At 71.4% G+C, this 55,315-nt stretch carries 58 protein-coding genes and 1 pseudogene (2 of these 59 cut by a window edge); 37 read left to right on the top strand and 22 right to left on the bottom strand.

Going from position 1 to position 55,315, the window contains the following annotated elements; genetic code table 11:
• The 7 genes from NUT86_RS07095 to NUT86_RS40595 form a co-directional block, all read left to right on the top strand.
• Positions 1-469: the 3' portion of an AAA family ATPase gene (locus NUT86_RS07095; protein ID WP_274734198.1), read on the top strand. The gene continues 2,642 nt to the left of window position 1, outside the view; 469 of the gene's 3,111 nt are visible here — the last part of the coding sequence; its start codon lies beyond the left edge, outside the window; the stop codon is at positions 467-469.
• 188 nt (positions 470-657) lie between these two features.
• Complete coding sequence (locus NUT86_RS07090) at positions 658-1,578, top strand: MBL fold metallo-hydrolase (protein ID WP_274734196.1); 921 nt, start codon at positions 658-660, stop codon at positions 1,576-1,578.
• 7 nt (positions 1,579-1,585) lie between these two features.
• Complete coding sequence (locus tag NUT86_RS07085) at positions 1,586-3,136, top strand: carboxylesterase/lipase family protein (RefSeq protein ID WP_274734195.1); 1,551 nt, start codon at positions 1,586-1,588, stop codon at positions 3,134-3,136.
• 206 nt (positions 3,137-3,342) lie between these two features.
• Complete coding sequence (locus tag NUT86_RS07080; RefSeq protein WP_274734193.1) at positions 3,343-4,167, top strand: hypothetical protein; 825 nt, start codon at positions 3,343-3,345, stop codon at positions 4,165-4,167.
• 20 nt (positions 4,168-4,187) lie between these two features.
• Complete coding sequence (locus NUT86_RS07075) at positions 4,188-4,862, top strand: class F sortase (protein ID WP_401855108.1); 675 nt, start codon at positions 4,188-4,190, stop codon at positions 4,860-4,862.
• 289 nt (positions 4,863-5,151) lie between these two features.
• A complete protein-coding gene (locus tag NUT86_RS07070; protein ID WP_274734190.1) occupies positions 5,152-6,360 on the top strand; it encodes a 4-hydroxybenzoate 3-monooxygenase in 1,209 nt (402 codons plus the stop codon).
• A gap of 170 nt (positions 6,361-6,530) precedes the next feature.
• Complete coding sequence (locus tag NUT86_RS40595) at positions 6,531-6,608, top strand: 50S ribosomal protein bL37 (RefSeq protein WP_370454205.1); 78 nt, start codon at positions 6,531-6,533, stop codon at positions 6,606-6,608.
• Between the two features lie 111 nt (positions 6,609-6,719).
• Here NUT86_RS40595 and NUT86_RS07065 read toward each other — a convergent pair whose 3' ends face one another.
• The gene (locus NUT86_RS07065) at positions 6,720-7,931 is read right to left on the bottom strand and encodes a serine hydrolase domain-containing protein (protein WP_274734188.1); all 1,212 of its coding nucleotides are present in this window, start codon (positions 7,929-7,931) and stop codon (positions 6,720-6,722) included.
• A gap of 214 nt (positions 7,932-8,145) precedes the next feature.
• Between NUT86_RS07065 and NUT86_RS07060 the strand changes: the two genes are divergently transcribed.
• Both NUT86_RS07060 and NUT86_RS07055 read left to right on the top strand, forming a co-directional pair.
• On the top strand, positions 8,146-8,970 hold the full coding sequence (locus NUT86_RS07060) for a hypothetical protein (RefSeq protein ID WP_274734186.1): 825 nt from the start codon (positions 8,146-8,148) through the stop codon (positions 8,968-8,970).
• A 42-nt stretch (positions 8,971-9,012) separates the two neighbouring features.
• Positions 9,013-9,336: a putative quinol monooxygenase gene (locus NUT86_RS07055; protein ID WP_018090784.1), complete on the top strand. Its 324-nt coding sequence runs from the start codon at positions 9,013-9,015 to the stop codon at positions 9,334-9,336.
• 125 nt (positions 9,337-9,461) lie between these two features.
• On the opposite strand, the gene NUT86_RS07050 is transcribed toward NUT86_RS07055, so the two are convergent.
• Entirely contained in the window at positions 9,462-10,778 is a 1,317-nt protein-coding gene (locus NUT86_RS07050; RefSeq protein WP_274734184.1) for a phosphoribosyltransferase family protein, read from the bottom strand.
• Between the two features lie 146 nt (positions 10,779-10,924).
• Between NUT86_RS07050 and NUT86_RS07045 the strand changes: the two genes are divergently transcribed.
• Complete coding sequence (locus tag NUT86_RS07045; protein WP_274734182.1) at positions 10,925-11,749, top strand: HAD-IIA family hydrolase; 825 nt, start codon at positions 10,925-10,927, stop codon at positions 11,747-11,749.
• A gap of 30 nt (positions 11,750-11,779) precedes the next feature.
• Here NUT86_RS07045 and NUT86_RS07040 read toward each other — a convergent pair whose 3' ends face one another.
• Together NUT86_RS07040 and NUT86_RS07035 are read right to left on the bottom strand one after the other, a co-directional pair.
• Positions 11,780-12,361 carry a dihydrofolate reductase family protein gene (locus NUT86_RS07040; protein WP_274734180.1) on the bottom strand — a complete coding sequence of 194 codons (582 nt, stop codon included), beginning with the start codon at positions 12,359-12,361 and terminating at the stop codon, positions 11,780-11,782.
• Between the two features lie 118 nt (positions 12,362-12,479).
• Complete coding sequence (locus NUT86_RS07035; protein WP_274734178.1) at positions 12,480-13,190, bottom strand: histone deacetylase; 711 nt, start codon at positions 13,188-13,190, stop codon at positions 12,480-12,482.
• A gap of 292 nt (positions 13,191-13,482) precedes the next feature.
• Here NUT86_RS07035 and NUT86_RS07030 point away from each other — a divergent pair, with 292 nt between their 5' ends.
• Positions 13,483-14,535 (top strand): hypothetical protein, encoded by a 1,053-nt coding sequence (locus NUT86_RS07030; RefSeq protein WP_274734176.1) that lies wholly within the window; start codon positions 13,483-13,485, stop codon positions 14,533-14,535.
• 109 nt (positions 14,536-14,644) lie between these two features.
• On the opposite strand, the gene NUT86_RS07025 is transcribed toward NUT86_RS07030, so the two are convergent.
• On the bottom strand, positions 14,645-15,211 hold the full coding sequence (locus NUT86_RS07025; RefSeq protein ID WP_026169823.1) for a nucleoside deaminase: 567 nt from the start codon (positions 15,209-15,211) through the stop codon (positions 14,645-14,647).
• 96 nt (positions 15,212-15,307) lie between these two features.
• Between NUT86_RS07025 and NUT86_RS07020 the strand changes: the two genes are divergently transcribed.
• The 5 genes from NUT86_RS07020 to NUT86_RS07000 all read left to right on the top strand — a co-directional run bounded on the left by NUT86_RS07020 (position 15,308) and on the right by NUT86_RS07000 (position 20,978).
• Complete coding sequence (locus tag NUT86_RS07020; protein ID WP_229838297.1) at positions 15,308-16,294, top strand: antibiotic biosynthesis monooxygenase; 987 nt, start codon at positions 15,308-15,310, stop codon at positions 16,292-16,294.
• Positions 16,295-16,304: 10 nt separating this feature from the next.
• Positions 16,305-17,702 carry an FAD-binding oxidoreductase gene (locus tag NUT86_RS07015; protein ID WP_274734174.1) on the top strand — a complete coding sequence of 466 codons (1,398 nt, stop codon included), beginning with the start codon at positions 16,305-16,307 and terminating at the stop codon, positions 17,700-17,702.
• Between the two features lie 69 nt (positions 17,703-17,771).
• The gene (locus tag NUT86_RS07010) at positions 17,772-19,319 is read left to right on the top strand and encodes an ATP-dependent DNA ligase (RefSeq protein WP_274734172.1); all 1,548 of its coding nucleotides are present in this window, start codon (positions 17,772-17,774) and stop codon (positions 19,317-19,319) included.
• Between the two features lie 5 nt (positions 19,320-19,324).
• Positions 19,325-19,798 carry an NUDIX domain-containing protein gene (locus NUT86_RS07005; protein ID WP_274734170.1) on the top strand — a complete coding sequence of 158 codons (474 nt, stop codon included), beginning with the start codon at positions 19,325-19,327 and terminating at the stop codon, positions 19,796-19,798.
• Between the two features lie 166 nt (positions 19,799-19,964).
• Complete coding sequence (locus NUT86_RS07000; RefSeq protein WP_274734168.1) at positions 19,965-20,978, top strand: winged helix-turn-helix domain-containing protein; 1,014 nt, start codon at positions 19,965-19,967, stop codon at positions 20,976-20,978.
• 23 nt (positions 20,979-21,001) lie between these two features.
• Here NUT86_RS07000 and NUT86_RS06995 read toward each other — a convergent pair whose 3' ends face one another.
• Positions 21,002-21,478, bottom strand: coding sequence for a MerR family transcriptional regulator (locus NUT86_RS06995; RefSeq protein WP_018090772.1), 477 nt, complete (start codon positions 21,476-21,478; stop codon positions 21,002-21,004).
• Positions 21,479-21,501: 23 nt separating this feature from the next.
• Here NUT86_RS06995 and NUT86_RS06990 point away from each other — a divergent pair, with 23 nt between their 5' ends.
• Positions 21,502-22,950 carry a DHA2 family efflux MFS transporter permease subunit gene (locus NUT86_RS06990; RefSeq protein ID WP_051104171.1) on the top strand — a complete coding sequence of 483 codons (1,449 nt, stop codon included), beginning with the start codon at positions 21,502-21,504 and terminating at the stop codon, positions 22,948-22,950.
• A 40-nt stretch (positions 22,951-22,990) separates the two neighbouring features.
• On the opposite strand, the gene NUT86_RS06985 is transcribed toward NUT86_RS06990, so the two are convergent.
• The 6 genes from NUT86_RS06985 to NUT86_RS06960 all read right to left on the bottom strand — a co-directional run bounded on the left by NUT86_RS06985 (position 22,991) and on the right by NUT86_RS06960 (position 29,761).
• Positions 22,991-24,466 carry a membrane-associated oxidoreductase gene (locus NUT86_RS06985; RefSeq protein WP_274734164.1) on the bottom strand — a complete coding sequence of 492 codons (1,476 nt, stop codon included), beginning with the start codon at positions 24,464-24,466 and terminating at the stop codon, positions 22,991-22,993.
• A gap of 124 nt (positions 24,467-24,590) precedes the next feature.
• On the bottom strand, positions 24,591-25,583 hold the full coding sequence (locus tag NUT86_RS06980; RefSeq protein WP_026169819.1) for a zinc-dependent alcohol dehydrogenase family protein: 993 nt from the start codon (positions 25,581-25,583) through the stop codon (positions 24,591-24,593).
• Complete coding sequence (locus NUT86_RS06975; RefSeq protein ID WP_274734161.1) at positions 25,580-26,455, bottom strand: carbohydrate ABC transporter permease; 876 nt, start codon at positions 26,453-26,455, stop codon at positions 25,580-25,582. Before NUT86_RS06975 ends, NUT86_RS06980 begins: the two co-directional genes overlap by 4 nt.
• Positions 26,452-27,435, bottom strand: coding sequence for a carbohydrate ABC transporter permease (locus NUT86_RS06970; protein WP_274734159.1), 984 nt, complete (start codon positions 27,433-27,435; stop codon positions 26,452-26,454). Before NUT86_RS06970 ends, NUT86_RS06975 begins: the two co-directional genes overlap by 4 nt.
• Positions 27,416-28,831, bottom strand: coding sequence for an ABC transporter substrate-binding protein (locus NUT86_RS06965; protein ID WP_446750753.1), 1,416 nt, complete (start codon positions 28,829-28,831; stop codon positions 27,416-27,418). Before NUT86_RS06965 ends, NUT86_RS06970 begins: the two co-directional genes overlap by 20 nt.
• Positions 28,832-28,999: 168 nt before the next feature.
• Positions 29,000-29,761: a DeoR/GlpR family DNA-binding transcription regulator gene (locus NUT86_RS06960; RefSeq protein WP_018090765.1), complete on the bottom strand. Its 762-nt coding sequence runs from the start codon at positions 29,759-29,761 to the stop codon at positions 29,000-29,002.
• Positions 29,762-30,067: 306 nt separating this feature from the next.
• Between NUT86_RS06960 and NUT86_RS06955 the strand changes: the two genes are divergently transcribed.
• On the top strand, positions 30,068-30,490 hold the full coding sequence (locus NUT86_RS06955) for an STAS domain-containing protein (protein WP_229838296.1): 423 nt from the start codon (positions 30,068-30,070) through the stop codon (positions 30,488-30,490).
• A gap of 36 nt (positions 30,491-30,526) precedes the next feature.
• Here NUT86_RS06955 and NUT86_RS06950 read toward each other — a convergent pair whose 3' ends face one another.
• Positions 30,527-31,927 carry a sigma factor-like helix-turn-helix DNA-binding protein gene (locus NUT86_RS06950; protein ID WP_274734155.1) on the bottom strand — a complete coding sequence of 467 codons (1,401 nt, stop codon included), beginning with the start codon at positions 31,925-31,927 and terminating at the stop codon, positions 30,527-30,529.
• Positions 31,928-32,309: 382 nt separating this feature from the next.
• Between NUT86_RS06950 and NUT86_RS06945 the strand changes: the two genes are divergently transcribed.
• A complete protein-coding gene (locus tag NUT86_RS06945; RefSeq protein WP_266441211.1) occupies positions 32,310-33,128 on the top strand; it encodes an SAM-dependent methyltransferase in 819 nt (272 codons plus the stop codon).
• A 31-nt stretch (positions 33,129-33,159) separates the two neighbouring features.
• Here the strand turns inward: NUT86_RS06945 and dhaM are convergent, their stop codons facing one another.
• The 4 genes from dhaM to NUT86_RS06925 form a co-directional block, all read right to left on the bottom strand.
• Positions 33,160-33,597: a dihydroxyacetone kinase phosphoryl donor subunit DhaM gene (gene dhaM, locus NUT86_RS06940; protein ID WP_159489521.1), complete on the bottom strand. Its 438-nt coding sequence runs from the start codon at positions 33,595-33,597 to the stop codon at positions 33,160-33,162.
• The gene (dhaL, locus tag NUT86_RS06935; protein ID WP_093638991.1) at positions 33,594-34,190 is read right to left on the bottom strand and encodes a dihydroxyacetone kinase subunit DhaL; all 597 of its coding nucleotides are present in this window, start codon (positions 34,188-34,190) and stop codon (positions 33,594-33,596) included. The genes dhaM and dhaL overlap by 4 nt, the downstream gene beginning before the upstream one ends.
• Before the next feature lie 98 nt (positions 34,191-34,288).
• Positions 34,289-35,281 (bottom strand): dihydroxyacetone kinase subunit DhaK, encoded by a 993-nt coding sequence (gene dhaK / locus NUT86_RS06930; RefSeq protein ID WP_274734152.1) that lies wholly within the window; start codon positions 35,279-35,281, stop codon positions 34,289-34,291.
• Between the two features lie 305 nt (positions 35,282-35,586).
• Positions 35,587-36,684, bottom strand: a complete 1,098-nt coding sequence (locus tag NUT86_RS06925; RefSeq protein ID WP_274734150.1) for a hypothetical protein — start codon at positions 36,682-36,684, stop codon at positions 35,587-35,589.
• A gap of 55 nt (positions 36,685-36,739) precedes the next feature.
• Between NUT86_RS06925 and NUT86_RS06920 the strand changes: the two genes are divergently transcribed.
• Positions 36,740-37,168 carry a VOC family protein gene (locus NUT86_RS06920; RefSeq protein ID WP_274734149.1) on the top strand — a complete coding sequence of 143 codons (429 nt, stop codon included), beginning with the start codon at positions 36,740-36,742 and terminating at the stop codon, positions 37,166-37,168.
• 113 nt (positions 37,169-37,281) lie between these two features.
• Here NUT86_RS06920 and NUT86_RS06915 read toward each other — a convergent pair whose 3' ends face one another.
• Entirely contained in the window at positions 37,282-37,941 is a 660-nt protein-coding gene (locus NUT86_RS06915) for an HAD family hydrolase (protein ID WP_190076371.1), read from the bottom strand.
• A 200-nt stretch (positions 37,942-38,141) separates the two neighbouring features.
• Positions 38,142-38,738, bottom strand: a pseudogene (locus tag NUT86_RS06910) (LysE family translocator); the annotation flags it as partial.
• Positions 38,739-39,053: 315 nt separating this feature from the next.
• On the opposite strand from NUT86_RS06910, the gene NUT86_RS06905 reads away from it, so the two are divergent.
• The 4 genes from NUT86_RS06905 to NUT86_RS06890 all read left to right on the top strand — a co-directional run bounded on the left by NUT86_RS06905 (position 39,054) and on the right by NUT86_RS06890 (position 43,818).
• On the top strand, positions 39,054-41,381 hold the full coding sequence (locus NUT86_RS06905; RefSeq protein ID WP_274734146.1) for a bifunctional glycosyltransferase/CDP-glycerol:glycerophosphate glycerophosphotransferase: 2,328 nt from the start codon (positions 39,054-39,056) through the stop codon (positions 41,379-41,381).
• A gap of 111 nt (positions 41,382-41,492) precedes the next feature.
• Positions 41,493-41,855 carry a hypothetical protein gene (locus NUT86_RS06900; protein WP_274734144.1) on the top strand — a complete coding sequence of 121 codons (363 nt, stop codon included), beginning with the start codon at positions 41,493-41,495 and terminating at the stop codon, positions 41,853-41,855.
• A 302-nt stretch (positions 41,856-42,157) separates the two neighbouring features.
• Positions 42,158-42,538: a hypothetical protein gene (locus NUT86_RS06895; RefSeq protein ID WP_148592865.1), complete on the top strand. Its 381-nt coding sequence runs from the start codon at positions 42,158-42,160 to the stop codon at positions 42,536-42,538.
• Positions 42,539-42,633: 95 nt separating this feature from the next.
• Positions 42,634-43,818 carry a zinc-dependent alcohol dehydrogenase gene (locus NUT86_RS06890; RefSeq protein ID WP_148592863.1) on the top strand — a complete coding sequence of 395 codons (1,185 nt, stop codon included), beginning with the start codon at positions 42,634-42,636 and terminating at the stop codon, positions 43,816-43,818.
• An 89-nt stretch (positions 43,819-43,907) separates the two neighbouring features.
• Here the strand turns inward: NUT86_RS06890 and NUT86_RS06885 are convergent, their stop codons facing one another.
• A complete protein-coding gene (locus NUT86_RS06885) occupies positions 43,908-44,063 on the bottom strand; it encodes a DUF6131 family protein (RefSeq protein WP_086021831.1) in 156 nt (51 codons plus the stop codon).
• A 240-nt stretch (positions 44,064-44,303) separates the two neighbouring features.
• On the opposite strand from NUT86_RS06885, the gene NUT86_RS06880 reads away from it, so the two are divergent.
• Both NUT86_RS06880 and NUT86_RS06875 read left to right on the top strand, forming a co-directional pair.
• Positions 44,304-44,759 carry an SRPBCC family protein gene (locus NUT86_RS06880; protein ID WP_018090748.1) on the top strand — a complete coding sequence of 152 codons (456 nt, stop codon included), beginning with the start codon at positions 44,304-44,306 and terminating at the stop codon, positions 44,757-44,759.
• 59 nt (positions 44,760-44,818) lie between these two features.
• Positions 44,819-46,456 (top strand): phytoene desaturase family protein, encoded by a 1,638-nt coding sequence (locus NUT86_RS06875; protein ID WP_159490567.1) that lies wholly within the window; start codon positions 44,819-44,821, stop codon positions 46,454-46,456.
• Positions 46,457-46,592: 136 nt separating this feature from the next.
• On the opposite strand, the gene NUT86_RS06870 is transcribed toward NUT86_RS06875, so the two are convergent.
• A complete protein-coding gene (locus NUT86_RS06870) occupies positions 46,593-48,722 on the bottom strand; it encodes a SpoIIE family protein phosphatase (RefSeq protein ID WP_274734139.1) in 2,130 nt (709 codons plus the stop codon).
• A gap of 274 nt (positions 48,723-48,996) precedes the next feature.
• On the opposite strand from NUT86_RS06870, the gene NUT86_RS06865 reads away from it, so the two are divergent.
• The 9 genes from NUT86_RS06865 (at position 48,997) to NUT86_RS06825 (ending at position 53,162) form a co-directional block, all read left to right on the top strand.
• Positions 48,997-49,407, top strand: coding sequence for a gas vesicle protein GvpO (locus tag NUT86_RS06865; protein ID WP_093638747.1), 411 nt, complete (start codon positions 48,997-48,999; stop codon positions 49,405-49,407).
• A gap of 87 nt (positions 49,408-49,494) precedes the next feature.
• Positions 49,495-49,950, top strand: coding sequence for a gas vesicle structural protein GvpA (locus NUT86_RS06860; RefSeq protein ID WP_109895981.1), 456 nt, complete (start codon positions 49,495-49,497; stop codon positions 49,948-49,950).
• Between the two features lie 3 nt (positions 49,951-49,953).
• Positions 49,954-50,667, top strand: a complete 714-nt coding sequence (locus NUT86_RS06855; protein WP_159490571.1) for a GvpL/GvpF family gas vesicle protein — start codon at positions 49,954-49,956, stop codon at positions 50,665-50,667.
• 9 nt (positions 50,668-50,676) lie between these two features.
• Entirely contained in the window at positions 50,677-50,928 is a 252-nt protein-coding gene (locus tag NUT86_RS06850; protein WP_018090742.1) for a gas vesicle protein GvpG, read from the top strand.
• Between the two features lie 99 nt (positions 50,929-51,027).
• The gene (locus NUT86_RS06845; protein ID WP_159492237.1) at positions 51,028-51,516 is read left to right on the top strand and encodes a gas vesicle protein; all 489 of its coding nucleotides are present in this window, start codon (positions 51,028-51,030) and stop codon (positions 51,514-51,516) included.
• Entirely contained in the window at positions 51,513-52,328 is an 816-nt protein-coding gene (locus NUT86_RS06840; RefSeq protein ID WP_274734135.1) for a GvpL/GvpF family gas vesicle protein, read from the top strand. The genes NUT86_RS06845 and NUT86_RS06840 overlap by 4 nt, the downstream gene beginning before the upstream one ends.
• Positions 52,325-52,573, top strand: a complete 249-nt coding sequence (locus NUT86_RS06835) for a gas vesicle protein (RefSeq protein ID WP_018090739.1) — start codon at positions 52,325-52,327, stop codon at positions 52,571-52,573. The genes NUT86_RS06840 and NUT86_RS06835 overlap by 4 nt, the downstream gene beginning before the upstream one ends.
• Positions 52,563-52,976, top strand: a complete 414-nt coding sequence (locus NUT86_RS06830) for a gas vesicle protein K (RefSeq protein WP_109888221.1) — start codon at positions 52,563-52,565, stop codon at positions 52,974-52,976. Before NUT86_RS06835 ends, NUT86_RS06830 begins: the two co-directional genes overlap by 11 nt.
• 12 nt (positions 52,977-52,988) lie before the next feature.
• Positions 52,989-53,162, top strand: coding sequence for a CsbD family protein (locus NUT86_RS06825; protein ID WP_018090737.1), 174 nt, complete (start codon positions 52,989-52,991; stop codon positions 53,160-53,162).
• Between the two features lie 75 nt (positions 53,163-53,237).
• Here NUT86_RS06825 and NUT86_RS06820 read toward each other — a convergent pair whose 3' ends face one another.
• Entirely contained in the window at positions 53,238-53,774 is a 537-nt protein-coding gene (locus NUT86_RS06820) for a Dps family protein (RefSeq protein ID WP_093638985.1), read from the bottom strand.
• A 234-nt stretch (positions 53,775-54,008) separates the two neighbouring features.
• Here NUT86_RS06820 and NUT86_RS06815 point away from each other — a divergent pair, with 234 nt between their 5' ends.
• Positions 54,009-54,761, top strand: coding sequence for a PIG-L deacetylase family protein (locus NUT86_RS06815; protein WP_274734130.1), 753 nt, complete (start codon positions 54,009-54,011; stop codon positions 54,759-54,761).
• Positions 54,758-55,315: the 5' portion of an SAM-dependent methyltransferase gene (locus NUT86_RS06810; RefSeq protein WP_159490577.1), read on the top strand. 60 nt of this gene lie beyond the right edge of the window; the window shows 558 of its 618 coding nt (coding positions 1-558); it begins with the start codon at positions 54,758-54,760; its stop codon lies off the right edge, out of view. Before NUT86_RS06815 ends, NUT86_RS06810 begins: the two co-directional genes overlap by 4 nt.

Genomic DNA, 55,315 nt, shown 5'->3' with positions numbered 1-55,315 from the left:
TCCCGCCGCCGCACCGCACTTCACCGCGGCACTGGCGCAACCCGGCGCGGAGCACCGGCCGTTCGAGCACGCCCAGACGCTCCTGGACCACGGTGAATGGCTGCGCCGACGGCTGCGTACCGGCGAGGCCCGGGTCCCGCTGACCACCGCACTGGAGATCTTCCGGCGACTGGGTGCACAGCCCTGGGCCGCCCGCACCACGTCCGAACTGCGCGCGGCCGGCATCCGGCAAACCGCCCCGGCACCCCACGCCCTGCAGGCCCTCACCGCACAGCAGCAGCAGATCGTGCGCCTCGCGGCACAGGGGCTGACGAACCGGGAAATCGGCGAGCGCCTGATGCTGTCCCCGCGCACCGTCGGATCCCACCTCTACCGCTCCTTCCCCGAGCTGGGCGTCACCACCCGCGCCCAACTCCGCGACCTGCTGGACCAGTTCTCAGCGGCAGGCACCCCGCCGGAACGAGCCTGACAGCCCCTCTCCCAGCCCGTCACCGGCCCTGCCGCGCCCTCGCCCGCTGCCGTTCGGCGCCGTCGTGAGCGGCCGACTGCCCTCCCGTCCACCGCGAAGTGCAGTCATCCGTCCGATGCGCCCGCCCCATGGGCCGCCCCAGGATGGCGTCCGGCACACCGTTGCCCGTGAGGAGAAAGGCAGTTCCCGTGGAGTCGATGGTTCTGGGCGACGTGGAGATCACCCGCGTGGTGGAGAAGGAGTGGCGCACGCGACCGCCCCACGAGATGTTCCCCGAGCTCGCGCCGGAATTCTGGGAGCGCAACAGATCTTGGCTGGCGCCGGAGTTCTGGGACGCCGACGACGGGCGGCTGGTCAGCTGTACGCAGACCTGGGTGCTGCGCAGCGAGGGCAAGGTCGTGCTGATCGACACCGGCATCGGCAACCACAAGCAGAGGCCCGGCGCGCCACCGTTCCATCAGCAGAACAGCGACTTCCTCGGCGCGCTCGCCAGGGCGGGGGTCGAGCCGGAGGACGTCGACATCGTGGTGAACACCCATCTGCACGCCGATCACGTCGGCTGGAACACCCGTCTGACGCAGGGCGAATGGGTGCCCACCTTCCCGAACGCGACCTATCTGCTGCCGGAGCCGGACCACCACTTCTGGAACCCCGCCCATGACCTCGCGCGCCGCTCGGGCGCCGCCAACCGGAACGTCTTCGAGGACAGCGTCGAGCCGGTCGTCCGGGCCGGCCGGTCCCTCCTGTGGCGCGACGGGTACGACATCGACGCCCACCTCCGTCTCGAACCCGCTCCCGGGCACACCCCGGGATCCGCGGTGGTCGTGCTGGAGTCGGGGACGGATCGCGCCGTCTTCGCGGGCGATCTGCTGCACAGCCCCGCACAGGTCGTCGAGCCGGACTGCAACAGCTGCTTCTGCGAGGACCAGGAGCAGGCACGGGCCTCCCGCCGCCGGGTGCTCCAGTGGGCAGCCGACCACACCGCCCTGGTCCTGCCCGCTCATGTACGCGGAAGTGCCGCCTTCGAAGTGGCCTCCCGCAGGAGCGCCTTCGCGATCACCCGCTGGGCGGACCGTCACCCGGGCTGCCGCGCACAGGGGGAGGAGTAGCACTCCCATGCCTCACCGCGTACGTGTGAAGACCTCCGCAGGCACGGTCCTGGGCCGGCAGGACGCCGGGGTGAGCGTCTTCTGGAACATCCCCTATGCGGCCGCTCCGGTCGGTACCGGGCGGTTCGCGGCGCCCGTGGCTCCGGCGCCGTGGAGCGGTGTACGGGACGCCGGTGAGCCCGGCCCCACCGCCCCCGCGGCGCTGCGGGCGGGCTTCGGCCCCCTGGACATGTCGGCCCTCCTGGGCTCCGGGTGGGTCGCCGGAGAGGACTACCTCGGCGTCAACGTGTGGACACCGAGCCCGCACCGGGACCGGCTGCCGGTGATGGTGTACGTGCACGGCGGGGGCTTTCTCAACGGCTCCGGACGTGCGGAGCTCTACGACGGCACCGGTTTCGCGCGCGACGGTGTCGTACTGGTGACGCTGAACTACCGTCTGGGCGCCGCGGGTTGGCTGGACGTGCCGGGAGCGCAGGCGAACCGTGGTCTGCTGGATGTGATCGCGGCGCTCGGCTGGGTGCGGGACAACATCTCCGGTTTCGGCGGGGACCCGGACCGGGTGACGGTGTTCGGCCAGTCGGCCGGGGCGATGATCGTGGCCGCGCTGCTGGCCGCTCCGCAGGCCGAGGGGCTGTTCCGGCGTGCGATCAGCCAGAGCGGCAGCGGTCTGTGCGCGTTCGCTCCGCGGCAGGCCGAGCGGGTCACCCGCGCGGTGGCGGCTCGGCTCGGCATCGCCCCCTCTGCCGGTGCATTCGCCGGCATCCCTGACGACCGGCTGGTGTCCGCGGTGGCCGGGCTCGGCCCGGTCGACGTCGCCGGCGACGGCTACTACGACACGTCTTTGGGCAGCAGCCCGTTCAAGCCCGTTCTCGACGGTGCCGTGCTGTCGCAACAGCCGGTGGACGCGGTGGCCGGCGGCAGCGGGAGCGCGGTGGACCTGCTCATCGGCACCAACGCCGACGAGGCCAACCTGTACGTCGTGCCGGCCGGGCGGGCCGCGCGGATCACCGAGGCGGAGGTGTCGGCCGCCGCGGCCCGCCGCCACCCGGACCCTGTGGCACTGGTCGCCGCACACCGGGCGCAGCGGCCGGACGCGTCCCCCGGCGAGCTGCTGGCGCACCTGGTCACCGATGCCTTCACCGAGGGAAGCAGGCAGCTCGCGGACGCCCATGCCGCTCGTTCGGCGGCCGGCACCCACGCCTATCTGTTCCGTTGGCGGCCGGCTGCGTTCGGCGGCTCCCTCGGTGCGTGCCACTGCGTCGAGCTGCCTTTCGTCTTCGACCGCACCGAGTTGCCGGGGCTCCGCGGGCCCCGGGCACTGCTCGGGGACGGGGACCTGCCGCCGGACCTCGCGTCGCGCATGCACCGGGCCTGGATCAGCTTCGCCGCGACCGGCGATCCGGGCTGGCAGCCGTACCGGACCGAGGACCGAGCCGAAGAGCGAACTGAGGACCGGGCCGAAGAGCGGACCGAGGACCGGGCCGACGACCGGGCCGTCCAGATCATCGACGAGCGGTGGACGATGGCGCAGGTGAGAGGGGCGAGCAGCGGCGCTTGAGGGAGCCGGGGAGGCGGGCGGGGGAGGCGCGGGTGCCGAGGCGGCCATGGCCGGGAGAAGACCGTCGGAAATTTTTTCAAGCCGGCACCAATCCGGGGGCGTTGCGGCTCCGAATCACGCTCGACACCTCACCGAGGTGTTGCTGTCGAACCCGGACGACGTGCGGTCCCCCCTCCTCCGCGGAGGCCGCCGGAAAAGGAACGATCGTGATAGCCAAGCGCACCAGCCGCCTCGCCGTACTCGTCGCTCTGCCCGCCGCCCTGGCCCTCACCGTGGGCGCCTCCTCCCAGGCCGTCGCCGAGGGCACCGGAGCGTTCCAGATCAACCTGGCGCAACTGAACGACTCCGGTTCCAAGGGCACGGCGATGCTCAGCCTCCAGGGCAACCGGCTGACCGTGAAGATCGAGTCCGAGGGACTCGTACCCGGACAGCCCTCCGCCCAGCACCTCCACGGCTCCACCGACGGCCATGACTTCCACTGCCCGGACGCCAGCGACGACACGAACGGTGACGGCGTCCTCAACAACACCGAAGCCACGGTCGATTACGGCGACATCAACATCTCGCTCACCACCAAGGGACCCACGGACATGGCGAGCGGTCTCGCCGTCGACCGGATGCCGGTGGCGAACGCACAGGGCAAGGTCTCCTACGAGCGCACCCTCGCCGTCTCCCAGGACGTGGTCGAGCACATCAAGGACCTGCACATCGTGCAGCACGGCATCGACCGCAACGACAACAAGAAGTACGACTTCGAGGGGGCGGGCAAGAGCGAACTCGACCCCAAGCTCCCCCAGGAGGCCACCGCACCGACCAACTGCGGTGAGGTCCTGGGCGCCGCGGTGGGTTCCATTCCGGTCGGCGGGGTCGAGACCGGCACCGGGCCCGCCGAGGAGGACGGGGTGCCGGCCGCGGTGATGGGCGCCGGCGGGGCCGCCTTCGTGGCGACGGCCGGTGCGCTGCTCTTCGCACGGCGGCGGAAGTCCGTGCTCGCCGCCGGGCGGGCCGAGGGCAACGGGGCCGCCGCGTGAGCCGCCGGAGCGAGGACACCATGATCACCGTACGCCGCCGGGGCCACCGCGCCACCGGCTACGCCCTCGCCGCGGCACTGTCTGCCGTGCTCCTCGCCGGGTGCGGAGGGCAGGACGCCGCGCCGCCCCAGTCGCTCCCCGCCGGGCAGCAGCCGGGTGGCGGCGGGCAGTCGTCGGACGGCGAGGCGGCGGGCGGTGAGGCGGCGGGTGGCGGGTCCGGGAGCCAAGCAGCCGCCAGCATGCCGAAGTCGGCTCCGCAGCGGCTCTCCATCCCGTCGCTCAATGTCTCCTCCTCGCTGGAGACGCTGGGACAGCAGAAGAACGGGACCATGCAGACCCCCCGGGACCCCGACAAGGCGGGCTGGTACCAGCCGGGGCCGACGCCCGGCTCCAAGGGACCGGCCGTGATCGCCGGCCATGTCTCCTGGAACGGCAAGCCGTCGGTGTTCCACAAGCTGACGTCGCTGAAGCGCGGGGACAGCATCGAGGTGGCCCGGCAGGACGGGAAGACGGCCAAGTTCACCGTCGACCGCATCGCCCAGTACCCGAAGAAGAAGTTCCCCACGCTCGAGGTGTACAAGAACCTCGATCACGCCGGTCTCCGCCTGATCACCTGCGGCGGTGACTACGACAAGGGCCAGCATTACTACCCCGACAACGTGGTGGTGTTCGCCAGCCTCACGGGCAGCGCGTAGACCGTACGCGCGCCTTCCGGCCGGCGGTCCGGCGCCCTCGCACGGGCGACCGGGCCGCTCGCCGGTGCCACCGGCCTGAGGACGAGCGGGGGAGCGGGGGAGCGGGGGAGCGCGACCAGGGCGCGGGGCGGACGGTGGCAGTGCGGCGGCAGGGGCGACCGGCTCGCGCCTCCGGGGCTCGCATCCCGCCGTCCCCGGTCCGTCCGTGCCGGGGCGCCGGACCGCCCGCACCCGTCGACCGCCATACTGCCTGCGATCTTTCTTCGCGCCCCGAAGGGAACTTCGCAACGTGTCCTCCACCGCCCCTCTCCCCGTCACGCGCACCCGCGTCGTCATCGTCGGCGCCGGTCCCGCCGGGCTCATCGTGGCGAATCTGCTGCGCACCGCCGGAGTCGACTGTGCGCTGCTGGAGGCGGAGAGCAGGGAGTTCATCGAGCAGCGGCCGCGCGCCGGGTTCCTGGAGGAGTGGGCGGTGCGCGCGCTGGACCGGCGCGGGCTGGCCGACGGGCTGCTCGAACGGGCGGGTACACAGGGCGAGTTCGAGTTCCGGTTCGACGGGGAGCGGCACACGGTACGGACGGCGGAGCTGTCGGGGCGCCACCACTTCGTCTATCCGCAGCCCCTGTTGGTCACCGACCTCATCGCCTCGTACGCGGACCGGGCGGAAGGCGAGGTCCGCTTCGGGGTACGGGAGGTGGCACTCCATGACATCGACAGCGCCCGGCCGGCGGTGTCGTACACCGATCCGGTGACCGGCGCCCGGCACCGGATCGAATGCGACTTCATCGCGGGCTGCGACGGCGCCCGCGGAGTGACCCGGGCGGCCGTCCCCACCGGCCGGGCGGCCGTCACCCGCCATGACCACGGCGTCGCCTGGCTCGCCCTCCTCGCCGAGGCACCGCCGTCCGCGGACGGGGTGGTCTTCGGCCTCCACGAGCGCGGATTCGGTGCCCAGATGGCCCGCAGTCCCCAGGTCACCCGCTATTACCTGCAGGTCGCGCCCGGGTCGGACGCAGAAGACTGGTCGCATACGCGGGTGTGGGACGAGCTGCACCGACGGCTGGCCGCCGACGGCGCCCCGCCGCTGACCGAAGGTCCAGTGATCGAGAAGGTGGTCCTGGACATGCACAACTACGTGGTCGAGCCGATGACCTTCGGCCGCCTCCACCTGGCGGGGGACGCGGCGCATCTGGTCGCGCCGATCGCCGCGAAGGGCATGAACCTCGCGATCAATGACGCGCTGCTGCTCGGGGACGCGCTGATCGCGCACTACCGGGGCGACGACAGCGGGCTGGCCGGATATTCCGAGGCGTGTCTGCGGCGGGTCTGGCAGTACATGGAGTTCTCGCAGTGGCTGTCGGACGTGCTGCACGGCGCCTCGTCCGGTGACCGCTTCCAGGCGGGCACGGCCCGGGCGCGGCTGCGGAGGCTGCTGGGGTCCGAGTCCGCGGCGAAGGCGTTCGCCCGGCTGTACATGGGTGAGGAAGCCGATCTGTGAGGCCGTGCGGGACCGGGCGGGCGGCACTTCCGTGGGGTGATTCACAAACCGGGAGGGGGTGCGGCCCCGCAGGCCTGGGTACGCGGCCTCGTGATCGCCGGGCGAGATACCGTTGAGAAGTGGTAGAAAGTCGGCGAAAAGCATCGCTGAGTCACTGAGGAAGGAGACGTATGTCATCGAAGCGCCGTCGTAAGAAGAAGGCCCGTCGCAAGAACGGTGCCAACCACGGCAAGCGGCCCCAGTCCTGAGCGAAGGCTGCGACCGACCTCGCCGATGGGGTTTCTGTGGGCTCCCCGTGTCCGTGCTTCCGCGGACGCGCGGAGCCCACAGCCGTAGGACGCCCCGGCTCATGCCCCGACTCACGCCTTCGTCAGCGCCTCGGCTATCCGCTGGGAGGCCTGTATCTGGGTGGCATCGCGCCGGGTCGGGTTGAACGAGAAGACCGCGCGGCGCTGTTGGTCACGGGTGGCGACCATGGCCGAGCAATAGCCGTACCGCTCGCCGGTCTTGCCCCACAGGGTGATGCCGTTCATCGTGACGGTTTGCAGGCCCGCGGCATAGCGCGCCGGGCCGCCGTCCACCATCCGCACCTCGTCCGGCGGCAGGGTGAACATCCGCTCCAGCTCATGGGGCGGCAGGAGTTCGCCCGAGAACAGGGCGGTCAGGAAGCGGTCCAGATCGCCGGTGTGGGAGATCATCTCGCCCCCTCCCCAGGCGGCCGACTGGTCGAACTCGGTGATGTCCAGCAAGGACCCGTCCGTCATCCTCATGTAGCCGTGCACATGCGGCCCGTGGATCCGTGGGTCGTTGCCGGGCACGCTGGTGTGCCGCAGGCCCAGCGGGCGCAGAATGCGACGGGCGATCACCTCGCCGTACCGGCGCCCTGTCAGCCGCTCGATCAGCAGCGCCAGAAGGATGTAATTGATGCTCCGGTACTCCTGTTTGGTGCCGGGAGTGAACTTCATGGGGCCGTGCGTCACCCGTGCCACGAGCTGTTCGGGCGTCCACCGGTCGTAGCGGTGCCGGGCGATCTCCTCCGGGGAGGTCGGGTCGTAGGGCGGGTCCTGCTCGTCGGGGAGCCCGCTGGTGTGGTTCAGCAGCTGTAACACCGTGATCGGCGGGAACTTCGACGGCAGCAGTCCGGGCAGCAGACGCTGGACCGGCAGCTCCGGTGACAGCCGGTGCTCGGCGGCGAGCTGCAGCACCACCGTCGCCACGAACACCTTGGTGATGCTGCCGATCCGGAAGGTGTCCCGCTCATGGACCCCGCGGCCGGTGGCCCGGTCGGCGACGCCCGCGTTGCCGTACCAATGGCCGGCCGAACCGGTCACCCGCAGCTGGGCCGCGGTCAGCTGCGGGTGCTCCAAATCGGAGAGGGCGGCACGCAGCGCGGGCACATTCAGCGGAGGGACGGGGGCGGGAGCGGGCGGGTTCCGACGGGCCGGACCACCGCCCGACAGGGCCGGGGCCGGACGCGACGCGGCTCGGGCCGGACCCGCCGTCGCGGCGACCACCGCACCGGACAGGGCGGCCCCCACAACTGCCCTGCGGGACAAGGAAGAAAGGCTCATGTCGAACAGCTTTGCGGTCGCGCGCCGCGAGGTCGTCAGGGTCCTCCCTGACCCGCCCCTGAACCACCCCGCATGCGCCCCCGGATACGCACCCCGAGCCACGCCCCGGCCCACGCCCACATCCGGCCCACGCCGCGGCGGCGTCCGAGTAGAGGGAGCCCGGGCAGCGGTTTAGCGTGGAAGGGAGTTTCGCCTCCCAGGAGGGGCTGTTGCCATGTCACTCGGCACGACGGACAAGGCCGCCGGGGGCCGGTTGTCGCAGTTTCTCGACAGCCCCGTCATCGGCATGTCGCCCTGGATCGCGATGTCGGTCATTGTCGGGCCGGGCCGCTTCGAGCTGGCGGTCGCCATAGCCCTGGCCCTCGCCGTGGCGCTCGTCATCGTCGGCCGCATACGCCGCCCCGGGAGTTCCTTCAAAATCCTTGAGATTGCCGATGTGGCGTTCTTCGCGGTGATGGCGGTCATCGGCATCTTCGCCTCCCCGGGCGCATACCGCTGGCTGGAGGATTATGCGGGGGAGGTCGCGAACATCGCACTGATGGCGATCGCCCTCGGGTCCATGGCGTGCCGGGTGCCGTTCACCCTGCAGTACGCCCGGGAACAGGTGCCTCGCGAGTACTGGAACGAGCCCAGATTTCTGCGGACCAATTACTACATCACGGGTGCATGGGGTGCCGCATTCGCGGTGGCGGCGATAGCGGGGGCGTACGGCGACCTCGTGCTGCACAATTCCAATAACCTGTGGACGGGCTGGATCATCCAAATCGGGGCCATCATCGCGGCCTTGCAGTTCACCGAGTGGTACCCGGACGTGGTGCGGGCGCGTTCGCTGCGCGAACGGAATCTTCCCGGCCCGCCCGAACCCCCGGTGAGCGACTTCCTCATCCCGCTGGCGGGCTATCTGACCCCGGTGGGCATACTGGTGCTCGCCTTCGGCGCCGGGCCGGTGTGGCTGGGCGTGGTGCTGATCGTGCTCGGGGTGATGCTCGCCAAATCGCTGTCCCGCCCCAAAGAGGCAGAACCCGACGCCTCGGGGTAAGGGGTTGACGGCACCGGGTGCCAGGTGATCTAGAATCGGCGGATGATCTTTATCGTCGTCAAGTTTCCCGTGAAGCCCGAGTACGCCGAAGAGTGGCCGCAGCACGTCAAGCCCTTCACCGACGCGACCCGCGCCGAGCCCGGCAACCTGTGGTTCGAATGGTCCCGCAGCATCGAGGACCCGAACACCTATGTCCTGGTCGAGGCATTCAAGGACGACGCCGCCGAAGCGCATGTGAATTCCGACCACTTCCGCGCCGGGATCGAGCAGATGCGCCCGCTGCTGCGCCGCACCCCCGACATTGTGAGCACCACCATCGAGGGTGCGGACGGCTGGAGCGCGATGGGTGAGATCACCATCGACTGAGGTCGACTGAGATCGACTGAGATGGGCGAGATCACATCGGCTGAAGGGCGCCGGAGCACCGGCTGAAGGGCGCCGGAGCACCGGCTGAAGGGCCGAAGCGGGCCCGCCGAGGCCCGCCGGCCCCGCTATGCCTCCTTCACCAAGTGGCTGATGAACCAGTCCCGGGCGAGGTCGGCGACCTGTTGCAGGGCGCCGTGCTCCTCGAAGAGATGGGTGGCGCCGGGAATGATGTCGAGGCGGGTGGTGCAGCGCAGCGCCGCCTCTGCCTCCCGGTTGAGGTCGATGACCAGGCTGTCGTTGCCGCCCACGATGAGCAGTGTCGGCGCCCGTACCCCCGGGAGCAGCGGTCCGGCGAGGTCGGGCCGGCCGCCGCGGGAGACCACCGCTCCGACGTCCGCGCCGGGAGAGGCGGCGGCCCAGAGCGCCGCCGCCGCACCGGTGCTCGCGCCGAAGTAGCCGACCGGTACGGCGGTGCGGTCGCGCAGCCAGCCGGTGGCGTCCGTCAGCCGCTCCGCAAGGGTGGCGATGTCGAAGACGTTCGCCCGGTGGGCTTCCTCGGCCGGGGTGAGCAGATCGAAGAGCAGGGTGCCCAGGCCCGCCTCGTTCAAGGCCGTGGCGACCAGCCGGTTGCGCGGGCTGTGGCGGCTGCTGCCCGAGCCGTGCGCGAACATCACCACCGCCCGGGCGCCCGCCGGCAGCTTGAGGTCCCCGGTCAGCCGGACCCCGGCGGCGTCGATCGCCACCTCCTCCTCGACCTCCTCGTCCGCCGCGGCCTCCGCGTCCGGAGCGGAGCCCTCCGGACCGGGCCCGGCCGCGGCCTGCGCCAGCAGCGAGACGACTTCGTCGTCGGGGGTCTGGGAGAAGTCCTGGTACCACTCGCCGACGGCGGAGAAGGCGAACGGGGTGGAAAGACAGACGAATTCATCGGTCGCGCCGCGCAGCCGCTCGGCCGCGTCCGGGGGCGCCACGGGTACGGCGAGCACCACCCGGGCCGCGCCGTGAGCGCGTACCACCTGGCAGGCGGCCGCCGCGGTGGCGCCGGTGGCGATCCCGTCGTCCACCACGATCGCCGTCCGGCCTTCGAGGGAGAGCCGCGGCCGCCCGGCACGGAAACGCTCCGCCTGACGGGCGAGTTCCGCGGCCTCGGCATGCTCCACGGAGGCCAGATCCGCCTGTTCGAGCCGGCCCCGGCGGACGATGTCGTCGCTGATCACCCGCACGCCGCCCTCACCGATGGCGCCGAATCCCAGCTCGCGCTGGTAGGGGACCCCCAGTTTGCGGACCACGATCACATCGAGCGGCGCGTGGAGCGCCCGCGCCACTTGGAAGGCCACCGGGACCCCGCCACGGGGCAGGCCCAGCACGACGGGATCTTCCCCCTCCAGGTGCCGTAGCGCTTCGGCGAGGCGGTGCCCCGCATCCGCGCGGTCAGTGAACAGCACAGTGTGCACCCCCTAGCCAGGGGAGACGGAAGCTGCGTTCACACCTCACTTCGAAATAACCCCATTCACCGTGACTTCGCAAGTCGGGCCGCGGGCGGGGCCCGGCCGTCCGCCCGGCCACCGCCGACCGTGGTTACCGTCGGCGTATGAAGGGAATCGGAGCGGTCCTGATCGATATCGACGGTGTCCTCACCGTGTCCTGGAAGGCGCTGCCCGGCGCGGTCACGGCCATGGAGCGGCTGCGCGCGGCCGGGCTCCCGCTGCTGTTGGTCACCAACACCACCTCGCGGACCCGCGCCGTGGTCGCCGGGCGGCTGGCCCGGGAGGGTTTCCCGGTCGACGTCGACGACATTCTGACCGCACCCGCCGCCACCGCCGCCTACCTGCGCGAACACCATCCGGACGCACGCTGTCTGCTGATCAACAGCGGTGAGGTCCGGGCGGATCTGGAGGGGGTGGAGGTCATCGGGGAAGGGACCGGCGAGGCGGGCCCAGGGGCGCCGGACGTGGTGGTTTTCGGCGGTGCGGGCGAGGAATTCAGCTACCCGGCCCTCAACACCGCCTTTCGCCATCTGCAGCGCGGCGCCCGGCTGGTCGCCATGCACCGCAATCTCTACTGGCGTACGGCGGACGGGCTCGACCTCGACACCGGGGCCTTTCTGCCGGGCCTGGAACGGGCCGCCGGGGTCGAGGCGACGGTCACCGGGAAACCGGCCGGGGCATTCTTCGCCACCGCCCTGGCACAGCTAGGCGCCCCGGCGTCGGAAACGCTGATGGTGGGCGACGACATCGAGTCGGATGTGCTGGCGGCGCAGCGCTACGGCCTCACCGGGGTGCTCGTCAAGACCGGCAAATACCTGCCGGAAACCCACCGCGCGGCCACCGGTACCCCGGACCATGTCCTCGACTCCTTCGCCGAGCTGCCCGCCCTGCTCGGTCTGCCCGGTGCGCAGGAGCCGCCCGCCTCGTGAGCCGACGCCCTCGGCACGGTTCCGCGGGGATCACCCCGCGGCGGCGGCCCCGGCGCGCCGGTAGTGGAGCAGGACGACGCCGTTGCCGAAGGTCCGGGTCCCGGCGAGTTCCAGGGGCGTCCTGGTGTCCGACGTCCGGAACAGGGGCTTGCCCCGGCCGATGAGGACCGGGTGGACGAAGAGGCGGTACTCGTCGATCAGATCGTGCCGCCGGAAGGCCTCGGCGAGGTCGGGGCCGCCCAGCACCAGATCGCCGCCGGGCTGCGCCTTGAGCGCCATGATCTCCTCGGGGACGACGTCCCGCACGAGGGTGGAGTGGTAGCCGCCGGCGTCGTCCAGGGTCCGGGAGAACACGTATTTGGGCATGTCCCGCCAGATCCCGGCGAATTCGGCCATGGGGCCGGCATTGGCGGGGTCGGCGTCGGCGGTGGGCCAGAATCCGGCCATCAGCTCATGGGTGACCCGTCCGGTCAGGAAGGCGCCCATCGGCCGGAGCCAGTCGTTGAAGTACTGGTGCAGCTCGTCATCGACCAGGTGCCAGTCGATCTCGTGGTCCGGGCCCTCGAAGAAGCCGTCAACGGACACCGACAACGGCAGAATGATCTTTCTCATCGCGGACCTCACCGAAGTCATCGGGCCGGCCGGCACCGGCCGGAGGGCCCCAGTGTGCCCGGCGGACGCGGCGGCGGCCGGTACGCGCCCGTACGGCGCGCCGGGCGCCGGCCGCCGGTCAGGGCGGGTCGGTGAGCAGCGCCGCGATCTCCTCCGCCGTCCAGTGGCCCTCGGCTCCCGGGCAGCCGGCGAGATAGCCGGCGGCCCGGCGGGCGCTCCATCCGTGGGAGGCGACGATGCCGGCCCCGATATGCCGGAGGTAGGCCGCGGCAGGAGGGTTCACGGCGATGTCCTTGCTGCTCCACGGGGCGGTGAAGGTCAGCACCGGGTAGCCGTCCAGCAGCCCGGCACACACCAGCGTCTCGTACCGGCCGGGGCCGAGCCGGGACCGGCCGCGGGTGACGGCCTCCGTCAGATCGAGGTCCTCGCCGGGCTCCCGGTACATCTCCTGAGCGGCGATATCGGAGAACTGGGAGAGCGTCAGAAGGTAGCCCCGGGACGGCAGTTCGCCGCTTCCGGGCAGGTCGTCCGGCGGGGCGTCGGGGTCGTAGAAGGCCCTGCCGCCGGTCCACACCTGCGATTCGGTGGCGAAGTAGAGCAGTCCCGGCAGCATGATCGGTGCCGTACGGGCGGGGGCGCGCGGGTCCCGGCAGCCCGGGTAGCTGCGCAGTCCGCCGGGCGGCCGGCCGCCGGCCAGGTAGGCGGTGAGCCGGTCGAGAAGCATGTTGGAGCCGTAGGCGGCGTACCACAGGTGGCGTACGGGGGTGCGGCGCCGGACGGCGTCGGGGGCGTCGTCCAGGGCTTCGAGGCGTCGGGGCGGCCTGATCACGCCCTCACGCTACGCGGAACGGTCCGCCCGACGCGGCGCCCGACGGGGACACGGCCGTGCCGAGCGGGCGGCCGTGCGAGGCGACGACGTACGGGCGCTGACGTACAGACGATGGCGTACGGGCGTGACATACCGACGAGCGGCGAGGTCAACCTGGCTTGATCGTTACCACCCAGGGTTTTGCCGCGGAGGGTCTGGAGATGCGCACTGCACGGACAGGACCGGTCCGTACGACAACCGGTGTCCGGCCGGCGGCCGGATGCCGGGGGACGGAGGCAGTGTGGTGGACAAGATGCCAGGGCGAACCGACGCGGAGATACGCAGGACCGGGGCGGCGGGCGGCCGCCCCGCGAGGGTGCCGCACACGAGCCGGCGTCAGCTGCTCGCGGCCTCGACAGCGGCCGGGCTCGGACTGCTCACGGCCTGCGCGGGCACGTCCTCGCGCGCCGACTCCGCGTCCAGGGCCTCACCACCCGGCGGGCCGGGGTCGTCCTCCCCTTCGGGCCCGTCCGGCTCCGCGCCCTCGGGCCGCCCGACGAAGCGACGCCGTCCCGAACTCCCGCGTGGGGGACGGGAACTGTTCCCGCGGTACCGGCTGGTCGGGTTCTGTGGCCTGCCCGGCGCCGCGGCGCTCGGCCGGCTCGGGACCGGCGACCCCAAGCGGCGGGCCGCCGAGGCGGAGAAGGTGGCGCACTCCTACGCCGCGGGGCGGGAACCGCTGCCGGCGCTCGAACTCCTGGCGACGGTCGCCAACTCCTCGGCAGGACCGGACGGCATGTACCGCTCACGGACGCCCGACGCCACCATCCGCCGCTTCCACCGGGTGGCGCGCGACCGCCGCGGGCTGCTGCTGCTGAACATCCAGCCGGGCCGTGCCAGGGTGCTCGACGAGGTCAAGGCGCTGCGTGACTGGCTCGTCCACCCGGACGTGGGGATCGCCCTCGACCCGGAATGGGAGATGGGGCGCGGCGAGGTGCCGGGCGACACCTACGGGCACACCGACGGCCATGAGCTGACCGAGGTCGCCCGCTATCTGTCCGGGCTGGTCGAGGCGCACGATCTGCCGCAGAAGCCGCTGGTCTTCCACCAGGTCGCCACGTCCGTCGTGAGCAAGCAGTCGGCACTGCGCCCCCAGCCCGGTGTGGCGCTGATCAAGAGCGCCGACGGCATCGGCTCGCCCGGCCTGAAGCGCGGAACCTGGCACAAGCTGGTCGACGACCTGCCCGACGGCCTGCACACCGGTTTCAAGCTCTTCTACGAGGAGGACGCCGAGGGCAGTCGCCTCATGACGCCGAAGGAGGTGCTGGCCCTCCGGCCGCAGCCGGAGTATGTGATGTACGAGTGAGCCGCCCGGAACGCTTGCGTTCCTGACGGCTCAGGCGCTGGGCGGGGCAGCGGTCCGCCGCGCGACGGACACCGGTCTGCCCGCAGGTGCGGCGGCCGGTGATCCGTCGTCAGTACGCGTGCCTGTCCGGCCGGTTGGTCCACGCCGCATAGGCACTGGCGCCCAACTCGGGGTAGATCTGTGCGATCTTGATCCGTCGCTCGTCGAGCGGCCGCTGGAAGTCCTCGTACTGGAACGTGTCATCGAAGCCGATCCGCGCGGTGTCCGCCAGGTCGCAGCTGTAGTACACCGCGTCTATCCGTGACCAGTAGATGGCGCTCATGCACATCGGGCAGGGGGCACCGCTGATGTAGATCGAGCAGCCCTGGAGCATACGGGCGCGCTCCGCCACCGGGTCCGGTGACCCTTCGGGCCGGGGGACGTACTCCAGTGTGCTCTCGTTCTGATGCTCCACGGCGATGGTCGGAGCCTCAGGGTTGAGGACCTGGATGGCTTTGCTGATGGTCTCCATCTCGGCGTGGGCGGTGGGGTCGCCGGTCAGCAGAACGCGGTTCTGCCCACGGGCGAGGATGTCCCCGTTGCGGGTGATCACCGCGCCGAACGGGCCGCCCCAGCCGTTCTCCACGGATTCCGTGGCCAGCCGTACGGCCTCTGCGAGGAGTTCTTTGTCTTCCATCACGGACTCTCCGATCGGCATCGATTCCTCTGCGGAACGGACTGAAATAAATGCCCAATTTGCCCCGTAATTCCCTTATGTACTAGGCTACTCGATGTGAGTGCCCGTGCAAGCCGTGATTCCACGGCCCTCAACGCCACCGTCGTGACCTCGCAGAAGGTGCGCGAAGGCCGGGCCGACGAGTACCAGCGCTGGCAGGACAGGACGAATGCGGCGGCCCGCGAATTCGAGGGTTTTGTGGGTGCCGAGGTTTATCCGCCCGGCGCCGGTGAGGCCAACGAATGGGTGGCCGTTTTCCGCTTTTCCGCCATGGATTACTTGACCGCATGGCTGAATTCGGACCGGCGGCAGGAGTTGCTGGACGAGGCCCACGAACTCTTCGAGGGTCCGCCGACGCAGGAGGTGCTCCAGGGCGGCAGTCCCGCCCAGCCGGCCCCCCAGGTGGTCACGGCCGTGATCTCCCACGAGGTGAAGCCGGGCTGTGAAGAGGGCTTTCTCAACTGGCAGGAGAAAACGCTCGGGGAGCAGGAGAAGGCACCGGGCTTTATGGGCTCCGAGCTGTTCGCGCCGGTGGCGGGCGTCCAGGAGAACTGGGTTGTCGTCTTCCGGTTCGAGTCGCGTGAGTACCTCGACAACTGGCTCGGCTCCGACGTGCGCAAGAAGCTGTTGGAGGAGGGGAGCAGATATTTCACCTCCTACGACGTGCGCAAGGTCGGTTCGTCGTTCAGTGGCTGGTTCCGCTTCGATCACGGAGAGGACCGGAGCGCGCCGCCCAACTGGAAACAGGCGATGACCGTTCTGCTGGCGCTCTATCCGACGGTGATGGTGCTCAACCTGACCGTGGGATACGGACTGGAGAAACTCGAAATCCGGGAGTACATCGGCCTGTTCCTCTCCAATGTGCTGAGCGTCAGCGCGCTGACCTGGCTGCTGATGCCCACGGTGAACCGGGTGTTCGCCTTCTGGCTGGTGCCCGCCCGGGTCCGCACCCGTCGGGCGCAGGTGCTGGGCATCGCGCTGGTGGTGTTCTGCTATCTGGTGTTCATCGGCGTCTTCGGCATGATCACCGGCCAGATCTGGTGAGGAGGGCCCGATGCGCCCACGGGGAGCGGCAGTTGCGGCGGACATCGAGGGCACGCTGATCCGGCGGGGCGATCCCGGCTACGAGGACGCCCGGACCGGCGCGGTGTGGAACGAGGTCACGCCCCGGCGCTTCCCCGACGTCCTCGTGCGGGCCGCCACGGAAGCGGATGTGGTGCACGCCCTCACCTGGGCCCGCGCCCAGGGCCTGCGGGTCTCGCTGCGCTCCGGCGGGCACAACTGGTCCGGTGCACCACTGCGCGACGGGGGCCTGCTGCTCGACCTCTCCGGGCTCCGGCAGTGCGCCATCACGCCCGCGCACGGCAGCGAGCCGCCGACCGCCACGGTGGGGCCCGCCGCCACCGGTCAGGACCTGGTCGCGGCCCTCACCCCGCAGGACCTGGCCTTCCCCGTCGGCCACTGCCCCACCGTGGCGGTCGGCGGTTTCCTGCTCAGCGGCGGCCTCGGCTGGAACTCCCGTGCATGGGGGGCGTCCTGTGCCGACGTGCGGGAGATCCGGGCCGTCACCGCCGACGGGCGGACGGTCATCTGCAGCGACACCGAGTACCCCGAACTCTTCTGGGCCGCCCGGGGCGCCGGGCCGGGTTTCTGCGCGGCCGTCACCGGCTTCCGCCTCGCCCTGCACCCCCACCCCGCCTCGATCATGGCGACCGGCCTCACCTTCCCGCTGGACGAGGTCAGCCGGGTGACGGAGTGGGCGGAGCCGCTCGCCCGCCGCCTCCCGCCGTACGTCGAAACCGCCTTCGTCCTCGCGTCCTCCGGACCGCCGACCGAAAGTGCTCCGCGGGGACCCCGGATCACGGTCGCCGCCACCGCGTTCGCCGCGACGGAACGGGAGGCGCGGCAGGCGCTGGAGCCGTTCGCCGACTGCCCCTTCGGTGCCTGCGCCGTCACCCGGCGGCCGCCCGTTCCGGTGTCCTTCGCCGCCCTGCACGAGGGCGCGGCGGCGATCTGGCCCCCCGCACACCGGTATGCGGCGGACAACCTCTGGTCGCCGGAGAGCCACGCCACCCAGCTGACCCGGATCGCCGACGCGGTCGCCCACGCCCCCTCCGGGAAGTCCCTGGTGCTCTCGCCCGTACAGCCGGTCTCCCAGGAACCCGCACTGCTGCGGAACATGGCCTTCGCCCCGCTCGGCGAGTCCTACCTCGTGTGTTACGCGATCTGGGACGACCCGGCCGGGGACCAGGACAATGCGCGCTGGCTGCGGGACGCCATGGCCGCCGCGGACCCGCGGGGCGACGGCTGCCGCTACATCGCCGAGACGGACCTGGAGGCCGGCCCCGCACGGGCCCGGCGCTCCTACGCCCCCGCCACCTGGGACCGCCTCCAGGAGATCAAGGCGCAGTGGGACCCGGAAAACCTCTTCCATTCCTACCTCGCCCCGTGACGGGGCGGCCGGGGCGCAGGTTTGCCGCCCGGGCAAGCGGGGACGGCGCCGCGGGGGCACCATGGCCCTATGCTGCTGGCGCATCTCGCACAGGTGTCGGCCGACGTCGCCGCGACCTCGGCGCGTTCGCGGAAGATCGCGCTGCTGGCCGGGCTGTTCCGGGCCGCGGCGCCCGAGGACGTCCCCGTGGTCATCCCGCATCTCGCCGGACGGCTGCCCCAGGGGCGGATCGGGATCGGCTGGAGCGTGCTGCGCGAGCCGGTGCCGGCCGCGGACCGCGCCACGCTGACCGTACGTGACGTGGATACCGCGCTGACCGGCCTGGCGCGGGTCTCCGGGGCCGGGGCGCAGGCCGGGCGGCGTGCACGCGTCCGGGAGCTGCTGGCCGCGGCGACGGCGGAGGAGCAGCGCTTCCTGACCGGTCTGCTCACCGGCGAGGTGCGGCAGGGCGCGCTGGACGCCATCGCGGCCGAAGGGCTCGCCGCCGCGACCGAGGTGCCCGCGGCGGACGTCCGGCGGGCCGTGATGCTGGCGGGATCGCTGCCGGACGTGGCGCGGGCGCTGCTCGCCGAGGGGCCGCCGGCGCTCGCGGAGTTCCGGCTCACCGTCGGCCGGCCCGTCGGACCGATGCTGGCGCACAGCGCCAAGTCGGTGGCCGAGGCCGTCGACCGGCTCGGCGCCTGTGCGGTGGAGGAGAAGCTCGACGGCATCCGGGTCCAGGTGCACCGCGACGGCCCGGACGTCCGGATCCACACCCGCACCCTGGACGAGGTCACCGACCGGCTCCCCGAGATCACCGCGGTCGCCCGGGACCTGCCCGCCACCCGCTTCATCCTCGACGGCGAGGTGATCGGCCTGGACGGCGCGGGCCGGCCCCTGCCGTTCCAGCGGATCGCGGGGCGGTTCGGCTCGCGGGTGGACGTCTCCGCGGCGCGGGCCGCGCTGCCGCTGTCCCCGGTCTTCTTCGACGTGCTGTCGGTCGACGGCCGCGACCTGCTGGAACTCCCCGGCGAGCAGCGGCATACGGAGCTGGCCCGGCTGGTTCCCGAACCGTTGCGGGTGCGCCGCCAGGTGGTCGGCGACCCGGCCGACGCCGCCGCCCGCGCGGCCGCGGAGGAATTCTGGGCCGAGACCCTGCGCCGGGGGCACGAGGGCGTCGTGGTCAAGGCGCTGGACGCTCCCTACAGCGCGGGCCGCCGCGGCGCCGCCTGGCTGAAGGTCAAACCCGTGCACATCTTGGACCTTGTGGTGCTGGCCGCGGAGTGGGGACACGGCCGGCGCACCGGGAAGCTTTCCAACCTCCACCTCGGGGCGCGGGCACCGGACGGCGGCTTCGTCATGCTGGGCAAGACCTTCAAGGGGCTCACCGACGCCACCCTCGGCTGGCAGACCGAGCGGCTGCGGGAACTCGCGGTGGCGGACAACGGCCATGTCGTGACGGTGCGTCCGGAACTCGTCGTCGAGATCGCCTACGACGGGCTGCAGACCTCCTCGCGCTACCCGGCGGGCGTGACCCTGCGCTTCGCGCGGGTGGTGCGCTACCGGGAGGACAAGACGGCGGCCGAGGCGGACACCGTCGAGACGGTGCTCTCCGCGCACGACGGCGGGGCGTCGTAACCGCCATGGCCGGGAAACGCAGTGCCGGACTGCTGCTGTACCGGGGCACGGCGAGCGGTGTCGAGGTGCTCCTGGCGCACATGGGCGGGCCGTTGTGGGAGCGGCGGGAGGCGGGGGCGTGGTCGGTGCCCAAGGGCGAGTACGTACCACCCGAGGAAGCCTGGGACGCGGCCCGGCGGGAGTTCGAGGAGGAGCTGGGCATCCCGCCTCCCGAAGGGCGCTGTCTCCCGCTGGGCGAGGCCCGCCAGTCGGGCGGCAAGGTGGTGACGGTCTGGGCCGTCGAGAGCGATCTCGATCCGGAGCGGGTGGTGCCCGGCACCTTCGAGATGGAGTGGCCGCGCGGGTCCGGGGTGGTCGGCACCTTCCCGGAGATCGACCGGGTGGCCTGGTGGGGCCCGGAGGAGGCGCGAGCGCGGCTGGTGACGGGCCAGCGGGTGTTCCTGGAGCGGCTGGCGGACCGGCTCGCGACCGGGGGCTGACCGCGGGCGCCTCGCACTCCCCGGCTTCACCACCCCGCGGGCGGCACGCCACAACTCACCCTGGACACCTCCGTTCCACACCCGGCAGTCTGGCGGCGGGGCCGTCCGACCAGGTCCCGAACGGGGGGCCCTGGCGACAGGGTCATGAGCATGCCGCGGGGGCCGCATGTTGCGCATTCACTTCGAAGACCGGGATATCGCGCGGGTACAGATAGCCGACGCACCCGATCCACTGTGGGAAACGGTGCTCGCCCTGCACCATGTCGCACCGGCGGCGCGCGGGGTACCGGTGTACGGCGCCTGGCGCGCCCGGGCCCGCCGCGAACTGGACGCCCGGGGACTGTCCCGCGCCGCCCGGCTGATCAGCGCGCTGGCCCCGGCCGATGCCCGCTACTTCCCGGACTTCCTCACCCCCGACGCGGCCCGCGACGGGCTGGCCGCCGGGCTGGCGGCGCTGCGGGAGACCTCCCCGGTCCGGCTGACCGCGGAATCCGCCCGGGCCGCGCTGCCCGACCGGCTCCCGCGCTGGGCCGCCGCGCTGGCCGCCGGGAGCCGGGAGCCGCTCGACGAACTGGCCCGCGCGCTGGAGGAGGTGCACCGCGCGGTGATAGCCCCCGACTGGACGGAGGCGGCCGCCACGGTCGACTCCGACCGCGGCGCCCGCGCCCGCGCCCTCTGCCGGGGCGGTGTCGACGGCATGCTCAACAGCCTCCGCCCCGCGCTCCGTTGGGAGCCGCCGGTGCTGTACGTCGACTATCCCCAGGACCGCGATCTGCGGCTGGGCGGGCGGGGGCTGCGGCTGATCCCCTCCCACTTCTGCTGGCGCAGACCCATCGCCCTCGCCGACCCCGGCCTGCCGCCGGTCCTGGTCTACCCCGTGGAACACTCCACGGCCTGGGCACCGGCCACCACCCGCAGCTGTCATCCGCAGGCGCTGTCCGCCCTCCTCGGCCGCACCAGGGCCCGTATCCTCGCCGCGCTCGACGCGCCGACCACCACGGGCGAACTGGCCCGCCGCTTAAGGGTCTCCGCCCCCTCGGCCAGCGAGCACGTGAGCGCACTGCGCGAGGCCAACCTCGCCCGCAGCCGGCGCGACGGCGGATCGGTCATCCACGCCCTCACCCCGCTCGGCACGGCGCTGCTGCACGGTGAACTCGCCCCCGTACGCCTGCCGAATTGAGAGGTGCCGGGGCAGCGCGCCGCTCAAGGGGGGCTGACGGGTGCCCAGAGCCGGCCGGCGTCGCCCGCGGCCATGCTGCCCCGGTACTTCTCGATCTTGTGGTCGATCATCTTCAGGTTCTCCTGCGTCTCCGCCAGCTTGGCCAGGACGTCGGCGCGGTGGGCTTCCATGAGGGCGAGCCGTTCCGCCTCGTTGCCCGGTCCGGCGGCGACCAGTTCGGCGTACCGGCGGATGCCCCTGATGGGCATGCCGGTGGCGCGCAGCTTGGTGCAGATGACGATCCACTTGAGGTCGAGCTCGTGGTACCGGCGGCGCCCGCCGCTCGTACGGTCGACCGGGCTGACGACCAGGCCGGCACGCTCGTAGTACCGGAGCGTGTGGGCGCTCACCCCGGTGCGGCGGGCCGCCTCGGCGATGGTTACGCCTTCCGCGGGCACCGTCCCGGTGCGCGCCTTCGGTTCGGTGGCACCCGATGCTGAGTGCTGCTTGATTTCGAGCACGCTCTAAATCCTAGCGTCGGACCATGAGTTCACCCGTGCTTTCCCCCGCCGCGGCTGCCGGACTGAGCCCGCGCCGCAAATCCCTGGTGCTCGCGATCTGCTGCGTGAGCATCGTGGTCGTGGTGATGGACATCTCCATCGTCAATGTCGCGCTTCCCAGCATGGGCCGCGACCTGCACGCCTCCGAATCCGGCCGCCAGTGGGCGGTCGACGCCTACACCCTGGTGCTGGCCGCGTTCCTCGTCCTGGCCGGAGCCACCGCCGACCGGGTCGGCCGGCGGCGGGTCTTCCAGGCCGGTCTCGCGGCCTTCGGCCTCGGGTCGGTGCTGTGCGGACTGGCGCCGGACATCGGCTGGCTGATCGCGGCGCGTGCCCTGCAAGCAGTCGGCGGGACCATGCTCAACCCGGTGGCCATGGCGATCGTCGCGACCACGTTCACCGGTGCCGCCGAACGGGCACGGGCCATCGGGGTCTTCGCCTCGATGTCCGGACTGGCGCTGGCGCTGGGACCGGTCCTCGGCGGTGGGCTGGTCGACGCCCTCGGCTGGCGGTCGGTCTTCTGGATCAACGTCCCGATCGTGGCCGTGGCGATCGTGTGCGCCGCGCTGTTCGTACCCGAGTCCCGTGCCGAACGGGCCCGCCGGTTCGACCCCGTCGGGCAGGTACTGATGGTCCTGGTCCTGGGCTGCGTCGTCTACGCGATCATCGAGTCCAGCGCGCTCGGCTGGACCTCGCCGGTCATCATCGGGCTGCTCGCCGTCGCCGCGCTCGGCGTGGCGGGCCTCCTCGGATATGAACCGCGCCGCGCCGACCCGCTCCTGGAACTGCGCCTCTTCCGCAGTGTGCCGTTCAGCTCCGCGATCGTGATGGCGCTGTTCGCCCTGTGCGGCTTCGGCGCGTTCCTGTTCGTGACCACCCAGTACCTTCAGGATGTGCGCGGCCTGTCCCCGGTGGCGGCCGGGCTGTGCCTGCTCCCGGTCGGGCTGCCGGTCCTGGTGGTGGCGCCGCTCACCGGGCGCGCGGTCGGCGCGCGCGGTCCCCTGATACCGCTGGTGGTGGCAGGGATGGCGCTGGCCCTCGGCGGCGGCATGTCGCTGGGGCTCGGCCCGGAGACCCCCCTGCCGGCCGTGCTGGCGGTACACCTGGTGTTCGGTGTCTTCCTCGGCGCGGTCAACCCGCCGATCACCAACGCGGCGATCTCCGGGATGCCCCGCTCGATGGCCGGGCTGGCCGGCTCGCTGGCCTCCACCGGTCGCCAGACCGGCACCACACTGGGCGTCGCGATCTCCGGGACCCTCATCGGCCCGCAGATCGCCCAGGGCGGAACGGCGTTCACGGGCGCGGCGCATCGTGTGTGGTGGATGCTCGTCGTACTCGGCGCGGGCATCATCGTCCTCGCTGTGATCAGCTCCAGCCGGTGGGCACGCGCCACGGCCGAACGCGCGGGCACATGGGCCGATCCCCATCCGTGAGGCGGGAGTTGCGCGGGGCGGCGCGGGTGGGGACACCCCGCTACTGGCGGGCCAGGGAGCGGGTGATGCCCGTCGCGATCGTCGTGGCCAGCGTCCAGCCCGTGACGACCAGCAGATACGAGAGCCACTGGTACCAGCCCCGTGGTGTGAAGGCCCCCTCCTGTCCGAAGCCGATGATCGGCATCAGCAGATCGAGGGTGTAGAAGAAGGGGTTGAAGTCGGGGGCCTCGTCGGTCTTCAGCGGGCGCGGAGGGTGCAGGGCGAAGGCGAGGGCGCCGGTGAGCAACAGGGCCAGCAGCCAGCCGGCGGCCCGCATGGGACGGAAGCCGTAGCCGACCGTGGCGTCCTGAAGGTGACCCCAGACCTTGGCGTACCAGGGCAGGGTGCGGCGGTGGCGGCGGAGTTTGGCCAGCTGGACGGTGCGTGCGGCGGCTTCGTCCCCGGCCGTGCGGTATGCGCCGGCGAGCTGCTCGTACGAGTACGACACATAGCCCGCGCGCTCGCGCTCCAGCACCGGGAGCCGTTCCTCGGCGGGAAGGTGCGGGAGCAGCGAGCCGTAGGTGAGCCGGTCGAGCTTGACCTCGTCCGGCCAGACCTCCGGCGGGACGTACAGGACGTCGAACTGGGCGCGGCGCAGATTGACCGTGCCCACCACGGGCTTCGCCTCGCGCAGCCACATCTCGCCCGCGACGCAGCTGCTGACGCGTAACGCGACCCCGCCCGGGTTGGCGAGGGCGGCATAGGCGAGGTTGAGCTGGCCACCGATCCGGGCACCGCGCAGGTCGACCCGGCCGTGGGCCCGCAGCCGCATCGCGTGCACGTCGGTGCCGACGCCGAGGGTCTCGGCCTCCAGCGCGTGACCGCCGGGGGCGTTGAGCCGCGCGTCGTCGAGCGTGACCTGTCCGCCGACGGTGGCGCCGTTCAGCCGGATCCGGCCGTGGGTGACCAGGCCGGGAGCCCAGAGGTCGGTGCTGATGTCGGCGTGGTTCAGCTGGAGAACGGGTTCCTCGGGCGGCTCCGTGGCGGCCGGATCGCCGAAGTGGGCCCCGTTCGCGAAGACCGCACCGGATATCCGCGCCCCGGCCAGCCGCACCGGCCCCTTGACACGGCAACAGGTGAGGCGCAGCACTCCGTCGACATGGAGGTGTCCGGCCGTGAGCCCCGGCAGGACCGAGTCGTTCAGCGCCAGGATGCGCAGCAGCGCGCCGTACAGATCGGGGGTCTCCTCGAAGTAGCAGGACCGCAGCCGCACCGGGTGCTCGACCCTGCCGTACTTGAGGTTCAGCTCCCCGGTGATGCGGGCGCCCCACAGCTTCAGCCCCGCTACCTCGCCGTCCCGTGACGGCCCGTTGAGCAGCAGTACCCGGAGCACCGCGGCGCGCACGGTCCGCTCGGGGCCCCAGCCGGCGCCGGTGGCGGCGTCCTCGTCGGCGTTCTCCCGGAAGTCGACGCCCTCGCCGAGGGGGAACGCCTGCCAGACACGGCGTTCCGCTGGGGTCAGCTCGGTGATCTCCACCGGCCGGATGCTGTCGCGCGGGTGTACGAACTGTCAACCAAGAGCTGTGCGGCGGGCCTTGCTTTCCCTGCGCCTCCATGGAGTCGGCCCGGGGCGGGCCTTGCGCACCCGCCCCGGGCCCGGTTCACGGCCGTACCAGGATCTTCCGCCCCTCGCCCGCCCGGAAGCGGCCCAGCGCCTCCGCGTAGTGGTCCAGCGGGAGCCGGTCGCTGATGAAGACCTCCGGGTCCAGGGCGCCCGCCGCGAAGAGTTCCGTGGCGCGTTCATAGCTGTGCAGTACGGCCATCGAGCCGGTGATGGTGATCTCCTGGTTGTAGATGCGGTAGGGCTCGATGGTGGCGCGGGCGGCGTAGTCGGCGACGCCGAACTGGAGGAAGGTGCCGCCCTTGCCGACCCGCCCCAGGGCGTCCTGGATCGCGCGCTCGTTGCCGGTGGCGTCGATGACCACGTCCCAGCCGCGCGGGCGGTCCAGCTCGTCGGCGGAACCGGCCGCGGCGCTGCACCCCAGGGTGCGGGCGGTGGCCAGCCGCTGCGGGTTGATGTCGACGACATCGACACCGGCCGCACCGGTGCGCTTGGCGAGTTCGAGCATCATCAGGCCCATCGTGCCCGAGCCGTAGATGAGGACCCGGGTGCCCAGCTGCTGGGAGCGCAGGATGTCGTAGCCGCGCACCGCGCAGGAGAGCGGCTCGATCAGCGCCGCGTCCTCGGTACGGATGTGATCGGGCAGCTTGACGCAGTTCCCGACGGGGGCGACGGCGAACTCGGCGGCTCCGCCCGCCGTGGTCACCCCGATGGCTGCCCAGCGCTCACAGAGGTTGTTGCGGCCGATGCGGCAGTAGTGGCACTCGAAGCAGTAGAGCGAGGGGTCGACGGCCACCCGGTCGCCCTCGGCGAGCTCGGTGACGGCACTGCCGGTCGCCACGACCGTACCGGCGAACTCATGCCCGGGAACGACGGGCAGGGTGGGCGCGAACTCGCCCTGGAGGATGTGCAGATCGGTGCCGCACAGCCCGCAGGCGGCGACGGAGACCACGACCTCGCGGGGTCCGGGCGTCGGGTCCTCGACGGTGGCGACCTCGACCGTGCCGGGGGCGCTGATCACTGCGGCTTTCATTTCACGGCTCCAAGCGACAGGCCCTGGACGAGTTTGTCCTGGGCGGCGAATCCGGCGACGATCACCGGAAGGGAGATGACGGTGGCGGCGGCGCACACCTTTGCCAGGAACAGGCCCTGGCTGGTCACGAGTCCGGTCAGGAACACCGGCGAGGTGCCGGCCACGATGCCGGTCAGTACCCGGGCGAACAGCAGCTCGTTCCAGCTGAAGATGAAGGAGATCAGGGCCGTGGCCGCGATGCCCGGCATGGCGACGGGTGCCACGATCCGGGTCAGAGTGGTGGTCAGCCCGGCACCGTCGATCGAGGCGGCCTCCAGCATCTCCACCGGGACCTCGGCGAGGAACGAGCGCATCATCCACACCGCGATCGGCAGATTCATCGAGGTGTAGAGGAGGACCAGCAGCCAGATGCTGTCCAGCATCCCGGTGTTCTGCGCGACGAGGTAGATCGGCAGCAGCCCGGCCACCAGCGGCAGCATCTTCGTGGACAGGAAGAAGAAGAGGACGTCGCTCCATTTCCGTACCGGCTTGATGGCGAGGGCGTAGGCGGCGGGCACCGCCAGCAGCAGCACCAGCAGCGTGGCGACGACGGAGGCGGTCAGCGAGTTGATCAGCGGCGGCCAGGGGCTGACACCGCTGCCCTCGCCGAAGAACTCGCGGTAGCCGTGCAGACTCAGCCCGGCGCCGACGCTCGGCGGGTTGGTCGCCGCGTCCGTCTCGCTGTGGAAGGACGTCAGCACCATCCAGGCGACGGGCAGGAAGAAGCCGATCCCGCACAGCCAGGCGGCCAGGCCCAGCAGGCTGCCGGTGCGGCGCCGGCGCCGAGCGGCGGGGGAGCCGGGGCGGCGCGGGGCCAGGGGAGTGCGGTTCATCGGGTGACCTCCTCGCGCAGCAGGGACGAGACGGTGCGCAGCGCGAAGGTCGCCACCAGCAGCGAGCACAGCACCACGACGACGCCCTGCGCGGACGCCCGTCCGTAGTCATGGGCCTGGTAGAAGGTCTGGTAAATGGTGTACGGAAGGTTGGCCGTGCCGAGGCCGCCGGACGTGATGGTGAACACCGCGTCGAAGTTCTGCACGACGTACACCGTGCCCAGCAGCGCGGCCAGTTCGAGGTAGCGGCGCAGATGCGGCAGGGTCAGATAGCGGAAGATGTCGAAGGCGGAGGCGCCGTCCATCCGGGCCGCCTCGATGGCGTCCGTCGCCCGGCTCTGCAGCCCCGCCAGCAGGATCAGCATCATGAACGGTGTCCACTGCCAGATCAGCGACACCTCCACCGCGGCCAGCGGCGAATCGGTCATCCAGTCCGGCTGCGGTGGGTCATCGCTGCCGAACAGCCGCCAGATCCACGTCAGCGAGCCGTTGAGCAGCCCGTACGAGGCGTTGTACAGCGCATGCTTCCACAACAGTGCGGAGGCGACGGGGACGACCAGGAACGGCGTGATGAGCAGCGTGCGGACGATGCCGCGGCCGCGGAAACCACGGTCGAGCAGCAGCGCCAGAACCAGCCCGAGCAGCAGGCTGACCAGCACCACGGTCACGGTCAGCAGCACCGTCGTGCCCACCGAGGCCCGCATCGCCGGATCGGTGAAGACGGCCCGGTAGTTGTCGAGGGCGGCGAAACCGCGGTTCTCGGGGGCCAGCGCGTTCCAGCGGGTGAAGGAGATCACCACGGTCGCCACGAACGGGAGCTGGGTGACGATGATCAGGAAGACCAGCGCGGGAAGCAGCGGGGCGCGGCGGGCCCAGTTCTTCGCCCGCTCGGTGCGGCGGGCGCGGGCCGCGGGGCTGCCGCCGCGGGGCACGGCCCTCACCTCGGTCGCGGGGGCCGTCTCAGTGGTCCGTATAGGCATCGGACACCTCCTGCGCCGGTCGCCGGCTGTTCCTCAGGGCCTCGGACACGCTCTGCTTCCCGGCGATGGCCGAGCTGATCTCGTGGGAGACCTTGGTGCCCAGGTCGGCGAACTCGGGGATGCCGACGAACTGGATGCCGGGCGCCGGGCGCGGCTGTACGCCGGGGTCGCCGGGCCGGGCCGAGCGGATCGCCCGCTCGGTCGGGCCGGCGAACGCCCCGGACGCCTTGGCGTAGGCCGGATCGCGGTAGAGGGAGGCCCGCTTCCCGCCGGGCACCTTCGACCAGCCCAGCTCGCGGCCCACCAGCCGCTCGTAGTCCTTGCCCGAGGCCCAGCGGATGAACTTCCACGCCGCGTCCTGGTGCTTACTGGCCTTCTGTACGCCCCACGCCCAGGTGTAGAGCCAGCCCGCGTCACGGGTCCGCTCCACCGGCGCCGGTGCGTAACCGACCTTGCCCGCGACCTTGGACTCGGCGCTCTCCAGCGAACCGGCACCGGCCGTCGCGTCGTACCACATGGCGACCTTGCCCTGCTGCATGTCGTTGAGGCACTCGGTGTAGCCGGCCTGCGGGGCGCCCGCCTCACCGTGCTTGCGGACCAGGTCGACATAGAACCGGGCGGCCCGGGTGAACTCCGGGCTGTCGACCTTCGGCTGCCAGTCCTTGGTGAACCATGTCCCGCCGAAGGTGTTGACGACGGTGGACAGCGGGGCGGCCAGCTGTCCCCAGCCCGGCTGGCCGCGCAGACAGATCCCCTTCATGCCCTTGCGGAAGCCGTCCAACTTGGCTGCCAGGGCGGCCACTTGGTGCCAGGTGGGCCGTGCGGGCACGGTCAGCCCGGCCTCCTTGAGGAGGTCCTTGCGGTACATCAGGAACGAGGACTCGCCGTAGAAGGGCTGTGCGTAGATCTTGCCGTCGGCGGCCGTGAGGGAGGAGCGGACCGGGGGGAGGATGTCGCCCTGGTCGAACCCGCGGTCCTTGGCGGCACGGGTGCCCAGCTCGGTCAGCCAGCCGTTGCGGGCGTAGATGGGCGTCTCGTAGTTGCTGACGCTCGCCACGTCGTACTGCCCGGCCTGGCTGGAGAAGTCCTGGCTCATCTTGTCGCGCAGATCGTCCTCCGGCAGCACGGTGAAGTTGACCTTGATGCCGGTCTCCTTGGTGAAGTGCTCGGCGGTGAGCCGCTGCAGATCCACCATCTGCGGGTTGTTGACCATCAGGACGTTGATGCTGTGGCGGCTCTCGTTGCCCGCGTCACCGGCGCCGCGGTAGCAGCCGGTGGTGGACAGGGCCAGGGCCACGGCGAGGGCGGTCAGCCCTAGGGGGCGGCCGCCGCGGCCTGGTCCGGGGGGGCGTGCTCTCACGGCTCGTACCTTTCTGGGGACAAGAAGGACGTGCATGTCCGGCGAATGCCGCACAAGCGGCGGTTCCAGGGCGTACGGCGCCGTTCCGCGGGTACGCCCGGGAACCGTCCGACGGCCGGCGGTGCGGGCCCGGCCTTCGACGGTCTGCTGTGGGGGATGTGGTGCCGTGGTGCGGGGCCGGTCGTCCGGCGGCCCCGGCCGCGGTCAGACCCGGAGCACCTGCGGCCCCAGGAGCGAGTAGCGATGCGCCTCCGGTGCGGACAACCCCGCGTCGGTGACGATCGTGTCGAAATCACGTACCTCGGCGAACCGGCAGAAGCTGCTGGCGCCGAACTTACTGTGCACCCCGACCAGCACCCGCCGCCGTGAGGAGCGGACGGCCTGCTCCTTCACCTCGGCGACCGCCGGATCCGGGGTGGTCAGCCCGTGCTCCCGGGAGACGCCGTTCGCCCCCAGGAACGCCAGGTCGATCACGAAGCGGGCGAGCATGTCGCGGGCCCAGGACCCGACCGTCGCCTGGGTCCCGGAGCGGACCCGGCCGCCGGCCAGCAGGACGGTGGTCGATTCGGAGGCCGCGACCAGCGAGGCGGTCCGCAGCGATGCGGTGATCACGGTCAGCGGGCGGTCGGTGGGCAGCAGCGTGGCGACCAGCTCAGGGGTGTAGCCCTCGTCGACGAACACCGTCTCGGCCTCGCCGACCAGCGCCGCGGCGGCCGCCGCGATCCGGCGCTTCTCGTCGACCTGCAGGGTTTCCCGCCGGGCCAGCGTGGTCTCGAACCCGGCGCTCTCGACCGGATACGCCGCGCCGTGCGTACGCCGGACCAGGCCCCGGCGCTCCAGCTCGCTCAGATCGCGCCGGACGGTCTCGCGGGCGACCCCGAACTCCGACGCGGCCTCGGCGACCTCGACCCGGCCGGACTGCCGGGCGAGCGCGAGGATGCGTTGTTGGCGTTCCTCGGCCCTCATGGCTCACTCCTGCCGCTTTCTGTGTGCTTCGGTCTGCGTTCGGTCACGGAGCTGCCCGTTTCCGCCCGCATCAGGTTTATAGCAATCGGAGCGGCACGAAAGGCTGCCCGTAACAGCAAAAAACCTGCCCGTTTCTGCCCGCTTCAGGGCCCTGTCAGCTTGGCGCACGCACGAACGGGTGCCCGTACGGCACGTGGGGAGGGTCCGTACGGGCGCGGCGGGCCGGGGTGGCGTCCGGGGCGGCCCGTTGTGCGCCGGCGGGACACCGCGGTGGTGCAGCCGACGGCGGCGCTTAGTCTGGACGGCATGAGCTCGGAGATGCGGTCGTTGGCGGTCACTGCGATCGTGCAGGCGGAAGAGTGCGCGGTACTGCGGGTGAGCGGAGAGCTGGACCTCCGCACTGAGCAGGCCTTTCTCGCCGAGGCACGGTCGGTGGTCTCGGCCGGCCACCGCTTTCTGGTGCTCGATCTGACCGCGCTGCGCTTCTGTGACTCGCGGGGGCTGAGCTGCCTGCTCGCCCTGGAATGGCTCTGCCGGCGCCTGGAGGGCAGGCTCCTGCTGGCCTCGCTCGGCGTCCGGATGCTGCGGCTGCTGATCGGCACCCAGTCCCTCAACGTCTTCTCCTGCTACCCCACCGTCGGCCATGCGCTGACCGCGGTCCCCGACGCCAGCCGCCCGGCGTGGCCGCCCGCGGTGGACGATCCGTCCGCGGAGAAGGACGAATCCTGAGGCCGGCGGATCGGCCGGCCGGACAGGTGGGTGTGGTTACTCGGCCCGGCCGAGGTCCTGGACGAGGGTGGGCGAGGGGCGGGGGATCTCACCGAAATCCTCGTCGTCGCTGTCCACGACGAGACGGTTGATCACATTCTCCAGAACGGCCGGCAGGGTCGGGGCGAGCCCGCTGTGCCACTGGACCAGGAGGTTGTGCCGCGCCGCGTCCGGCAGCAGCTGCTTCTCGTCGAACGCGGCCACCGAGCGGCGCTCCTCGTCCGGCGCGTGGGCGGCCTGCTCGCGCCAGTAGGCGGCGTCGCGGTACTCGCCGTTGCGGCGGTGCGAGAGATACAGGCAGTAGGCGGCCGTCCGGCTGCCGGCGCCGGCACCGAAGTGCCACCAGAAGTGCGCCGCGTCGGTGCGCCCGGTGATGTGCAGCAGACAGGCGAAGACCAGCGCGCCCTCGGGGTCGATGTGATGGTCGTCGACCAGCCGTTCCAGGCTCGCCGCTGCCGCCGCGGCATTGACGACCAGCGCACACGCCAACTGGAGCTCATGGGTGGCCTCGTCGCGGGCGCTGGGATAGGTGCTGGGCGCGCCCTGGTCGGCCCGGACCGGCCGCACCGCCGTCGGCGGGCCGCCCGCGGCCCTGGCCCCCGTGTGCAGGGACGCGCCGAGGCCGCTGAGCGCCCCCGCGTCATCGAGGTCGCAGAATCCGGCCAGGTCATCGATGCCGGACACCGCCGCGGCCGCGCTGAGCAGCGTCTCGACGGTCTCCCGGCGGTCGGCGGGACGGGTGTGCCACATGGTCAGGTTCCCCCTTGTATTCCCCTGATCGATGCCGAGCGCGGCGGCGAGCTTGCGCTTGCCGCGGCTCGCGTAGGAGCGGACGGTGACTTCGTCGACGCCGAGCAGCGAGCCGATCTGTGCGTCGCTGTATCCGATGACATGGCGCAGCACAATCACGTCGCACTGCCGCTCCGGCAGCCGGGCGATGGCCGCGTACAGCCCCAACTGGCTCTCCAGCATGGCGAATTGCTGCTGGCACTCCCGCAGCAGGGCATGGGTGACGACGGCGAAGGCGGCGGTTTCGGTGAGCGCGGTGGGCTGGTGGTGGTCGTACAGCCACTCCACGACACGTTCCTTGAGGACCGACCAGGCGTACGCCTCCACCGACGCCTGCCGCAGCGCATGCGGCCACAGCCGGCCGAGCTGCCCGTACGCCGCCCGGGTCACCTCACGGGCCGCGGCCTCGCTGCCCGTGTGCAGATAGGCGTAGGTCAGCCACTTCCGCGCATGTGTGGCCAGGAACGCCTCGAAGGTGATCGACAGCTGGCGGTCGAACGGGTCCGGTGCGGGCTCCGGGAGCGCACAGCGGGGGAGTGGGCCTAACTCCGCGGTACGGACATGCGCCGGAGCGCACGCCGGTGGCGGTCGGTCCCGGTCTGCACTCACGAGCCGTCCTCGTTCCGTTTGCCGTGCACCGAGCCGGGCGCCGAGACGCCGGCGGCAGCGGGAGAGCGGTTGCCCTCACCCTCCAATGAACCGGAAAGTGTGCCCTTTTGTGGCATCGGTGAGGCAAAAATCTGCCGCTGCGTATTCATATGACTACGCATGACAGTGGCATGTGACCGCCCATGACACCGGCATGCCCCTCCGTCATGACCTCACCGGGTGCGCTCCGGCACGACCCGGGACATACGGGGCGGTGCTCTCCAACGGCCGGGCGTGCGACGGTGTTTGATGCGCTGCCCGGGGCGCGCGCGGCACATGGAACGGGCATCATGGTGCGCTGGGGAGGCGCCGGGCGGATGCCGTATTGGGGAGGCTGCGCACGATGAGCGAGCACGATTCCGTGGTGGACCTACGGCTGGACCGGGCCCACTCGTCCCGGATCTATGACTACTTCCTGGGCGGCAAGACCAACTTCCTGGCCGACCGGATGGCCGCCGGAAGCGTGCTGGGCGTCTTCCCCGCCGCGCTGGTCGCCGCCCGCATCAACCGTGAGTTCATGCACCGCGCCACCCGTGCCCTCGCCGCCTCCGGTCTGCGGCAGTTCCTCGACATCGGCACCGGCATCCCCACCCCGCCGAACCTCCATGACATCGCCCAGGACGTCGCCCCCGACGCCCGGGTCGTCTACACCGACAACGACCCGATCGTCCTCGCGCACGCCGCGGCCCTGCTGATCGGCACCGCCGAGGGCCGTACGGCATACGTCCAGGCCGACGTCAACGACCCCGAGGGCATCCTCACCGCGCCCCAGCTCCTCGACACCCTCGACCTGACCCGCCCGGTCGCGCTCAGTCTGAACGCGCTGATGCACTTCGTCCCCGACGACGGCCAGGACCGCGCCCACACCATCGTCGAGACCCTCAAGGCCGCGCTGCCCAGCGGCAGCGCCCTGGCGTTGAGCCATGCGACACCGGACTTCAGCCCCGAGGCGATGCAGAAGATCATCAAGATCTACGGCGATGCGGGCACCCGGCTCCAGTTCCGCTCCCGCGCCGAGGTCCTGCGCTTCTTCGACGGCTGGGAGCTGCTGGAACCGGGCGTCACGCTCTCCCACCAGTGGCGCCCCGACCGCCCCGAGGACGCCACCCATGTCACCGACGCGGAGGCCGCCTGTTACGCGGGCGTCGCCCGCAAACCCTGAGCGGGGCCGGCGGCCTCTCGCGCGGTGTCCCTCACTCCTTGCGGTAGCCGTACGCCTCCCCGGCCGCCGCCGCGACCGCGTCCAGATCCGCCCCGGCCGACGCGGTGACCACGGCGGCCACCGCACCCTCCACGAACGGCGCGTCCACCAGCCGTGCGCCCTCGGGGAGTTCGTCCCCCTCGGCGATCAGCGCCTTGACGGTCAGCACGGCGCTGCCCAGGTCGACCAGGATCGCCACCCCCGCACCACGGTCCACCGTCCGCGCCGCCTCGGAGATCAGCTCCGCACTCGTACCGAGACCGCCGTCCGGGGTGCCGCCCGCGGCGGCCACCGGCACCGTGTCACCGCCCCCGGCCAGCCCGACCGCCAGCGTCGCCACCGACTCCGCGACCGGCCCGCTGTGCGAGACCAGCACCACCCCGACCGGCGCGCTCCCGCCGGCCGTACCGCCCGCCGTCTGTGCGCTCACTTCGCCACCTCCGCGAGTGCCGCGAACAGCAGCGCCGAGGAGGTCGCGCCCGGATCCTGATGCCCGATGCTGCGTTCCCCCAGATAGCTCGCCCGGCCCTTCCTGGCCTGCATCGGTACGGTCGCCAGCGCACCCTCCTCGGAGGCCGTGGCCGCCGCGTCGAAGGAGGCGCTCAGTGCCGCGACGCCGGGCGTCAGCGCGTCGAGCATCGTCTTGTCACCCGGCGCCGAGCCGCCGAGCTGACCCACCGCGGTCACCCCGGCGGCCAGCGCGGCGCGCAGCTCCTCCACCGAGACCTGCGGCGCCTCGCCCAGCGTCTTGCCGGCGCGCCGCAGCAGCGTTCCGTAGAGCGGGCCGGAGGCCCCGCCCACACTGGAGATCAACTGCCGTCCGGCGGCGATCAGCACGGCACCGGGCGTCGCCGGCGGCTCCGTCTCCAGCACCTTGACCACGGCCGCAAAGCCGCGCTGCATGTTCCTTCCGTGGTCGGCGTCACCGATGGGGGAGTCCAGCTCGGTGAGCCGGTCGGCCTCCCGGTCGATGACGGCGGCCGCCGCCGTCATCCAGCGTACGAAGAACGCGGCATCCAGCACCGTTTCGGACACGGACTACTCTCCTTGGTTGTTCGGAGCACTGAGTAAAAAGCGACAGGGACAGGGGATGTACAGGGGATACGGGTACGGAGGAGCGCTCACCGTCCCCAGCGGAGCCCCGCCGTCTGCACCGGCGCGTCCCACAGCCGCAACAGCTCCCCGTCGACCTGGCACAGCGTCACCGAGCAGCCCGCCATGTCCAGCGACGTCACGTAGTTCCCGACGAGCGTACGGGCCACCGCCACGCCCCGCTCGTCGAGCACCCGGCGGACCTCCGCATTGAATCCGTACAGCTCCAGCAGCGGTGTCGCCCCCATGCCGTTGACCAGCACCAGCACCGGCAGCTTGGGGTCCAGGTCCTCCAGAATCGCGTCCACCGCGAAGTCCGCGATCTCGTGCGAGGTCATCATCGCGCGGCGCTCCCGCCCCGGCTCGCCGTGGATCCCGACGCCCAACTCCAGCTCCCCGGGGGGGAGATCGAAGGTCGGGCTGCCCTTCGCCGGGGTCGTACAGGCGCTCAGCGCCACCCCGAAGCTCCGCGACGACGCCACGACCTGCCGGGCCAGCGCCTCCACCCGCTCCAGCGGCATGCCTTCCTCGGCCGCTGCACCGGCGATCTTCTCCACGAAGAGCGTCGCCCCGGTGCCGCGCCGCCCCGCCGTGAACGTCGAGTCGGTGACCGCGACATCGTCATCGATGAGCACACTGGCCACCTGCACCCCCTCGTCCTCCGCCAGCTCCGCCGCCATCTGGAAGTTGAGTACGTCCCCGGTGTAGTTCTTCACGAGGAACAGCACGCCATGACCGCTGTCCACGGCCGCCGCGGCCCGCACCATCTGATCGGGCACCGGCGAGGTGAAGACCTCGCCCGGACAGGCGGCATCCAGCATGCCGGGCCCGACGAACCCCCCGTGCAGCGGCTCATGCCCACTGCCACCCCCCGACACCAGCGCCACCTTCTCCGCCACCGGCGCGTCCCGCCGCACGATCACCCGGTTCTCGGCATCGACCACCAGCTCCGGGTGCGCCGCCGCCATCCCACGCAGCGCATCTGTGACCACGGTTTCGGCAACGTTGATCAGCATCTTCATGGGTACCTCCTGGTGAGCTGGGCAATCAGGTCGCTGACCGGCGTTTTCCCAGGTCAGGCTGTGGTGATGCATAGCTATTGATCTTGGCGGTCTCCGGGCGGCGGGGGAAGGGGTCTGACAGTACGGATGCCGACTTCATGCTGACTCTCCTGATGGGCTGCCAGGTACGTCCCGCGCGGCCTCGGACGCGACGGGGCCCGGTGGTTCCAGTATCGGACCGTGAACGTGCCGGGGGCATTGTTACGTACGGGTGTCGTTTTGCTGCGTGTGGTGTTCACGCGGGGGAGTCGAGGGGGCTCGGTCCCTCAGGGGCGCGGCAGGCTTCGCAGGCAGGTGCTGCGCCGACGGGCGATCAGCAGCAGACCGAGGGCCGGCCCGAGCACGGTGGTCGCCAGGCACAGACCCAAGACCGTCCCGTTCCCGTAACCGATGCCGGCGGCGATGAGGCATACGGACAGGTAGCCGACGGCGAAGGCGAGCAGGCCCGGCCTGTGGACGTGTGGCTGCCACACCACGTACGGCCCAACCGCGCGGGTCGGTTCCGGGCTGGGGAGCGACCGGGTGACCGATGCGCCGCCCGGTGCACCCGCGTGCCCGTCCGGAACCGGTCCGCCGGGCGTGGCGCCCACCACGAACCGGCCGGCGTCGAGGACGAGCAGGGCCGGCTCCGACCACCCCGGCTGTCCGTCGGGCCGCGGCCTCCAGTACAGCCATCCCGACCGGTTCTCCAGCACTTCTGCGAGAGGTACGGGGTCCAGACAGCGGTCGATGTACAGGTCCCGGCCGCCGCTCGGCGCGGTCAGCCGGAGGGTGGGGCGGAGCCGGCGGTGGCGTTTCGGTCCGTCGGTGCGCCCGGGGCGAGGGAAGTGCAGGCTCGCGCCGGCGCTGGTGACGCGTGCCCGCAGCATGTGGGACCGGCGCGCGATGAGGTCGGCGTGGAAAGGGCGCAGGGAGGTGCCCTCCCGGAGGGCGAGCGCGGCGTAGCCCGCGCAGGCGCCACCGGAGAGAGCCAGGAGCAGCATTTCGTGACCGGATGCCGTGCCGTCCAGGAGGGAACGCAGCTCGTCCCGGCTCGGGCTGAGGAGGGCGCCCGCCGCGGCATTGCGGAGGAGTGCAGCGCCCAGACCCTGTCCCCCTTTCTGGCCGTCGACCGCCAGCCCGCCGACGACGCTACCGACGCCTCCGCCGAGCACGGCTCCCCGCATTCCGCCGACGACTTTGCCGATACCGAGCGCGGGTCCGGTTCCGGCGACCGAGGAGAGACCGCCCTGCCGGACCACGTCGCCGAGGTCGGTCTCGTTGGTGCGGTTCCGGTCCCGACCCGGGAGCGTCTTCTCCGTAGGCGCGGACCCGGGTCGGCAGGCTGCCGTCGGGAACGGCTCGCAGGGCCATCCTCCCGTCAACAGGCAGATCCACAGCGGCAATTGAGCGACAGGGTCCCCCTGCTAGGGTGCGCCGATGCCATCGATCAAGCAGTTCCAGGTCACCTTCGACTGCGCGGAACCTGAGCGCCTCGCTCGTTTTTGGTGCGAGGTGTTGGGGTACGTCGTACCCCCGCCACCGGAGGGGTTCGCCACTTGGGACGATTTCCACCGCTCGCTGCCGCCCGAGGATCAGGGTTCATGGTCCGCCTGCATTGATCCCTCGGGTGTGGGCCCGCGGCTGTACTTTCAGCGCGTTCCCGAAGGCAAGGTCGTCAAGAATCGGCTGCATCTTGACGTGCGGGTCGGCACCGGGCTCGTGGGTGAAGAGCGCCTCGCCGCACTCGAAGCCGAGTGCACACGCCTGGTCCCGCTCGGCGCGGTACGCGTGCAGCTGCTGTATGACGGCAACGACTCGTGCATCGTGATGCAGGACATCGAGGGCAACGAGTTCTGTATCGACTGAGCATCCTCCGGGACGGCGAGGTGGGGAGCCGTCTCCCTCAGCGCGGTTCGGCCGAGGGCCGGGCATCGGCGGGTCGGGCCGGGCTACGAAGCGGTGGTTCAGCCGGCAGGGGTCTACCCCAGTTCCCTGGCCCAGCCCAGCAATTCGGGGTCGCCCAGGCTGGTGCCCAGCCAGTCGTGGTCGAGGCCGGTCCCGGGAAGGGACGGTACGACCGCGACATAGAGTCCGGCGGCACGTGCCGCGGAGATGCCCGTGGCCGAGTCCTCGAAGGCGACGGAACGCTTCGGGGCCGCACCGAGTGCCTCACATGCCGTGAGGTAGAGGTCTGGTGCGGGCTTGGGGGAGTGCACCTCGTCGGCGGCGAACGAGTGGGTGATGTAGGGGGCGAGGCCGGCCGATTCCAGTGCTGTGTCCAGCAGTTCCCGGGGGCTGTTGCTGGCGACGGCTATGGGCACGGCGGTCCGGCAGGCGCGCACCAGCTCCGTTGCGCCGGGGAGGGCGGCGGCGCCGTGGGCCAGCTCCTTGCGGACCCGTTCCAGGAGTTCGGCGGCGAGTTCGGGACCGGCTCCGGGGCGTCCGAAGTAGTCCGCCATGGCCTCTGCCGCGGCCTCCACGGTACGGCCGATGACCAGCGCCTTCTGTTCGGGGCCGAAGGTGTGGCCGTGCGCGGCGAAAAGGGCCGTTTCCGCGATGGTCCAGCAGGGTTCGGTGTCGACCAGCAGGCCGTCACAGTCGAAGACCACGGCCTCCGTGCGGGTGGGGAGCGAGCTCATGTGTGGGTCCTTTCGCTTCGGGTGAGCTGGTTGCCTGTTCGGGGGTGGCGGCGCCGGTCGGCAGAGGCTGACACCTGACACCTGACACCTGACACCTGACACCTGAGACCTGACACCGGCCTCATGTCGCGATTTGCCGCGACAGCCTCATGCCTCGCTGTGCCTCGATCGTTCGTGTGCCGGAGGTCGTGGAGACGCCGGCGGCCCGCGGAGGGCCGTTGCAGGCGGTCCCGGAACACCCGCGCGAGGGTGATCAGCGCGCAGGCCCATATGACGGCCAGAAGGATGTGCACACCGGCCAGGAGTACGCCCGCAGTGAGATGCGAGGCGTCAGCGGGGATGAACTGCGGGAGCACCGCGACGTAGAAGGCGCCCATCTTCGGGTTGAGGAGATTGGTCGCCAGGCCCTGGCGCCAGCCGCCGAGCAGGGTGTCTTCGGTGCCTTTCCCGGTCTTGTCCTCGGTGTCGCTCCCGGTCGGCTCCGGGTACTCGTCGACCGCGTCGCGGCGCCAGGTGCCCCACAACAGCCTGCCGCCCATCCACACCAGATACGCGGCCCCGGCCCAACGCAGCGTCTCGTAGGCGAGGTGAGAGGCGGTCAGCAGCGCGGTGATGCCGAGCGAGGTGAGTACGCCCCAGACCAGGGTGCCGCTCTGGATTCCGAGGACCACGCCCCAGGCGCGACGACGGTTCCCGAGGGCGGCAGTGCGCAGGATGAGCGCGGTGTCCAGGCCGGGGGTGAGGGTGAGCAGTCCCACCATCAGAGCGAAAGCCCACAAGGCGTCCATGGCGATCATGGACGCCGACCCTATGTCGGGAGTCGCGAAACATCTACTTTTCTGCCCGGAATCGGGCAGGAATTGAGCTTAGGGCGGGGTGTGGGCGTGCTGCGGAGGGGGCGAGTGGCCGCGTCACCGGGCTGAGCGGTCCGTGCCCCGCGGCAGGTGGGCGGGCTGATGTGTACGACAGGCCCGGGATGTCGTGTGAGGGGTACAACAGGGATTTTGTGCAGGTGGGGCACAACCCTTTGGGGGCGTCGGCTGTCCCACTCCCCGTCACGAAAACTTCAGGCCTTCGTCTTGAGGCCGACACCTTCGAGGAGCACCGCCGCCATGCCCGAGACGGGCCTCAGATCCGCCCCGCGCTTCAGCATCATCGTTCCGGTTTACCACGTGCAGGGCTATCTCCGTGCGTGCCTGGACTCTTTGCTGGCGCAGGACTTCACCGACTTCGAGGTCATCGCGGTCGACGACTGCTCGCCGGACCGCAGCGGCGAGATCCTGGCGGAGTTCGCCGCCCGCGACCCGCGGGTGATCCACGTGCGCCACGAGGAGAACGGCGGCATCGGCGCGGCCCGGAACACGGGCGTGGAGCGGGCGCGCGGGGACTACCTGCTGTTCCTCGACAGTGATGACACCTATACCCCGGGCGCGCTGCGGGCCATGGCCGACCGTCTGGGGGCGTCGGAGGACCCGGACCTCCTGCTCTTCGATCATGTGCGGACCTACTGGTGGCACGCGGTCAAGCCGAGTGCCGTCCGGGAACTCCTCGCCGAGGCCGGGGCGGACGTCTTCAAGCCCGCCGAGCGCACCGAGTTCCTGCATATGTTCGCGGTGGTGTGGAACCGGGCGTTCCGGCGGGACTTCTTCGTGGACAACGGCTTCCGGTACACCGACGGGCTCTACGAGGACGCCCTGATGGTCTACACGACCATGCTCACCGCCGAGCGGGCCGTGTGCCTGGACCACGCCTGTGTGGAATACCGCCAGCGCCGTCACGGCAATTCCATGAAGACGCCGGGCCGGAAGCACTTCACGATATTCGAGCAGTACCAGCGGCTCTTCGACTTTCTCGACGGCCGGCCGGACCTCGATCATCTGCGGCCGCTGTTCTTCGAGCGTATGGTCAGCCACTTCCTGTTCACCGGCGCGCGCGAGAGCCGGGTGGTCGTCCAGGACCGTCCGGAGTTCTTCCGTCGTTCCGTGGCGATGTACCGGCGGCACAAGCCCGCCGGATTCACCCCGCCCCCGGAGGTCGACGCCCTGCAGTTCCAGGCGCTGGAACGCGGTTCGTACCGTGTGTTCCAGGCCCTGAACCTGGTGAGCCGTACCCGGCAGCGCGGGCAGCAGCGTTTGCGCAAGGCCCAGCGTGCGATGAGCAAGCGGGCCTCGACGCGCTTCTACCGGATGGAGCTGAAGCGCCCCATCGACCAGAATCTCGCTGTCTTCAGCGCCTACTGGAACCGCACTCCGTCCTGCAATCCGCTCGCGGTCTACGAAAAGGCCAAGGAGCTGGCCCCGCATCTGCACGGGGTGTGGGTCGTGCGCGAGGACGTCGTGGACACGGTGCCGGACGGTATGGACCATGTCGTCGTCAACACCCAGCGCTACTGGGAATTGATGGCGCGGGCGAAGTACTTCGTCAACAACGTCAACTTCGCCGACGATGTGGTCAAGCGCAAGGGCCAGGTCCATATCCAGACCCACCACGGCACTCCGCTCAAGCGGATGGGGATCGACCAGCAGAAGTACCCGGCAGCCGCCAAGGGAATGAGCATGCACAAGCTGCTCGAACGCGCCGACCGCTGGGACCTGTCGGTCTCCTCGAACCAGCACACCAGCGAGCAGTGGGAGCGGGTCTACCCCTGCAGCTTCACCTCGATCGACGCCGGCTATCCGCGCAATGACGTCTTCTTCCGGACCGGGGCCCGGGAAATACGGGAAATCCGTGACCGCTTGGGCATCGCACCGGGCAGCACAGCGGTTCTCTACGCCCCGACGGTGCGCGACTACCAGGTCGGCTATGTGCCGCAGCTGGACCTGGAGAAAATCACCCGCGAACTCGGCCCGGACATCGTCCTGTTGGTCCGTACGCACTACTTCTACGGCCAGAACCCGCAACTGCAGGAACTCCAGGAGCAGGGTGCGCTGATCGATGTCTCCCGGCACCCCTCGGTCGAGGAGCTGTGCCTCGCCGCGGACGCGCTGATCACGGACTACTCGTCGATCATGTTCGACTACGCCAACCTCGACCGGCCGATCATCAACTACGCCGATGACTGGGAGACCTACGTCCGCTCCCGCGGTGTCACCTTCGACCTGCTGTCAGGAAAGCCGGGAGACACCCCCGGGATCGTCGCCACCACGGAGGACGAGCTGATCGAGGCGTTCCGCAGCGGCCGCTGGAAGGGCACCGAGGCCGCCGAGCTGCGTGCCGCGTTCCGCGCCCGCTTCTGCATGTGGGACGACGGCCACGCCGCCGAGCGGGTGGTCAACCGGGCCTTCCTGGGCAGCCAGGACCTGATCCCGGCCCCTCTTCCGCTGTCCGAGCGCACTGTCGCGCCTGCACCGCACGAGGCCGAGCGCACCGCGGAGGGCGTCGTCCTCGCGTCCGGGGCGGGCGCCTCTTCCGGCCGGCCGGAAGTCGAGCTGAGCAGCTGACGGAGGGGTACGCCGGTCCGGAGCCCGGGCCGGCGCCACGCTCAGGTGTGAGCAGAGGCGGACCGGGCACGCGCAGCCGTGAACCATGAGGCGACCGGAAGGGGCTGGCGCATGCTGACGGCACACCCCGTGCTGCTGACGGATCTCACCGAGGAGTACGCGGCACCGGAGGCGCGGTCCGCGCGGCAAAGCCGTGCCGGCGTACGCAGGCGGCCGGCGGGCGTCGCGACCCTCCGGCCGGATCACGAGGTGCCGGATCACAAGCTGCCGGACCGCGAGGTGCCGGATCACGGAGGGCCGGATCACGGGGTGCCGGATCCGCCCCCGCCGGGCCCGCTGGACCCCGTCCACCCCAAGCCCCAGCCGCCGCCGGTCCCCGCCCCGGAGCCGGAGCCCGCACCACGGCCCGGCTCCGACCGCGGCGCTCCCGCAGATGCGGCGCCCGGCACGGCGGGCGCGGGACGGCCTGCGTAACTCCCCGGTACGACACCGCGCCGGCTGCTCCCCGGCTGCTCCCCGGCTCGTGCCGCGCCGTCGCGCCTCCGTCCTGCCGCCGGCCCACGGATGACCGCCGCGGCAGGGCGGAGATGCGGATGATCCCGATGCCCTTCAGCCTGGAGGTACGGGAGTCTCCGACGCAGGCGACGTGGGAGCCGGCCCGGCATGGGCATCGTGTCCATCCAGAGGCTTTGCGCATGGCGAGGACGGTGCGCCGCTCCGCACGCAGGGCGTGGTCCGGTGGCGACCGTCGGCGACGCGCAACGTAGGGAGCAGCAGTGACCAGACACCGCAAGTCCTCGGACCCGAAGAGGGGCGAGGGCCAGAGCATGCACAAGGGAACCGAGCAGCACGGCTGGTCGCCCGACGTCGACCAGACCGAGCAGCAGAAGAACGAGAGCGCCCACCGGTCCTTCCACCCGGAGGAGTACGCGCCCGAGAAGGATCGCGGCGAGAAGGGCCGCGGCAAGGAGTCCGGCGGACAGGAGAAGGTCCCTCCGGCGAGCGAGGTCAAGAGCGAGACGGCTGCGGGCGAGCGGCGAGCTGCCGAAACCGATGAGAAAGGCATGCGGGACATGGGACCCAAGGGCCCCTCGCGCAGGCCCAGCGGAGGCAGGGACGCGGAGGCGCACACCGGGGTCGACCCGCAGAATCCCTGAGGACCCGGCGGCCCGGCACCCCTGAGGTCACGGCTGCCCGACGCAAGGCGGGGCGGATTCCGTCATGAGTCCGCCCTGCTTCCTGAGGAGCGACGATGAGAGCTCTGACGTGGCACGGCAAGCGCGACGTACGTGTGGACACGGTCCCCGACCCCAAGATCGAGGATCCGACGGACGTCATCGTGCGTATCACCTCCACCGGTATCTGCGGCTCGGATCTGCACCTCTACGAGGTCCTCGGCCCCTTTCTCGATCCGGGTGACATCCTCGGCCACGAGCCGATGGGCCTCGTCGAAGAGGTCGGGCCCGAGGTCACGGCCGTGTCCGTCGGTGACCGGGTGGTGGTGCCGTTCAATGTCTCCTGCGGCACCTGCTGGATGTGCGCGCAGGGGCTCCATTCGCAGTGCGAGACCACCCAGGTCAAGGACCGGGGGATGGGTGCCGCCCTCTTCGGGTTCTCCAAGCTCTATGGTCAAGTGCCGGGCGGACAGGCCGAGTTGCTGCGGGTTCCGTTCGGCAACACGCTGCCCGTGAAGGTGCCGCACGGCCCGCCGGACCAGCGGTTCGTCTATCTCTCCGACGTTCTGCCCACCGCTTGGCAGTCCGTCGCCTACGCCGATGTCCGCCCCGGCGGCACGGTCACCGTGCTCGGTCTCGGCCCGATCGGCGACATGGCCGCCCGGATCGCGCTGCACAAGGGCGCGAGCAAGGTCATCGGCGTCGACCTCGTCCCCGAACGCCTCGCCCGCGCCCGCGACCGCGGCGTCCACACCCTCGATCTGAACGAGTACGGGAAGGATGTGGCGGAGGAGATCCGCCGGCTGACCGACGGACGTGGCACCGACGCCGTCATCGAGGCGGTCGGCATGGAGGCCCATGGGGCTCCGCTGGTGCGGGCCGCCCAGAATCTCGCCGGTCTGCTGCCCGACGCACTGGGGGAGAAGGTGATGGGCCGCGCGGGCGTGGACAGCATGACGGCGTTCAACACCGCGGTCGACGCGGTCCGCCGCGGCGGCACGATCTCGCTCATCGGTGTCTACGGAGGGAACGTCGACCCGGTACCGATGCTCACCCTGTTCGACAAGCAGATCCAACTGCGCATGGGGCAGGCCAACGTCAGACGGTGGGTCGACGACATCATGCCCCTGCTCAACGACGAAGACGTCCTCGGTGTGGACGGCTTCGCCACCCACACCCTGCCTCTTGAGGACGGTCCGCAGGCCTACAAGACCTTCCAGGCGAAGGAGGACGGCATGATCAAGACCGTCCTCACGCCCTGACCGCGCCGCGGCGGCGGATCAGCGATTCCGCCGCCGCACACGTCGGTGGGGCCGCCCGGACTCCGTGCGGGCCCACCGACGCAGCCTGGCTAGTAGTAGTGCTTGCGGCCGGCGACCGCATGCCCCAGTGCGCCGAGGATCCAAAGGATCGCGCCGATGACCGCGAGAATGATTCCGATGGTCCACAGAATGCCGATGCCGGTCAGAAACCCGACAACGAGCAGGATGATTCCGAGAATGATCACGATCCGCTCCGATCTGGCACGTGCGAACACGTGTGTATTCATTACTTTGATCCCGAATTGTCCGCGGGGCAACTGCGCACGGACCGGGGCCGGCCCCAGCGGCCCGCCACGCCGGGCGCCCTGATTGCCTGAGTCCGTGGCGTGGGCACCTCGTACCGCTCGGCAGGCCGGGCCCGGAGGCGCGTTCTACGCTGGGTGGGGAAGCCGGCGCCCGAGATGCGGTGAGGCGGTGGAAGGCTCGTGGCGGTACGACACCAGCTGATCAAGCGGTCTCCCGAGGAGCTGTGGGCGGTACTCGCCGACCGCTCCCGTTACGAGGACTGGGTGGTCGGCACCGCTCGCTCCCGGCCGAAGGACGGCAACTGGCCGGAGGTCGGCGCCACGCTCGAATACACGGTGCGCCTGGGGCCCTGGGACGTCACCGGCTGCACCACCGTCCGCCACAGCGTCCCGCCGCGCACACTCGAACTCGAGGTGGACAGCGGCCGGCTGGGCACCGCCCGGATCGCCATCGAGGTACGCCCCTGGGGCGCCGATTCCCTGGTCATCATCGATGAACACCCGCTGGCCGGGCCCGGCGGACGGCTGCACAACGGGGCCCTCGACCTCCTGTTGCAGCTGCGCCACCGCAGCATGCTCAGCAGGCTGGCCGCAGTGGCCGAACAGGCGCCGGTCCGCGCATCCAGCGGAGCCTGACCGCCGCCCCGCCCGGTGGCGGGCCGGGCGCACCACGGCCGGGTGGACAGGAGGCAGCGATGCCGGACGCAGTGGTGATCGGTGCCGGACCCAACGGACTTGTCGCGGCGAACCTGCTGGCCGACGCCGGGTGGACGGTGGAGGTGCTGGAGCAGCAGGACGAGCCGGGCGGCGCGGTCCGCAGCGACCGTGCGGTGCACCCCGACTTCGTCAACGACCTGTGCAGTTCGTTCTATCCCCTGGCCGCCGCCTCCCCGGTAATCGCCGCCCTGGACCTGTACGAGGAGGGGCTGGTCTGGAGCCATGCGCCCCAGGTGCTGGCCCATCCGCTGAGCGACGGCCGCTGCGCGCTGCTGGGGCGCACCACCGCCGACACGGCGGCGGGGCTGGAGACCTTCGGCACGGGCGACGGCGCGGCCTGGCAGGAGCTGTGCGGCGTCTGGGACCGCGTCGGCAGTGACCTCCTCGACGCGCTGTTCACCCCGTTCCCGTCGCTGCGTGCCCTGGCCCGGCTCGCCGCCCGGGTCCGCGGGGCTGGCGGGCTGCGGCTGGCGCGGACGATGCTGCTGCCCGTACGGCGCCTGGGTGAGGAGGAGTTCCGCGGCGAGGCGGGCCGGCTGCTGCTGGCGGGCAACGCCCTGCACACCGACCTCACCCCCGAGGCCGCGGGCAGCGGCGGCTTCGGATGGCTGATGTCGATGCTCGGCCAGAGCTACGGCTTTCCGGTGCCGGCCGGTGGCGCCCAGTCGCTCACCTCGGCCCTGGTGCGGCGACTGCAGCGCCGGGGCGGGGTGCTGCGCTGCGGGGAGCGGGTCGATGAGGTCGTCGTACGCTCCGGGCGCGCGGTGGCGGTGCGTACCGCGATCGGGGAGACGGTGCCGGGCCGCCGCGCCGTGGTGGCGGATGTGTCCGTGCCCGCCCTGTACGGCCGGCTGGTCGACTCCCGGCATCTCCCTTACCGGCTGCCCGGGGACCTGCGGCGCTTCCAATGGGACTTCGCCACCTTCAAGGTGGACTGGGCGCTGGGCGGCCCGGTGCCGTGGACCGCCGAGGCCGCCGCCACCGCGGGCACCGTGCATCTGGCCGACGGAATGGACGAACTCACCCGCTTCACCGCCCAGATCGCCGCGGGGCGGGTGCCCGACCGGCCCTTCGCCCTGTTCGGCCAGATGACCACCGCGGATGCCACCCGCTCCCCGCCGGGCACCGAGGCCGCCTGGGCCTACACCCATGTACCTCACCGGATCCGGGGGGATGCGGGGGAGGACGGGATCGGCGGGGCCTGGGGCCCGGGGGACCAGGAGGCGATGGCGGACCGCCTGGAGGAGCAGGTCGAGCGCTTCGCGCCCGGCTTCCGGTCCCGGATCAAGGCGCGCCGCATTCTCGCCCCGCCCACGTTCGAGGCGATGGACGCCAATTTGTACGGGGGAGCCCTCAACGGCGGTACGGCCGCCCTCCACCAGCAGCTGGTGTTCCGGCCGCTGCCGGGTCTCGCCCGCCCGGAAACCCCGGTGGCGGGCCTCTATCTGGCCTCCGCCGGGGCACATCCGGGTGGCGGGGTGCACGGCGCCCCCGGCGCCAACGCGGCCCGCGCGGCGCTGCGCACCCGCACGCCGAGCGGTGTCCTCAGCCGGGCCCAGCGTGCCCTCCACCGCGGCGGCGCACCGCTGCGGGCTCCGAGGGAGGGCGGGTGGTGAGCGGGGCGAGTGCACGGCATGGGGAGCGGAGGCGGTGACTACGGGGTGCCGGTGGGCACGAGCGGGCTCCGCCGGCCGATCCTCCGTCAACTCCCTTCAAAACACGTGTAGGTGACTTGTCGTCAGATTCCCGCGCTCAAGTGATCGGACCGACCGGCAGCGCGGCCAGCAGCATCAGCGCCACGTCGTCCTGCCGGTCCGCATCGCCGTGCCGGTTCTCCAGGAGGGCGTCGGCGAGGCGGTCCGGGCCCAGCGGCGGCGCGTCGTTGAGGCGGGCGGCGAGGTCGGCGACGGAGCGGTCCGGATCGGCGCCCGGCGTTTCGATCAGGCCGTCGGTGTAGAGCGCCAGGACGGACTTCGGCGGCAGGGTGATCTCCGTGGTGGAGTACCGGGCCGCGGGGTCGATGCCCAGCAGCAGTCCCGGCGGCACATGCAGCACCGTGGTGTGCCGGCCGGGGTGGCGGAGCAGCGGCGGTGGGTGGCCGGCGCAGGCCAGGCACGCCCGGCGGGTACGCAGATCGATGTGGACGTACAGGCAGCTGGTGAACAGCCCCGGGTCCAGATCGGTCAGCAGCCGGTTCGTACGGGCCAGGACCTCGCCCGGCGCGGCACCGGCGGTGGCATAGGCGCGGACGGCGGTGCGGACCTGCCCCATGAGGGCGGCGGCCGCCGCGTTGTGGCCCTGCACATCACCGATGACGGCGGCGACGCTGTCCTCGTCGAGGCGGATCAGATCGTAGAAGTCGCCGCCGATGTCCATACCGCGGGTCGACGGCAGATAACGGGCGGCGACGGCGAACCCCGGCACCTTGGGCAGCCCGTGCGGCAACAGGCCGGCCTGCAGATCGTGCGCCAGCTGGTGCTTGGTGTCGTAGAGCCGGGCCCGGTCCAGCGCCTGGGCGATCAGCCCCGCCAGTGAGGTGAGGACCTGGCGTTCCTCCAGGCTGAAGGTGCGGGGCCGGGTGTACGAGAGGATGCAGCAGCCGACCGGGCGGCCGGACACGATCAGCGGCAGCACGGCGCGCGCCGCCTTGCCCGTCAGACGCGGCAGCCCCGGGTAATCGCGTTCCATCTCCTCGGGGGAGGTGAAGAAGCTGGGCTCCCCCGTGGCGAGGGCGTGCACGGCGGGGCTGTTGGCGGCGCCGAGGGCGACCCCTTCGAAGGCGGCCACCGCCTCGGCGGGGTACCCGCGATGCCCGATGGTCCGCAGCCGGCCCGCCTCCGCCACGTACATGATCATGCCTTGGGCGCCGAACGCCGGCACGATCTGGTCGGCGACGAGACCGACGACGTCCTGAGTGCCGACGGCCTCGGTGAGGGCGGCCGCGAGATGCAGTACGTGGTAGATCTGGCCGGCCCGCACGGGCAGCACCTCCCCCTGGGCGGGGGCGGGCTCCACCGGGCCGTAGTCCTTGTCCGACGGGCTGATCCACACGCTCAGGCCCCTGGCGTCCGGGAACAGCCGGAAGGTGAGCCAGTGGTGCGGTGGCCTGCTGGCGGTGAACGACGTCGGCCGGCGGCTGATCACCGCGGCGCGGTAGCGGTCCTCGAAGACCGGGTCGCGCAGCCACGGCAGGACCTCCCAGGGGCGCGAGCCGATCAGCCGGGTGCCCTTCTCGCCGAGCAGCTCCGTCGCGCCCTTCGTGACCAGGGTGATCCGTCCCTCCAGGTCGAGGGCGCAGCAGCCGCCGGGCAGCCGTTCCAGGTAGTCGGCCGCCGCCAGCGCCTCGTCCGGGCTCACGGCCCGCACCGGCGGCGGTGTGCGGACCCGCGGTGCCTCGGCCGGACCGGAGCCGTCGGACCGGGGCAGCTCCGCCAGCAGCGCGGCCAGGCGCCCGCACGCGGCCTCCACCGCCCCGCGTTCCTCCGCCGACAGCCGCGGCGCATGGCCGGCGGGCCACAGCAGCAGCAAGGCGCCCCGGCTGCCGGCCGGGCCGCTGACCGGAGCCGCCGCCAGCGAGAAGTCGTACGGCACCGCCACCGCCGTACGGGGGAAGTCGCGGGCCATCTGCTGCTGGCCGCCCACCCACACCAGGCGCTGTTCGCGGGTGGCGACGGCGACCGGGATGGGGGCTGCCAGCGCGACGCGGTCCCACGGTGCCAGGAACGGCGCCGGCACCCCGCTCATGACGGTCAGCTGCAGGACCGGCGCGTCGGCCGCCAGCACATAGACCCCGCCGGCGGACGCCCCGCTCTCCTGCATCGCTCGCAGCAGCGCCCGGCCCACGGGGTCGTCCACCGGGCCGGACCCGGTCCCGCCGGTCATCGCGCACCTGCCCACAGCTGTCGTCGCGCCATCGAGACCCACTCCGGCCCGCCGGTGTCTCCCCGTGCCGAGACCGTCATGACGTCTCTCCCGGGACACTGCTGACGTTACGCCGCCCACCGGGCCGCGGCACTCGCTGCCGGTGTCCGGTCCGCTGCCCGCGGGACCAGGCACTTTCGCCCCAAGATGCGCTCAGCTCAGGCCGTATATCATGTAGTGGCGCCCTTTTACAGTGGCGCGGGCAGCATGTCGCCTCCGATTCCGGAGAGGGAACATGGCCGCAGGCGAACAGGACGAGACCGAACGAGTCCGGCGACCGTCCAGTAAGAAGACCGCCAAGAAGACCGTCAAGAAGACCGCCACACGAGCCAGCAGTGCCCGGACCGGCAGCGGCGAGCGTGAGAGCGAAGCGCCGCGCGCGGGCCGCCGTGTTTCGGCGCCACGTGCCATGCGGTACGCGGCCGAGCAGCTCAAGGAACTGCTGGGACGGGCTCCCGAGTCCGTTTCCGCGGTGAAGCCGACGGAGGACGGCTGGCAGGCGGACGTGGAAGTCCTGGAGCTGGAACGTGTCCCCGGGACCACCAGCGTGATGGCGACCTACCGCGTGATGCTGGACAAGGAAGGCGAACTGGTGGCGTACGAGCGCACCCGTCGCTACACCCGAGGTCAGATCGACCGTCGATAGGGCCCCGGGAGGCCACGCGGGACCGTTCGCCGGGCGAACGATACGGCCACTCCGAAAGGCCGGAGTGAGCCGGTGAAGGGAGGCACCGTGACTGTGGTGCCGCAAAGCGGAGGAACCGTTGCCGCAGGCGGCGGCGGAGGCTCCGGAAACCTCTACGACATCCTCGATCTGATACTGGACCGCGGTCTGGTCATCGACGTCTTTGTGCGTGTGTCGTTGGTGGGCATCGAAATCCTCAAGATCGATGCCCGCATCGTCGTCGCCAGCGTCGACACCTACCTGCGCTTCGCCGAGGCCTGCAACCGCCTCGACCTGGAATCAGGCCGCAAGGCACCCTCCCAGCTGACCGACCTGGTCGGTGAGGTGACCGAGGGCGGCTCGCACGGCAAGGCCAAGGGCGCCCTGTCCGGCGCCGCGGAAGCGGTGACCGAGGCCCTCAAGGGCGGCGGCGATGAGGACGAGGAACACGAGTCGAGGCACAAGGAGCCCGCCGAGCGGCGCGAGCGGCCCGCTCGTCGGCCGGCCCGGCGACGAAAGGAATGAGCGATGTCGGTCTACGTCTACTCCATCGTCGCGACCAGCCATCCGCAGCGCCTGGAAGGCCTCCACGGAGTGGGGAACCCGCCGTCCGAGCTGCGTACGGTGCAGAGCAAGAAGCTGTCCGCCGTCGTCAGCGACTCCCCGGAGGAGCTGCGTCCCAAGCGCCGCGACCTCGGCGCACATCAGGCCGTCCAGGAACGGCTGATGGCCGACGGCACGGTCCTGCCCTTGCAGTTCGGTTTCACGACCACGGACGACGAGGCCGTACGGGCCGTCCTGAAGGAGCGGACGGACGAATTCACCGAGCGGCTGGAGGCGTTGGAGGGTTGCGCCGAATACCACCTGAAGGCCGCCCAGGACGAGGATGCGCTGCTACGGCAGATCCTCACGGAGTCGGATCAGGCACGAGAGCTCAACGAGCAGATCAGAAGCGGCAATGCCAGTCCGGATGTCCCGCTCGTCCTCGGTGAACTGGTCGCCGGGGAAGTGCAGGCACGGCAGGAGCAGCTCGCCGCCGGGGTCCTCGATGCGCTGCGCGGATTCGCGCGGGAGGAGCGCATCTCGCCCCCGGGCGGGAACGACTTCGTGAGCGTGTCCTACCTGGTGGAACAGGACAACGAGAAGAGCTTCCTCGGCGCGGAGCGGGATCTCGCCAAGGAGCTGGGGGAGGACTTCGACCTCCGGCTGCTGGGCCCGCTGCCCGCCTACAGCTTCGTCTAGGGAGTCACCATGGGCCTGTTGAGTCAACTAGCCACCCTTCCGCTGGCACCGGTGCGCGGCGTGGCCTGGGTCATGGAACGGGCCCTGGAGGCCGCGGAGAACGAGTACTACGACCCCGAACCCGTCGAGCGGGAGCTCGCCGAGCTCGAACGAGCGCTGCTGGCGGGAGACATCTCCGAGGAGACCTTCGACCGGCGGGAGGACGAGCTGCTGGACCGGCTGGACGAGATCAGGGCCCATGCCCAGGGCACCGACATCTGACCGCGGTGGCCGCCGCGGAACGGGAGCGCCGCCCCGCGCTCCCGTCGCAACGCCGGGAATCGAGGTGCAGCGGCCGTGAACGAACCCGTCGCCAGGAGGATGGGCGACTACCCGTCCCGGGCCGGCCCGGCCGGCGGCCAGGGCTCCTCGGCGAACCTTGCCGACATCTTGGAGCGGGTGCTGGACAAGGGCATCGTCATCGCGGGCGACATCCAGATCAACCTGCTGGACATCGAACTGCTCACCATCAAACTGCGCCTGCTGGTCGCCTCGGTGGACAAGGCGAAGGAGATGGGCATCGACTGGTGGGAGCACGACCCCTCGCTCTCGTCCCGCGCGTCCGACGGCTACCGCTCGCTCGCCGACGAGAACAAGCGGCTGCGCGCCGAGATCCAGGCCCTGCGCGAAGGCGACGAACTGCCGCCGGCCGAGGACGAGGAGGAGGACGAGGTTGAGGACGAGGGCGAGGAGGAGGCTGAGGGCGAGGCCGAGGAGGAGCGCCGCCGTGCCGCCCGCCGTCCCGCGCGTGGTGCACGCACCAAACGGGACGCGTCCGGCTCCCGTACGAAGAGGCGGGACACCTCATGACCGAGGTCATCAGCTATGCGTACGCCGTCGCGCGGGATGACGACGGATCGCTGGCGGAGGCGCTGACCGGACTGCCGGGAGTCGCGGAGGCACCGGTCCATCTGGTGCGTGCGGGGGACCGGGGTGAGGTGGTGGTCGCCGTGAGCCCGGTGCCCGAGCAGGACTTCCAAGAGGCCGCGCTGCGCGCGAACTTGGAGGATCTGGACTGGCTGGAGTCGGTGGCCCGGGCCCATCACCGGGTGATCGAGGCGCTGGCCGCCCGCACCACGGTCCTGCCGCTCCGGCTCGCGACGGTGTACCTCGACGACGAGCGGGTGCGGCGCATGGTCGATGCCCGCCAGGAGGCGTTCGCCGGCCGGCTGGCGGACCTGGCCGCGCACACCGAGTGGGGCGTCAAGATCTACGTCGAGGCGCCCGCGCCCACCGACCGGCCGGCCGCACCGCCCGCGGACGAGGGCCTGAGCCCCGGACGGGCCTACCTCAGCCACCGCAAGGCGCAGCGGCACGCCCGCGAGGACGCCTACCGCGACGCCGAAGAGGTCGCCCGGCGCGTCGAGGCCGCCGCCCGCGGCCATGCGGTCGACCGGGTCCAGCACCGGGTGCAGCAGGGCGAACTCGCCAGCGGGCCGGGCGAGAACGTCGTCAACGACGCCTACCTCGTGCCGCTGCGGGACGCCGAGAGCTTCCGCGCCGATGTCACCCGGGCGGCCGAGGGACTGTCCGGCGTACGCGTCGAGGTCACCGGGCCCTGGGCCCCGTACTCCTTCGCCACGCCGCCCGAGGCCGAACCGCAGCAGGGAGCCGTGCCATGAGGCCGGCGGGCGGGCAGCCGGCAACGACGGACGAACCGCTGCCGGACCGGCAGATCGCGCTGATCGATCTGCTGGACCGGCTGCTCAGCGGAGGTGTGGTCCTCACCGGTGATGTCGTGCTCTCCATCGCGGACATCGACCTCGTGCGTATCTCGCTGCGCGCGCTGATCGTCTCCATCAGCGAACAGAACCCCTCCCCGTGGTCCGCCCTCGCACCCTCGGTACGGGACGACCATGACGGCTGAGGACCGCCGGCCCGGCAGCCGCTTCGATGATGTCGCCGACGCGGCCCATCGGGCCTTCCGGCTGCTGCCCGCGGCACCGCAGGACATCCCGCCCCCGAACAGCGCGGCGGCCCGGCGCCCGGCACACCGGATCAGCGCCGACCCCGACACGGTGGAGCGGGACCTGATCAAGCTCGTCCTCACCCTGGTCGAGCTGCTGCGCCAGCTCATGGAGCGTCAGGCCCTGCAACGGGTCGACGCCGGAGACCTCACCGAGGAACAGGAGGAACGCCTGGGCGCGACGCTGATGATTCTGCACGACCGCATGGTCGAACTCTGCGCCCGATATGAGCTGACGATGCAGGACCTCAATTTGGATCTCGGGCCGCTCGGGACCCTTCTGCCACCCGCCGAAGAACCCTGAAGGGAGCGCGACATGGGCATCGCGAAAAAGACCAGGAACATCGGCCATATCGTCGAGGGAAAGGCCAAGGAAACGACCGGGAGGGCCCTCGGAAACAAAGGCCTCCAAAGGCGAGGCAAGGCGGAACAGGCCATGGGGAAAATGAAGCAGGCGGTGGAAAAGGGCCGGGAGACCTTCAAACACTGACCGCTGCGGCCCCGCCGTCGCCTTCCGTGCAACGGCGGGGCCGGCGCCCTGGGGTGCGCACCGCGCGGCGCCCGCTCAGGGCTGCCGGCGCGCCTGCTCGGCCGCCGCGTGGCCCGCCTCCGACAGCCCGTTGGCGGAACCGGTGCTGAGCGTGCCGCCGGCGCTCTCCAGATGCGCCCGGACGAACCACTGGAAGAGCTCCAGGGACCGCAGATGCTCGATGAGCAGGTCCTGGGTCACCGGGTCGACCCCGTCGGTGGCGGCCACCGCCGCCCGATGGTCCCTGATGACCCCCGAGTAGACGACGTCCAGCGCACCGAGGTGCTCGATCGCCTGCGCCCGTCCGACGGAGTAGTCCTCCCAGGTCCGCTCGGCGGCCAGTGCGCCCGGTGTCCCGGTCGGGGAGCCGCCGAGCGTCGCGATGCGCTCCGCGGTCGCGTCGACCATGGCACGGACCGCGTCGACTTGCGGATCGAGCATTTCGTGGACGGCGATGAAGTGCGGCCCCACGACATTCCAGTGCACATGCTTGAGGGTGAGGGCCAGGTCATTGAGCGCGTGCAGCCTGAGCCGCAGCCGTCCGATGACCTCTCCCCCTTCGGACTCGGTCATGCCGGGAACGGTATAGGCGGGGGAATTGCTCGCAGCCACGGTGCATTCTCCTTTCACCACAGGTCGGCTCTTCCTGTCGTGCCGGTTCGCGTGCCCGGCAACGCGGCGCGAAAACACCCGGCCGCTCCGCTTTTCCGTTCTCCGCCGCCGCGCTCCGGGCTGCTCCGAAATGCGAGGTGCGCGCTGATCACCGCAGACTGTTGAGCGACCGGACCACTCCGGTGAGGAGCTGATGTGACGACCGATGCGACCTTCTCCGCCGGCGTGGGCACCCCCGAGGCGGACTGGGCGTCCTGGCCCGCCCTCGACCGCCTGCCCGACGTGCCGCTGCCCGCCGGGCCGGTCGTGGTCGTCGCGGCACACCCCGACGACGAAGTGCTGGGCTTCGGCGGCACCATGGCCGCGCTGGCGGCGCACGGCACCGATGTCCAGGTCCTCTCCGTCACCGACGGCGAGGGCTCCCACCCGGACAGCACCCGGCTCACCGCCGCCCGGCGCGCTGCGGTCCGCGCGGCCGAACTCCGCGACGCCCTGGGCGACCTCGGACTGCCGTCGCTGCGCCCGCAGCGCCTGCGCATCCCCGACACCCAGGTGCACCGTCACGAGACCGCGGTGCGCCACCAGATCACGGCACGGCTGTACGCGGTGAACGCGGCCCTCTGCGTCGCGCCCTGGACCGGGGATCTGCACAGCGACCACGAAGCCGCCGGCCGGGCGGCCGCGGCCGCCTGCCGTTCCTCGGGCGTGCCGTTGTGGATGTATCCCGTCCGGATGTGGCACTGGGCGCGCCCCGCCGACCCCCGCGTCCCCTGGGACAGCGCCGCCCGTCTCCTGCTGCCGGCCGGCGCGGCCCGGCGCAAGGCCGCGGCCCTCAGCCGGTTCGTCAGCCGGATTCACCCGCTCGGCGACGGTGACGGCGACGCCGCGATCCTGCCGCCGGAGGAACTCGCCCACCACACCAGGCCGTTCGAGGTGGTCTTCCGATGAGTACGCCGCCCGCCTACTTCGAGGCGATGTACGCCGGCGCGGTCGACCCCTGGGACCTCGCCGGACGCTGGTACGAGCAGCGCAAATACGCCCTCACCCTCGCCTCGCTGCCCCGGCGCCGCTACCGTGCCGCATTCGAACCCGGCTGCTCCGTCGGCGTGCTGACCGCCCGGCTCGCCGAGCGCTGTGACCGGCTGCTCGCGACCGACCGGATGCCCTCGGCCGTGGTCTCCGCCGCCGAACGCACCCACGCACTGCCGCAGGTGGAGGTCCGCACCCTCACCATCCCCGACGAGTGGCCGGACGGCACCTTCGATCTGATCGTGCTGTCCGAGCTCCTCCACTACTTCGACGACACCGCGCTGCACGAGATCCTCGGCCGCACCCTCGACAGCCTCGAACCCGGCGGCACCCTCGTCGCCGTGCACTGGAACCACCCTGCCCCCGAGCACCGCCGCACCGGCCGCGACCTGGCCCCCGTCCTTGCCGCTCGCCCCGGCCTGCGGCTGCTGACCGAGACCCACGACCCCGACTTCACCCTGCAGACCTTCTGG

Source organism: Streptomyces sp. G7(2002) (assembly GCF_028870195.1).
Taxonomy (GTDB): Bacteria; Actinomycetota; Actinomycetes; order Streptomycetales; family Streptomycetaceae; genus Streptomyces; species Streptomyces nigrescens.
The sequence above is the reverse complement of the archived record's forward strand: the minus strand, read 5'-3'. Positions and strand labels throughout refer to the sequence as shown.

Bases quoted from the DNA above. Each gene is read 5' to 3' on its own strand.
- NUT86_RS07085 (WP_274734195.1), top strand. From the start codon at position 1,586: ATGCCTCACCGCGTACGTGTGAAGACCTCCGCAGGCACGGTCCTGGGC.
- NUT86_RS07075 (WP_401855108.1), top strand. From the start codon at position 4,188: ATGATCACCGTACGCCGCCGGGGCCACCGCGCCACCGGCTACGCCCTC.
- NUT86_RS40595 (WP_370454205.1), top strand. From the start codon at position 6,531: ATGTCATCGAAGCGCCGTCGTAAGAAGAAGGCCCGTCGCAAGAACGGT.
- NUT86_RS07065 (WP_274734188.1), bottom strand. From the start codon at position 7,931: ATGAGCCTTTCTTCCTTGTCCCGCAGGGCAGTTGTGGGGGCCGCCCTG.
- NUT86_RS07060 (WP_274734186.1), top strand. From the start codon at position 8,146: ATGTCACTCGGCACGACGGACAAGGCCGCCGGGGGCCGGTTGTCGCAG.
- NUT86_RS07055 (WP_018090784.1), top strand. From the start codon at position 9,013: ATGATCTTTATCGTCGTCAAGTTTCCCGTGAAGCCCGAGTACGCCGAA.
- NUT86_RS07045 (WP_274734182.1), top strand. From the start codon at position 10,925: ATGAAGGGAATCGGAGCGGTCCTGATCGATATCGACGGTGTCCTCACC.
- NUT86_RS07040 (WP_274734180.1), bottom strand. From the start codon at position 12,361: ATGAGAAAGATCATTCTGCCGTTGTCGGTGTCCGTTGACGGCTTCTTC.
- NUT86_RS07030 (WP_274734176.1), top strand. From the start codon at position 13,483: ATGCCAGGGCGAACCGACGCGGAGATACGCAGGACCGGGGCGGCGGGC.
- NUT86_RS07025 (WP_026169823.1), bottom strand. From the start codon at position 15,211: ATGGAAGACAAAGAACTCCTCGCAGAGGCCGTACGGCTGGCCACGGAA.
- NUT86_RS07015 (WP_274734174.1), top strand. From the start codon at position 16,305: ATGCGCCCACGGGGAGCGGCAGTTGCGGCGGACATCGAGGGCACGCTG.
- NUT86_RS07010 (WP_274734172.1), top strand. From the start codon at position 17,772: ATGCTGCTGGCGCATCTCGCACAGGTGTCGGCCGACGTCGCCGCGACC.
- NUT86_RS07005 (WP_274734170.1), top strand. From the start codon at position 19,325: ATGGCCGGGAAACGCAGTGCCGGACTGCTGCTGTACCGGGGCACGGCG.
- NUT86_RS07000 (WP_274734168.1), top strand. From the start codon at position 19,965: ATGTTGCGCATTCACTTCGAAGACCGGGATATCGCGCGGGTACAGATA.
- NUT86_RS06990 (WP_051104171.1), top strand. From the start codon at position 21,502: ATGAGTTCACCCGTGCTTTCCCCCGCCGCGGCTGCCGGACTGAGCCCG.
- NUT86_RS06980 (WP_026169819.1), bottom strand. From the start codon at position 25,583: ATGAAAGCCGCAGTGATCAGCGCCCCCGGCACGGTCGAGGTCGCCACC.
- NUT86_RS06975 (WP_274734161.1), bottom strand. From the start codon at position 26,455: ATGAACCGCACTCCCCTGGCCCCGCGCCGCCCCGGCTCCCCCGCCGCT.
- NUT86_RS06970 (WP_274734159.1), bottom strand. From the start codon at position 27,435: ATGCCTATACGGACCACTGAGACGGCCCCCGCGACCGAGGTGAGGGCC.
- NUT86_RS06965 (WP_446750753.1), bottom strand. From the start codon at position 28,831: ATGCACGTCCTTCTTGTCCCCAGAAAGGTACGAGCCGTGAGAGCACGC.
- NUT86_RS06960 (WP_018090765.1), bottom strand. From the start codon at position 29,761: ATGAGGGCCGAGGAACGCCAACAACGCATCCTCGCGCTCGCCCGGCAG.
- NUT86_RS06955 (WP_229838296.1), top strand. From the start codon at position 30,068: ATGAGCTCGGAGATGCGGTCGTTGGCGGTCACTGCGATCGTGCAGGCG.
- NUT86_RS06945 (WP_266441211.1), top strand. From the start codon at position 32,310: ATGAGCGAGCACGATTCCGTGGTGGACCTACGGCTGGACCGGGCCCAC.
- dhaK (WP_274734152.1), bottom strand. From the start codon at position 35,281: ATGAAGATGCTGATCAACGTTGCCGAAACCGTGGTCACAGATGCGCTG.
- NUT86_RS06920 (WP_274734149.1), top strand. From the start codon at position 36,740: ATGCCATCGATCAAGCAGTTCCAGGTCACCTTCGACTGCGCGGAACCT.
- NUT86_RS06915 (WP_190076371.1), bottom strand. From the start codon at position 37,941: ATGAGCTCGCTCCCCACCCGCACGGAGGCCGTGGTCTTCGACTGTGAC.
- NUT86_RS06905 (WP_274734146.1), top strand. From the start codon at position 39,054: ATGCCCGAGACGGGCCTCAGATCCGCCCCGCGCTTCAGCATCATCGTT.
- NUT86_RS06900 (WP_274734144.1), top strand. From the start codon at position 41,493: ATGCTGACGGCACACCCCGTGCTGCTGACGGATCTCACCGAGGAGTAC.
- NUT86_RS06890 (WP_148592863.1), top strand. From the start codon at position 42,634: ATGAGAGCTCTGACGTGGCACGGCAAGCGCGACGTACGTGTGGACACG.
- NUT86_RS06875 (WP_159490567.1), top strand. From the start codon at position 44,819: ATGCCGGACGCAGTGGTGATCGGTGCCGGACCCAACGGACTTGTCGCG.
- NUT86_RS06870 (WP_274734139.1), bottom strand. From the start codon at position 48,722: ATGACCGGCGGGACCGGGTCCGGCCCGGTGGACGACCCCGTGGGCCGG.
- NUT86_RS06865 (WP_093638747.1), top strand. From the start codon at position 48,997: ATGGCCGCAGGCGAACAGGACGAGACCGAACGAGTCCGGCGACCGTCC.
- NUT86_RS06855 (WP_159490571.1), top strand. From the start codon at position 49,954: ATGTCGGTCTACGTCTACTCCATCGTCGCGACCAGCCATCCGCAGCGC.
- NUT86_RS06850 (WP_018090742.1), top strand. From the start codon at position 50,677: ATGGGCCTGTTGAGTCAACTAGCCACCCTTCCGCTGGCACCGGTGCGC.
- NUT86_RS06845 (WP_159492237.1), top strand. From the start codon at position 51,028: ATGGGCGACTACCCGTCCCGGGCCGGCCCGGCCGGCGGCCAGGGCTCC.
- NUT86_RS06840 (WP_274734135.1), top strand. From the start codon at position 51,513: ATGACCGAGGTCATCAGCTATGCGTACGCCGTCGCGCGGGATGACGAC.
- NUT86_RS06835 (WP_018090739.1), top strand. From the start codon at position 52,325: ATGAGGCCGGCGGGCGGGCAGCCGGCAACGACGGACGAACCGCTGCCG.
- NUT86_RS06830 (WP_109888221.1), top strand. From the start codon at position 52,563: ATGACGGCTGAGGACCGCCGGCCCGGCAGCCGCTTCGATGATGTCGCC.
- NUT86_RS06825 (WP_018090737.1), top strand. From the start codon at position 52,989: ATGGGCATCGCGAAAAAGACCAGGAACATCGGCCATATCGTCGAGGGA.
- NUT86_RS06820 (WP_093638985.1), bottom strand. From the start codon at position 53,774: ATGACCGAGTCCGAAGGGGGAGAGGTCATCGGACGGCTGCGGCTCAGG.